General features: G+C 48.8%; 47 protein-coding genes. 35 read left to right on the forward strand and 12 right to left on the reverse strand.

Going from position 1 to position 50,635, the window contains the following annotated elements; genetic code table 11:
* Nucleotides 1-156 precede the first annotated feature (156 nt).
* Nucleotides 157-480, reverse strand: a complete 324-nt coding sequence (locus tag FC99_RS12210) for a hypothetical protein (protein ID WP_048734519.1) — start codon at nt 478-480, stop codon at nt 157-159.
* A gap of 377 nt (nt 481-857) precedes the next feature.
* On the opposite strand from FC99_RS12210, the gene FC99_RS12215 reads away from it, so the two are divergent.
* Together FC99_RS12215 and FC99_RS12220 are read left to right on the forward strand one after the other, a co-directional pair.
* Nucleotides 858-1,052 (forward strand): hypothetical protein, encoded by a 195-nt coding sequence (locus FC99_RS12215; RefSeq protein WP_048734521.1) that lies wholly within the window; start codon nt 858-860, stop codon nt 1,050-1,052.
* Between the two features lie 436 nt (nt 1,053-1,488).
* On the forward strand, nt 1,489-1,809 hold the full coding sequence (locus FC99_RS12220) for a metal-sulfur cluster assembly factor (protein WP_048734524.1): 321 nt from the start codon (nt 1,489-1,491) through the stop codon (nt 1,807-1,809).
* 49 nt (nt 1,810-1,858) lie between these two features.
* Here FC99_RS12220 and FC99_RS12225 read toward each other — a convergent pair whose 3' ends face one another.
* A complete protein-coding gene (locus tag FC99_RS12225; protein WP_048734527.1) occupies nt 1,859-2,467 on the reverse strand; it encodes a LuxR C-terminal-related transcriptional regulator in 609 nt (202 codons plus the stop codon).
* Between the two features lie 142 nt (nt 2,468-2,609).
* On the opposite strand from FC99_RS12225, the gene FC99_RS12230 reads away from it, so the two are divergent.
* From FC99_RS12230 to FC99_RS12290, 12 genes are all read left to right on the forward strand, one after another.
* Entirely contained in the window at nt 2,610-3,329 is a 720-nt protein-coding gene (locus FC99_RS12230; protein ID WP_048734530.1) for a VIT1/CCC1 transporter family protein, read from the forward strand.
* Between the two features lie 427 nt (nt 3,330-3,756).
* A complete protein-coding gene (locus FC99_RS12235; RefSeq protein ID WP_048734534.1) occupies nt 3,757-4,926 on the forward strand; it encodes an AI-2E family transporter in 1,170 nt (389 codons plus the stop codon).
* Nucleotides 4,927-5,107: 181 nt separating this feature from the next.
* On the forward strand, nt 5,108-6,565 hold the full coding sequence (locus tag FC99_RS12240; protein ID WP_048734536.1) for an ABC transporter permease: 1,458 nt from the start codon (nt 5,108-5,110) through the stop codon (nt 6,563-6,565).
* A 13-nt stretch (nt 6,566-6,578) separates the two neighbouring features.
* Nucleotides 6,579-7,238: an ATP-binding cassette domain-containing protein gene (locus FC99_RS12245; protein ID WP_048734540.1), complete on the forward strand. Its 660-nt coding sequence runs from the start codon at nt 6,579-6,581 to the stop codon at nt 7,236-7,238.
* A 712-nt stretch (nt 7,239-7,950) separates the two neighbouring features.
* Complete coding sequence (locus FC99_RS12250; RefSeq protein WP_048734544.1) at nt 7,951-9,345, forward strand: FAD-binding oxidoreductase; 1,395 nt, start codon at nt 7,951-7,953, stop codon at nt 9,343-9,345.
* 544 nt (nt 9,346-9,889) lie between these two features.
* A complete protein-coding gene (locus FC99_RS12255) occupies nt 9,890-11,527 on the forward strand; it encodes a glycoside hydrolase family 13 protein (protein ID WP_048734546.1) in 1,638 nt (545 codons plus the stop codon).
* 264 nt (nt 11,528-11,791) lie between these two features.
* On the forward strand, nt 11,792-12,214 hold the full coding sequence (locus FC99_RS12260) for a MarR family winged helix-turn-helix transcriptional regulator (RefSeq protein WP_082153232.1): 423 nt from the start codon (nt 11,792-11,794) through the stop codon (nt 12,212-12,214).
* 441 nt (nt 12,215-12,655) lie between these two features.
* A complete protein-coding gene (locus tag FC99_RS12265) occupies nt 12,656-13,573 on the forward strand; it encodes a magnesium transporter CorA family protein (RefSeq protein ID WP_048734548.1) in 918 nt (305 codons plus the stop codon).
* Between the two features lie 202 nt (nt 13,574-13,775).
* Nucleotides 13,776-15,536: a pyruvate oxidase gene (gene spxB, locus FC99_RS12270; protein ID WP_048734550.1), complete on the forward strand. Its 1,761-nt coding sequence runs from the start codon at nt 13,776-13,778 to the stop codon at nt 15,534-15,536.
* A 739-nt stretch (nt 15,537-16,275) separates the two neighbouring features.
* A complete protein-coding gene (locus FC99_RS12280; protein WP_235805928.1) occupies nt 16,276-16,704 on the forward strand; it encodes a MarR family winged helix-turn-helix transcriptional regulator in 429 nt (142 codons plus the stop codon).
* Between the two features lie 4 nt (nt 16,705-16,708).
* Entirely contained in the window at nt 16,709-18,103 is a 1,395-nt protein-coding gene (locus FC99_RS12285; RefSeq protein ID WP_048734559.1) for an MFS transporter, read from the forward strand.
* 212 nt (nt 18,104-18,315) lie between these two features.
* Nucleotides 18,316-18,738, forward strand: a complete 423-nt coding sequence (locus FC99_RS12290; RefSeq protein ID WP_048734562.1) for a hypothetical protein — start codon at nt 18,316-18,318, stop codon at nt 18,736-18,738.
* Between the two features lie 522 nt (nt 18,739-19,260).
* Here FC99_RS12290 and FC99_RS12295 read toward each other — a convergent pair.
* The 3 genes from FC99_RS12295 to FC99_RS12305 all read right to left on the reverse strand — a co-directional run bounded on the left by FC99_RS12295 (nt 19,261) and on the right by FC99_RS12305 (nt 21,912).
* Nucleotides 19,261-19,512: a hypothetical protein gene (locus FC99_RS12295; RefSeq protein ID WP_048734566.1), complete on the reverse strand. Its 252-nt coding sequence runs from the start codon at nt 19,510-19,512 to the stop codon at nt 19,261-19,263.
* A 344-nt stretch (nt 19,513-19,856) separates the two neighbouring features.
* Nucleotides 19,857-21,221 carry a sensor histidine kinase gene (locus FC99_RS12300; RefSeq protein ID WP_235805926.1) on the reverse strand — a complete coding sequence of 455 codons (1,365 nt, stop codon included), beginning with the start codon at nt 21,219-21,221 and terminating at the stop codon, nt 19,857-19,859.
* A complete protein-coding gene (locus FC99_RS12305; protein WP_048734570.1) occupies nt 21,211-21,912 on the reverse strand; it encodes a response regulator transcription factor in 702 nt (233 codons plus the stop codon). The genes FC99_RS12300 and FC99_RS12305 overlap by 11 nt, the downstream gene beginning before the upstream one ends.
* 273 nt (nt 21,913-22,185) lie before the next feature.
* Between FC99_RS12305 and FC99_RS12310 the strand changes: the two genes are divergently transcribed.
* The gene (locus FC99_RS12310; protein ID WP_048734573.1) at nt 22,186-22,485 is read left to right on the forward strand and encodes a hypothetical protein; all 300 of its coding nucleotides are present in this window, start codon (nt 22,186-22,188) and stop codon (nt 22,483-22,485) included.
* Nucleotides 22,486-22,904: 419 nt separating this feature from the next.
* Here the strand turns inward: FC99_RS12310 and FC99_RS12315 are convergent, their stop codons facing one another.
* Nucleotides 22,905-23,546 (reverse strand): SDR family oxidoreductase, encoded by a 642-nt coding sequence (locus tag FC99_RS12315; RefSeq protein ID WP_048734575.1) that lies wholly within the window; start codon nt 23,544-23,546, stop codon nt 22,905-22,907.
* A 317-nt stretch (nt 23,547-23,863) separates the two neighbouring features.
* On the opposite strand from FC99_RS12315, the gene FC99_RS12320 reads away from it, so the two are divergent.
* The 4 genes from FC99_RS12320 to FC99_RS12335 all read left to right on the forward strand — a co-directional run bounded on the left by FC99_RS12320 (nt 23,864) and on the right by FC99_RS12335 (nt 28,581).
* Nucleotides 23,864-25,066, forward strand: coding sequence for an NAD(P)/FAD-dependent oxidoreductase (locus FC99_RS12320; RefSeq protein WP_048734577.1), 1,203 nt, complete (start codon nt 23,864-23,866; stop codon nt 25,064-25,066).
* A gap of 374 nt (nt 25,067-25,440) precedes the next feature.
* Nucleotides 25,441-25,965, forward strand: coding sequence for a methylated-DNA--[protein]-cysteine S-methyltransferase (locus FC99_RS12325; protein WP_048734578.1), 525 nt, complete (start codon nt 25,441-25,443; stop codon nt 25,963-25,965).
* A gap of 295 nt (nt 25,966-26,260) precedes the next feature.
* Nucleotides 26,261-26,827, forward strand: coding sequence for a TetR/AcrR family transcriptional regulator C-terminal domain-containing protein (locus FC99_RS12330; protein WP_048734581.1), 567 nt, complete (start codon nt 26,261-26,263; stop codon nt 26,825-26,827).
* A gap of 338 nt (nt 26,828-27,165) precedes the next feature.
* Nucleotides 27,166-28,581, forward strand: coding sequence for an NAD-dependent succinate-semialdehyde dehydrogenase (locus tag FC99_RS12335; protein WP_048734582.1), 1,416 nt, complete (start codon nt 27,166-27,168; stop codon nt 28,579-28,581).
* A 76-nt stretch (nt 28,582-28,657) separates the two neighbouring features.
* Here the strand turns inward: FC99_RS12335 and FC99_RS12340 are convergent, their stop codons facing one another.
* The 3 genes from FC99_RS12340 to FC99_RS12350 form a co-directional block, all read right to left on the reverse strand.
* On the reverse strand, nt 28,658-29,416 hold the full coding sequence (locus FC99_RS12340; protein ID WP_048734585.1) for an IclR family transcriptional regulator: 759 nt from the start codon (nt 29,414-29,416) through the stop codon (nt 28,658-28,660).
* Nucleotides 29,417-29,610: 194 nt separating this feature from the next.
* On the reverse strand, nt 29,611-30,354 hold the full coding sequence (locus FC99_RS12345; RefSeq protein ID WP_048734587.1) for a sugar phosphate isomerase/epimerase family protein: 744 nt from the start codon (nt 30,352-30,354) through the stop codon (nt 29,611-29,613).
* A 141-nt stretch (nt 30,355-30,495) separates the two neighbouring features.
* Entirely contained in the window at nt 30,496-30,771 is a 276-nt protein-coding gene (locus tag FC99_RS12350) for a hypothetical protein (RefSeq protein WP_048734590.1), read from the reverse strand.
* 412 nt (nt 30,772-31,183) lie between these two features.
* Between FC99_RS12350 and kduI the strand changes: the two genes are divergently transcribed.
* The 6 genes from kduI (at nt 31,184) to FC99_RS12380 (ending at nt 36,595) form a co-directional block, all read left to right on the forward strand.
* Nucleotides 31,184-32,029 carry a 5-dehydro-4-deoxy-D-glucuronate isomerase gene (kduI, locus tag FC99_RS12355; protein WP_048734594.1) on the forward strand — a complete coding sequence of 282 codons (846 nt, stop codon included), beginning with the start codon at nt 31,184-31,186 and terminating at the stop codon, nt 32,027-32,029.
* Between the two features lie 29 nt (nt 32,030-32,058).
* Complete coding sequence (gene kduD / locus FC99_RS12360; RefSeq protein ID WP_048734596.1) at nt 32,059-32,874, forward strand: 2-dehydro-3-deoxy-D-gluconate 5-dehydrogenase KduD; 816 nt, start codon at nt 32,059-32,061, stop codon at nt 32,872-32,874.
* A gap of 96 nt (nt 32,875-32,970) precedes the next feature.
* Nucleotides 32,971-33,990, forward strand: coding sequence for a 2-keto-3-deoxygluconate permease (locus tag FC99_RS12365; protein ID WP_048734598.1), 1,020 nt, complete (start codon nt 32,971-32,973; stop codon nt 33,988-33,990).
* A gap of 62 nt (nt 33,991-34,052) precedes the next feature.
* On the forward strand, nt 34,053-35,015 hold the full coding sequence (locus FC99_RS12370) for a sugar kinase (protein ID WP_048734600.1): 963 nt from the start codon (nt 34,053-34,055) through the stop codon (nt 35,013-35,015).
* Nucleotides 35,016-35,038: 23 nt separating this feature from the next.
* Nucleotides 35,039-35,692: a bifunctional 2-keto-4-hydroxyglutarate aldolase/2-keto-3-deoxy-6-phosphogluconate aldolase gene (locus tag FC99_RS12375; protein WP_056986565.1), complete on the forward strand. Its 654-nt coding sequence runs from the start codon at nt 35,039-35,041 to the stop codon at nt 35,690-35,692.
* A 153-nt stretch (nt 35,693-35,845) separates the two neighbouring features.
* On the forward strand, nt 35,846-36,595 hold the full coding sequence (locus FC99_RS12380) for a glucose 1-dehydrogenase (protein ID WP_048734604.1): 750 nt from the start codon (nt 35,846-35,848) through the stop codon (nt 36,593-36,595).
* Nucleotides 36,596-36,674: 79 nt separating this feature from the next.
* Here FC99_RS12380 and FC99_RS12385 read toward each other — a convergent pair whose 3' ends face one another.
* Both FC99_RS12385 and FC99_RS12390 read right to left on the reverse strand, forming a co-directional pair.
* Nucleotides 36,675-37,190, reverse strand: a complete 516-nt coding sequence (locus tag FC99_RS12385; protein WP_048734607.1) for a GNAT family N-acetyltransferase — start codon at nt 37,188-37,190, stop codon at nt 36,675-36,677.
* 94 nt (nt 37,191-37,284) lie between these two features.
* Nucleotides 37,285-38,661 carry an Nramp family divalent metal transporter gene (locus tag FC99_RS12390; protein ID WP_048734609.1) on the reverse strand — a complete coding sequence of 459 codons (1,377 nt, stop codon included), beginning with the start codon at nt 38,659-38,661 and terminating at the stop codon, nt 37,285-37,287.
* Between the two features lie 669 nt (nt 38,662-39,330).
* Here FC99_RS12390 and FC99_RS12395 point away from each other — a divergent pair.
* From FC99_RS12395 to FC99_RS14285, 9 genes are all read left to right on the forward strand, one after another.
* Nucleotides 39,331-40,185 carry a DegV family protein gene (locus FC99_RS12395; RefSeq protein WP_048734614.1) on the forward strand — a complete coding sequence of 285 codons (855 nt, stop codon included), beginning with the start codon at nt 39,331-39,333 and terminating at the stop codon, nt 40,183-40,185.
* Between the two features lie 978 nt (nt 40,186-41,163).
* A complete protein-coding gene (locus tag FC99_RS12400) occupies nt 41,164-41,799 on the forward strand; it encodes a DedA family protein (protein ID WP_048734616.1) in 636 nt (211 codons plus the stop codon).
* A 712-nt stretch (nt 41,800-42,511) separates the two neighbouring features.
* Complete coding sequence (locus tag FC99_RS12405; protein ID WP_048734619.1) at nt 42,512-43,912, forward strand: FAD-dependent oxidoreductase; 1,401 nt, start codon at nt 42,512-42,514, stop codon at nt 43,910-43,912.
* Between the two features lie 252 nt (nt 43,913-44,164).
* Nucleotides 44,165-44,491 carry a thioredoxin gene (trxA, locus tag FC99_RS12410; protein WP_048734622.1) on the forward strand — a complete coding sequence of 109 codons (327 nt, stop codon included), beginning with the start codon at nt 44,165-44,167 and terminating at the stop codon, nt 44,489-44,491.
* Nucleotides 44,491-44,754, forward strand: a complete 264-nt coding sequence (locus FC99_RS12415; RefSeq protein ID WP_048734623.1) for a metal-sensitive transcriptional regulator — start codon at nt 44,491-44,493, stop codon at nt 44,752-44,754. Before trxA ends, FC99_RS12415 begins: the two co-directional genes overlap by 1 nt.
* A gap of 763 nt (nt 44,755-45,517) precedes the next feature.
* Entirely contained in the window at nt 45,518-45,910 is a 393-nt protein-coding gene (locus tag FC99_RS12420; RefSeq protein ID WP_056986567.1) for a fluoride efflux transporter FluC, read from the forward strand.
* On the forward strand, nt 45,907-46,275 hold the full coding sequence (locus tag FC99_RS12425; RefSeq protein ID WP_235805927.1) for a fluoride efflux transporter FluC: 369 nt from the start codon (nt 45,907-45,909) through the stop codon (nt 46,273-46,275). Before FC99_RS12420 ends, FC99_RS12425 begins: the two co-directional genes overlap by 4 nt.
* 69 nt (nt 46,276-46,344) lie before the next feature.
* Nucleotides 46,345-47,175, forward strand: coding sequence for a DUF1129 domain-containing protein (locus FC99_RS12430; RefSeq protein ID WP_048734628.1), 831 nt, complete (start codon nt 46,345-46,347; stop codon nt 47,173-47,175).
* Nucleotides 47,176-47,379: 204 nt separating this feature from the next.
* Nucleotides 47,380-48,318: a hypothetical protein gene (locus FC99_RS14285; protein ID WP_048734631.1), complete on the forward strand. Its 939-nt coding sequence runs from the start codon at nt 47,380-47,382 to the stop codon at nt 48,316-48,318.
* Nucleotides 48,319-48,691: 373 nt separating this feature from the next.
* On the opposite strand, the gene FC99_RS12440 is transcribed toward FC99_RS14285, so the two are convergent.
* A complete protein-coding gene (locus FC99_RS12440; RefSeq protein WP_048734634.1) occupies nt 48,692-49,693 on the reverse strand; it encodes an LCP family glycopolymer transferase in 1,002 nt (333 codons plus the stop codon).
* A 218-nt stretch (nt 49,694-49,911) separates the two neighbouring features.
* On the opposite strand from FC99_RS12440, the gene FC99_RS12445 reads away from it, so the two are divergent.
* Nucleotides 49,912-50,385, forward strand: a complete 474-nt coding sequence (locus FC99_RS12445; protein WP_048734637.1) for an S-ribosylhomocysteine lyase — start codon at nt 49,912-49,914, stop codon at nt 50,383-50,385.
* Nucleotides 50,386-50,635: the final 250 nt, after the last annotated feature.

Consider the following 50,635-nt stretch of genomic DNA (forward strand, 5'->3'; position numbering starts at 1 on the left):
TGGTATGAATCCTTGCCAATACTGGGACGAGACAGAGATTTCACCTTTCAATCTTTAGCTCATTGGCTGCTTTTGTCGCCCGTTTCAGCAATATAAATTCAGAGATACCAAAACGAGTCTGGGACAAAAGTCCTAGACTCGTTTTTTACAACAGCTTTACTTTTTCTCAGTGCGTAATGATAAAGTATGGGCCGTTGCCTTAGTCGCTGACTTGTCGCCCTGTTGGGGATGCTTGACCCCGAACTCGTAGACCCAATATAACCAGTAAGCGACGATGAGTTGTGAACCAGCGAACAACGCGCTGTCGGCCGTAATGCCGACCAACGCGAAGGTTAAGGTTGGAACCAAGATGGCGTAACCAATGGGAAAAGTCAATGCCGTTCGGACTGAACGGTGCGTAACCCCAAGGGCGTATTGCGTGTAAATGACCAGAATGACTGCTGCGACTAAACAAGACGTTGCAATGTAGTTAGCTAACATCGTCTTCCCCACCTCCGTATTTAAGATTATTAAGAGTATATCACAGTTTATGCAGTCAAAAAGGGAGCCAGAATTGGCCGAATTTTAAGGAATCGCGTTATACCGCCGTTTATGGCACTTTGATGAGAAAACATTCTATGACTAAGCAAAGATTATTAGATAAAATGATGCATAATAAGGCTAATAAACTTATCAAACCATTATTGAACTGATAAAATGGCTACAATTTAAATTTTACCGATTCTTGCTAAACCTTTGTCAGTAGTGACCTAATCGTCCTTAACGGGTGATTAACGGAATTATCAAATGTGACCAGCAACTAAATTGGTGCGAATTTTGTGGTAAGATTATACTTAAATTAAAAGGAGGTGAGGACAATGATGACACCGACCGAAATTCAACATAAACTTCGCCGCGATCTGTATACGATTACCGATGACTATGACATTACCATTGATAATCGCTTATATACCGAAGAAGAGTACGAGAATTTGAAGGATACATTGTTAACGCTCCACGAGTTAGGCATGGCGCCCCAAGACATGCAGCAACTCCTAGCCGTTAACGCCTAAATAAAATAAGTGAGGTGACTCAATCATGGATGCTGATATCCCATCAGGTTCAATCCAGTCTAGAAAGTGCTAATGTTGGTTAAATTAACCCAGCGTTAGCACTTTTTTGATGGCTTTTTTTACATAGGAGTACATCCGCTACTTGCTGGTAAGGACAGGGGACGCAACGTCTTAGTCAATTGATTTTGGCAGCAGCTAGCAAGTGCCTTTAGTTAGGCCAATAACGATACCCAGTTCGTTGCTAAAGGCCTAGAAAGCCGCCGTCTCCCAGACAAGTTACCATTTTCTCATAGTCTCATCATTCTAGCGGTAAAGATGGGGGAGGTTCCTAATTCACTGGGGTCCGGCGAGCCTTTATAATGAACCTTGTAAGTGAAGGTTTTGTAAACGTATTTGAAAAATGATGAGGACTTTTAAACGAACGGGGACGTCTACAATGGATGAAGAAAAATTATCAGCTGAAGAGTCACAGGTGCTGGACGCGCTAAAGGAGATTATTGATCCGGAGCTTGGCATCGACTTGGTCAATCTTGGGTTGATCTACGACGTGACCGTGACGGGAAAACATTGCGATGTGACCATGACGTTGACGACGATGGGCTGCCCAATCGGTAACGTGTTGGCCAGTCAGATCAGTCAGGCCGTCATGTCCGTTCCCGTTGTCGAAACGTGTGATTTGAATCTCGTGTGGGAACCAGCTTGGAACATTGACATGATGAGCCGCTACGCCAAGGTTGCCCTGGGGGTTCATGGCTAAAAAGTGGGCAATAAAAAAGGCCCACGACGGATGTCGCAGACCGCGTAGCCTAAGCTGTAATGAGATTGTTTAACAACGCATAGCGCACCAATTCTGGTCGCGAATGCATATGTAGTTTGCGCATGACGTTGGACTTGTGCGCCTCAACGGTCTTGGGTGAGATGAATAGGTCGGCTGCGATTTCCTTGTTGGAATAGCCTAAAACCATGTACGGGAAGACTTCCACCTCGCGCTTGGAAAGACACGTGTAACTGTGTGAGATGAGGTTTAGCCGTGTCGGGCAGGGATTGAGTCTAGCGTCGACGTAACGTTGATCGTCCAGCGCTTGTTTGATTGCAAAAATGATTTCGTGGTTTGGTGCGTCCTGCAACAGGTAGGCGTTCGCACCGGCATCTAGGACTTGTTCAACCTGATACTTTTCCAAATGTTGGCCGAGAACGACGACCTTTAAGGCGGGGCAATCGCGATGAATGTCAGCGACCCAGTCGTAATCTGTGAGTTGGTCGGGAATCATGAGCAATAGATCCAGGTCAGAAAGTGCGGTTTCGTAGGGGGTCGTCAGGTGGGCATCGACGGTGAGGTCCGGCTGTTGATTGACCAAAAAAGTAAGCCGATTTTTAAATGACGGTGATTGACTTAATAGACCAATGTGGGACATAGCAGAGGACCTCCAGATTGAATGATTGTGTTTTTGCAGACTGATAAAAATCTATTATCAGTGTAACATGATTTGATAACGGTTTCAAAGGTTACTTGCGTATTTTTGAGCAAATACATAGAAAGAAAAGGATGTTGTGGTTATGCAAGGGAATCCAGTCTTATCAGCTAGAGAAAAGAAGATGTCTACTGCCGCTGCGGGAATTTTTAATAAACTCAACCGGGTACGGGCATTGGTCTTGGGCTCGAATGACGGTATCGTGTCAACGGCTGGACTAGTGATTGGTGTCACACAAGCTAACCATTCCGTCATGGCTGCCTTGTTGGCCGGGCTATTTACCGTGCTGGCAGGGGCACTGTCCATGGCGGGCGGGGAATACTCGTCGGTTTCCTCCCAACGCGACATGCAAAAGGCGTTGGCCCAGCAGGTCAAGGCAGAACTCGTGACGGAACAAGAGGTCATTCTCCAGCGATTGAGAGTGAAGCTGCAAAGCTATGGATTTGAAGTACTTGAGGCCATTAACTTATCCCGCCGGTTAATCGAGAACGAGAATATCAATGTGATCCTTTACCTGCTCTATGGCATCACGTACAAGCGCTATACCAGCCCGCTACAGGCTGCCGTGACCGATGGCCTAGCATTTACCCTGGGGGCCTCCTTGCCGCTGAGTTGTATCGTCTGGCTCCCTGAGCCCTACAAGATTGGTGGTACCATGATTGGCGTCGTCTTGGCCCTGCTCATCACCGGCTACGTTGGTGCGCGCCTCGGCCATGCCAACGCTAAGGTGGGGATGCTACGGAACGCTGTGGTCGGGTTACTGACCATGGGCATTAGCTACTTTATTGGGTCGTTGTGGCAATAGGATTTTTTGATCATAGTGTGGCTCTCAGAGAGATCACACCTTAGCTGCTTTGATTAGTAGTGGTTACTGGCAAGTCTGACAAATCAATACAGGGATAAAAGCAGTCGGTAGAATCCATATCGGCTGTTTTTTTGCGTTCGTGATTATCTGTAAAAAATTCGGCGCACTAGTCAACCATTAAGTTAGTAAGTCACTTAGTCGCTGTGCGTGAAAAGTTGACGTGATTTTCAAAAAAAGCTAGTCACCAGCGCTGAGCAGACTTACACTAAAGCTATGCTCAGATTGAAAACTAGTCGCTTGAAATGACTCAACTATTGATATACCAGGCTTCCTGGCTCCTATTACAAAGATACTTTTGGAGGGGGAGCACGCTTGCTGTCACGCAAAGAACCAGCAAGCCGACATTATAATACGAGGAGGGATCGTTGTGAAAAATTTGCGTCAACCGGATTCGGGATTTTCCTGGTTCTACCAACGATTTTTGAATAATCACATTACGATTCTGTTATTAAATATTTTTCTGCTATTATTGGTGCTCAACGAGCTTATGCAAAATGCTTGGCTGTTGACGCCCATCTGGAAATTCATTGGTATTGCCATGCCGGCCGTCGTAGTTGCTGGAATCCTATTCTACGTGCTGGACCCATTTGTCCACTTGATGGAGCGCCGATTACATCTTCGAACCGGGTTAGCGATTGCCATCGCCATGATCGTCACAGTCACGGTTATCGTGCTAATTTTTCTCAACCTGATTCCATTTCTAGCGCGCCAAACGACCGGGGCTATTTCGGCACTTCCACAGTTTTCTAACGATATGTTGCGGAATCTGAATCGCCTGAATCAGCAGCACCACTGGCTGTCAAACGACAACTTGAACGACATCAACCAGCGTGTGACCACCTACTTCTCCAAGCGGGGACTGAACCTGCTGACGGGGACGCTGAGTTCATTGGGGAACGTCGTAACGACCGTGAGCGATTGGATCATCACGCTGATCACCGCGCCGCTGGTCCTGTTCTTCATGTTGAAGGACGGCTCGCGTTTTCCACATTATGTCAGTCAAGTCGTGCCGACCGCTTACCGGGATCGTTTTGTGATCATGCTCGACCAGATGAACGTGAAGGTCAGTTCCTATGTGCGTGGTCAATTGACCGTGGCGCTGTGCGTGCTGATCATCTTTACCACCGGTTATTCAATCATTGGCCTACGCTATGCACTGCTGATTGGCCTGATTGCTGGACCACTAAATTTGATTCCCTACTTTGGTTCGGCCATCGCGCTGGTGCCCGCACTGATTATGGGGGTCGTGACCAGTCCGTCAATGCTATTGGGCGTGGTCATCGTCTATTTGATCGAATGGGTCTTGGAAACGCAGGTCCTGTCACCCCTGATCATGGGCAACAGCCTCGCTATGCATCCCATTACCATCGTCTTCGTGCTGCTGGCCGGGGGCAAAATGTTTGGTCTCGTTGGCGTCATCTTCGGGGTACCCGGGTTTGCCGTCCTCAAGGTTCTGGCGACCACTGGTTTTCAGTGGTACCAGGAATACTCGGCGCTTTACCCGGATGTTTTGCCACCGGACGAGCTCGAACCTTAAGCGTTTATTAACACCATGATATAACTTTAATTCACACGGAAACGGCGGTGCCAATACGGTTACCACCGTTTTTTTGTGGTCTCGTCATCAGTCAGTTAGGTGGGTCATCCCACCAACTTTAAGTTTCCGACAAGCCCCGTTTGCCATAATCGTTCCATGTTATGAAATGGAGGCGACTCGAATGAATTTTTTCAAGCGGGCCTGGTTGAACGTGTGGGCGAAGAAGGGCCGGTCAGTTCTGCTGATCTTGGTCTCATCCGCTATTCTCATGTTTGTTCTGGCCGGGTTATTGATTAGAAGTGCCGCGGTCAAGGCGACTGACCAAGCGAAGGCGAATGTCGGCGCAACGGTGACGTTGTCGGCGAACCGGCAGGCGGCGTTTAAGAAGATGCAGAATAGTTCCAGAAGTAAGTCCAGTCGACCGAAGATGACGCTGACGCCGGTCAAGCTGAGTGATGCGACGAAGATTACCAAGTTGAGCAATATCAGCAGCTACAACGTGACCAGTTCAACGTCGGTCAACGCCAAGTCCTACGACACGGTCTCGACCAGTTCAGGCCTGAGTGGCGGCAATAGTGGCGGTCCCGGTGGGATGAAATCGTCGACGAGCACGGGTGACACCCAAATTGATGGGGTCACAAGCACCAGTCTCGCCACCGACTTCAGCAGTAAACAGAGCAAAATCACCAAAGGTCGTGGCATCACCGCGGCCGACAAGAATACGAACCACGTGGTGATCGAAAAGGACCTGGCGAGCCAGAATAATTTGACGGTCGGCGATACCATCACGGTCAAGGAAGCCACCGGTAGCAAGGATAAGGTCAAGTTAAAGATCGTCGGCATCTACAAGGCCAGTTCAACGAGTTCTAGCTCGGCTGGCCCAATGAGTACCGACCCGGCCAACACTATGTATACCTCATACACACTGGCCAACACCTTTAAGGGTACCAAGTATGCGGGTACGGCAGATTCCGTGACGTTTAACGTCAGTAATCCGGCCAAGGTCAGCAGTGTGAAGACGGCTGGCAAGAAGCTGATCAACACCAGCAAATACGCTCTGAGCACGGACGATTCCAGTTACCAAACGGTCAAGGCGTCCATGAGTAACGTGGAGAGCTTTGCCAACAAGATTGTCTGGCTGGTGGCGATTGCCGGAACGATTATCTTGGCGCTGATCGTCATCTTGATGATTCGCGAACGGCGCTTTGAGATTGGCGTGCTCCTCTCGTTAGGAGAAGCGCGGTGGAAGATCGTTGCCCAGTTCTTTGCGGAAATGTTGATGGTCATTGTGGTGGCCGTTGCGATTGCGGGTGTTGGCGGTAAGTTTGTCGGTAGCCAACTCGGCTCGCAACTGGTCTCTCAGAGCACGACCACGACACAGACAACGACCAGTTCGACTGGCCAACCCGGTGGTAGCGGGGCGCCTGGTGGCAGTGGCATGAAGGGCGGCAATGGTGGCCCTGGTAACATGAGCCAGAGTGCCAACAGTAAAGCGGCCAAGACCGAACTCGATGTGTCCGTTAGCGCGGTTAATTTGGCGGAACTCGGCGGTTTTGGTTTAGCCATCACGTTCCTGTCGATCATGATCGCCTCCGGTGGGATCTTACGACTGGAGCCGAAGAAAGTACTGATTTCCTAAGGAGGGACGCCAATTGCTAAAAACACAAGGCCTGGGGTACTGGTACCAGGATAAGGATCAACCGTTGTTCCAAGACATCAATCTCGAATTCGAAGTCGGTCAATCCTACGCGATTCTCGGTCATTCTGGGACGGGGAAAACGACGTTCCTGTCCCTGATTGCGGGACTAGACAAACCCAAGGCAGGTGACATTCTGTTGGATGACCGGTCGTTAAAGAAAATTGGTCTAACTAATTACCGTCGCCATGACGTGTCTATCGTCTTTCAGGCCTACAACCTGTTTACCTACATGTCGCCACTGAATAACTTGTTAACGGCCATGGCCATTACGGGAGCGGAACATGCGGGTGACAAGGACTTTGCCCTGAAGACGTTAAATGATTTGGGAATCGGCGCCGACCTCGCGACTAGAAACGTCCAGCACCTCTCCGGTGGCCAGCAACAGCGAGTCGCCATCGCCCGGACGATGGCGTGTGACGCGCAACTAGTCGTGGCCGATGAGCCAACGGGAAACTTGGATGAGGACAATACCAAAGGGGTCATTGAACAGTTCCAGCGCATCGCGCACGACCGGCAGAAGTGCGTGATCATCGTGACCCACGAGCCGGACGTGGCCAGTCAGTGTGACCACCAATATCGCCTCGAAAACAAGCAGTTCACGGAGTTGGTTTAAATGGTTCACCTACGGCAGCCAGCCACGCCGTCCTGTGGGGACCGACCGAAGCCACGGAGCGGTCTTCGGTCTCGACTTGAAGCCGCGGAACCCACGCGTCTTCAAGTGCGTCCCGTGGTGTCAGTCAGCTGAAAGAACGCTGACTAACACCACCGACACAGGACTCTGTGCCTGGCTGCCTCCGGCTGTTTAAGCCAATTCGGTGAGCTGAACTGGTTTATCGGGTTTTAAGTCACTAATGTGTCATATGCTTCAGTTGTCTGGTCATGGTTATTTATCAGTCGAATAAACAAGTTAGTGTGCCACGTGTTGTCCATTAGGGACTGGAGCGTGACGCACTTTTTGATTGGTCTGGTCATCATCAATGAATGAGGTATCTGGGGATACTAAGCCGTTTAGAAGAAATTATCGAACCAGGCTACAGTATGGAATTGGCTAGAAGATGTTATCAGCTGACAACTAGGCCTGTACTTTCAAAAAGTACGTGTTAAAATAATCAACAATACACTTGGCATTAGCTTAGTCGTAGGATGACAGGTACGGAACCCTGTGTCGGTGTTCTTAGGCCGAGAGAACTTCTCGGTCTTAGCACACGGGTCGGGATTGGTTTTGCGAGGCTTCAGGTCTACCCCACAGGGTGGAGTATCTGGCAGCCGGAGACGAACTGTGAATGCCAAGGAGCGTTTAAAACTAATTGAAGAGGGTCTTCAGTATGACAGTTTTTAGTGCCTATTCGGATGAAGAGATCTTGACCTACCTGCAAGAACAGGTCAAAGATGGAACGGTAAAAACGGACGCGGCAACGTTAAAGAAACAGTCCTTCAACCCCAACGCTTCTGGCGGTGAGTCCGGGTTAGCCCGAGCGTTCGTCGAGGTGGCGAGTGTTGAAGACATTCAGGGTGTCCTGCGGGCCGCACGGAAGTTTCACATTGCCGTGGTGCCCCAAACGACCTTTAGTAGCACCGTGATCGGGTCCGATGGGATCGATGGCGCCATTATTATTTCGATGCGTAAAATGAATCAAATTTTGGAAATCAGTAAGGAAGATTCCGTGGCCGTCGTGCAACCTGGCGTGGTCAACGGTGATTTGGACCAAGAGGCGCGTAAACAGGGCCTGTTCTACGCCCCAGATCCTGGCTCTAAGCCATTCTCGTCCATTGGGGGTAATGTATCGACCAACGCCGGCGGAATGAGTACCGTGCGTTTTGGGGCCACTAAAGACAACGTTTTAGGCCTAAAGGCAGTTTTAGCCGACGGCCGTGTCGTCAAGTTGGGTGGTCGGACGCTGAAGCAGGCGTTTGGTTATGACCTGACACAGCTCTTCGTGGGGTCCGAGGGAACGCTGGGCATCATTTTCGAAATCACTGTGAAATTAATGCCAATTCCATTGGGTAAGTCTGTCATGGGAGTCGCCTTCTTCGAGGATATGGGCACTCTGGCCAAGGCCGTGACTGCTATTCGCATGTCCGGCGTTTACCCGACCATGCTGGAAGCCCTAGACGGCAATACAGTGGTCGCTTTGGACCATTACGAAAAGACGCACTACGCTGACAACAGCGGGTCCATGCTGATTTTTCGGTTGGACGGCAGTAGCGATGAGACCGTGGGCGTGCTGAACGACTTGTTGGCGAAATACAACGGCCAAAATGTGCAGGTTACAACGGATCCCGGTGAACAAAAGGCGCTGGAGAAGTTGCGGCAGGACATGTTACCGGCCGTCTTTGCCGGCAACAATCACTTGATGGAAGACATGGCGATGCCGTTGTCACAACTGGCCCCGATGATGGACTACCTACAGGCCCTCGGCAAGAAGCTGGGTATCAAGATTTACACGGCAGGTCACGCTGGCGATGGGAACGTTCACCCGACCTTCACTTGGTCCGAAGACGAGGATGACGTGCCAGAGGTCATCATTGAAGCCCTCCGGCAGACGTTCTGGAAGACACTGGAACTTGGTGGCACGATTTCCGGCGAGCACGCCGTGGGGATGTTAAAGAACCAGTGGAACAACCCCGAACTCGGCGAAAATGTCGACCAATTACAACATCAAATCAAGACGCTATTCGATCCGATGAATTTGCTGAACCCTAAGCGAAAAATCGACTAGGGTGGCTACTTTAGAATGATTTAGAAAGAGTTCCAACGAGTCCAAACCAGTTTTTCTGGTTACGGATTTGCTGGGACTCTTTTAGTATTAAGGTAACTTCCGCTGATGCCGACGATGTTTGACCGCATGCTTAAGGTTCTTCTTGGGGAGTGCTAATCGCCGATACTTGAGATGGCAGTCATGATATTATCAGTCGGCAGCACGGTAGTTAGGGCAATGCACGATCAGAATCGGCGGGTAGCCCTCCTTAATCGATGAGACTAGTTAGTTCAGTAAAGTAATCAAATTTGGGAACTATATGGTTAAAAAAGGTAACTAGCCGGCCTGTATACTAAGAGCGTGCGTTACCGCCACCCCATTATCTTTCCACCCATCATTAGTCTGGCCGACAACATTTAACATGGGTCGAACTATTTCGTGAGCAATAAAGTTGCGAAATCAGCCGACAAACGCGATAATTATTGTTACAATTGGAAGCGAATGCAAGGCGGCGGTAAAGTAACCGCAACCGGTTGCAATTTTCAGTTGTGAAAGGAAGACCGTAATGGGCGACACACAGTGGTGGCGACACGCCGTGGGGTACCAAATTTACCCGCAGAGTTTTCTCGATAGTAATCATGATGGGGTCGGGGATTTAGCCGGCGTAGAAACGAAGATCGACTATCTCCAATCTTTAGGGGTGGACTTTGTCTGGTTGGCGTCATTTTACCCGTCAGGCCAAGTGGATAACGGCTATGACGTCACCAACTACCGGGACGTTGATGGCCAATACGGATCTCTGAACGACTTTAATCGTTTGGTTGCCGCGCTCCATGCCGCCGGTATTAAGGTGGTCATTGATCTGGCTTTGAACCATACGTCGACGCAACATCCGTGGTTTCAAGCAGCACTCAACGATCCGACCAGTCCATACCGGGACTACTATATCTGGCGTCCGGCTCAACCAGATCAGCTCCCGAACAACTGGGAGTCTGTGTTTGGCGGCTCGGCTTGGACCTACGATGCGGCGTCTCATGCGGCCTACCTCCACTCTTTTGCGGAGGAGCAACCCGATCTTAACTGGGAAAATCCGGCTGTTCGTGATGAAATGGCGGCCACCATTCAGTGGTGGGCCGACCGCGGTGTAGATGGGTTTCGATTGGATGGCGTGACCCATTTAAAGAAGCGGCAGGACTTCGCGAACGTTGCGAACCCCAAGACGGATTACTATCAAGACGTTACGGGGGTCGACACCTTTTTGGCGGCCTTGAAGCCGGTCTTGCAACGTAACCAATTGTTGGCTATCGGCGAAGCTGGCGGTATCGATATGGATACCGCCCAGCGCTGGTTAGCACCGACCACGGGATTCTTTGATCTACTGTTGGAATTTGACCACGTTCATTTCTGGGAGACCGCTGATTCGAAATTACCCGTGGCGGCTCTACGAAAAACGTTGTCGAAATGGCAGTTTAACTTAGAAGGCCGGGGATGGAACTCCCTGTTCATTGAAAATCACGACTTGCCACGAGCCGTTTCGTATTACGGAAATGATGTCGACTATCGGCGTCGTTCCGCGAAGGCCTTAGGGCTGTGGTACCTGTTGATGAAGGGCACACCGTTCATCTATCAGGGTCAGGAACTCGGCCTGCCCAATGCGGGTTTCGACAAAATTGCCGATTACAGAGACCTTGACAGTCGATTATATTACCAGCAACAACGTGCAGCGGGTATCCCGGAGAAGGTGATCTTGCGGCAGTTGGCAGCGAAGAGTCGAGACAATGCGCGGACACCGATGCCGTGGACCCATCAACAATTTGGTGGATTCTCCGACGTTCAGCCTTGGATCGACATGACCCCGGGGTTCGAACAGGTCAACGTGGAGCGTGAAAGTCACGACCCGCACTCCGTCTTGACGTTCTATCAACAGCTCGTGCGGCTGAAAAAGTCTGTTCCGGCCTTGGAACAGGGCCGCTATGAACTCATCGATACGCAAGACGACCAACTGTACGTCTATCGCCGAACGTTAAACGGGGATAACTGGCTGATTGTGGTCAATATGAGCAATCAGGTCGCAACGACACAAGAATTTGATTTAAATACGAGTGAAATGATCTTTACCAATCTGCCAGTGGATTCCGATTCGGATGACCCGCAGATTCAGCCGTGGGAAGCGCGGTTGTACCATTTACGGAAATTAGAATAGTCAGTAGACGTTGAAGCCGGGAGTAAATAAAACGGCTTCTTTTTTTTCCATTCGGTAAACTTTTTCACAAAAAGAACGGTTACTATTGCTTTTTACTTAATTGTTCTTTATTATTAATTATATAGATATTTCTATGGGGTCAACCATTTTGCGTATTGCTAATCGTGTTAATTATCTAAGCGGTTAGTGAGTGAAGATAAGGATATGATGAATACTATGGCAAAAAGTAAGGTCGTTCATGCGGAGAGCTTCTTTGAAGCCTAAATGGAGTTGAAGCGTGAGCTGGAAAAGTCGGCTACTCGTTTCCAACGAACAATGGGGATTTCAGTGGATCAATATGCGATTTTACACCATATTTTAGAGAACCCGGGGAAGCTGACATCCGCAACTGTTGCGGATAGCCGGGGCATCTCACGGGCTGCGGTTTCGCGGGGGATTTCGCAATTGATTCGACGGGGCTACGTTGTGCAGAGTTACCAAAGCTCTGACCGACGTGTCCGGCCGTTATCATTAACCACAACTGGAGAGCAACTCGAAACGGATTGCTACCAGACGCTACAGACTGCCGCTAAGACCATGAGTAAGGTGGACTTAGACGGTAGTGGTAGTCAGGTCACTATCGGGCAATTGACTAAGATGTTGTCCGCGGTGACGGGAAAAGATGACACCGAAACACCAGATAAATAGTAAAACGATTTATACATTGTAGACGAAATTAGTCGTAGGCGACTAATTTCGTCTTTTTGAATTATTTTGCCACATAACTATCAAAGTGTGAGATTGATTTTATTCGTTTTTTTGATGATGTCATTCGTGATTATTCTATGAAAGACTAGCCAGACGATAACTTTTGGTTGAAAATAAATCGTGAAAAGTGAACGAGGCCCTGATAAATGGGAGCTATCGACTCTAATGTAGGCTTACCGAAATAATTGGCAGGCGTTAATTGCCAGGTGATAACCAGCCCCGTTTGCCGTTTCTAAACTGAAATATTAAGGGGTACGTGTGAAACGCACGCAATTTCGGTCATTCTGGGTGAAAAGTTGGGAGAATTTTGCGTTGGCGCGGTCAGCGAATCGGGGGACGTGGTACACTTAAACCAGCATTTTCAAGAGAAGAGGGAAGCCCATGATTGTCGAGCGAAAGATTGGGAGCGGAGAACAGAATCTAGTGTGGGTGATGACCATGGTCGAGACCGATGCGGATAAGCAGGACCTGCAGGTAACGTATGGGTTGACCGATGAGATCTTAACCTACGTGACCGATGAAAATGAACGGTCGCATTATGACCGCGATGAGTATTTAAATACGCAGCTGTTCGTATTTCACGTGCCAGTCGTCATTGACCAGATCTCGCAACGCTACGTCACGCGGCCCGTGACTTTTTTGCTAAAGGGGAATCAGATCTTTTCCATTACCACCAAGCGAACGCAGTGGGTCAATCAGCTGCTTGCAGAACGGATGAAACTGGAACAGATCTCGGATACTAATGAGTTTATGCTGATTGGGCTGTTCATTCTGTTCGACCAATTTATTCCGCCAATTCGCAAGATCAATGCGGAACAGAACCGATTGGACAAGCAGCTCAACCAGGCACCGGACAATAAGGACCTCATTGCGCTGTCCAACCTGCAACAGAGTCTGGCCTACTTCGTCAGTGCGACACGCAACAATGCCATGATGGTCGTTGGCCTGAGCAGCACGCCATTTGGCAAACAACTCTCGGATAAGAATAACGAACACTTGGCCGATGCGGTTATTGAAGCCCGGCAGACGTCTGAAATGACGGCAATCGAGGCCGATGTTGTCGACCGGATCTCAAATACGTTTAATAACGTGCTGAATAATAACCTGAACGGCACGATGAAATTTTTGACGATTTGGTCGCTGGTCCTGACGATTCCGACGATTGTGACCGGGTTCTACGGGATGAACGTCAAGCTGCCATTTGCTAATGACACCATCTCCTGGGTCTTCACAGTAGCGCTGATGGTGGGCGTCATGGGATTGGTCGCATTAATGTTGCGACACCGACATTTTTGGTAAGTTGAAGCACACAGAATGGATTGTCCGAGTGAGGATAGTCCATTTTTTTATCGCTAACATGTTCATTTAATCACTTACAAAAAATAAGTAAAATTACTGGCATTCTTATTGTATGGGGATTATGATGTGACTAATCAATGATTTCGGGGTGCATAGCCAAAGGATTGGGCAGACATCCTAACTGAAAAGGAGTGCGATTTTCATGACAAAGATGATTGCTGGACAAGCATTAGTAAAGGTTTTGGAAGCTTGGGGTGTGGACCACATTTACGGAATTCCCGGTGGCTCGATCAATCACACGGTAGAAGGGTTGTACCTTGAAAAGGACAAGATCGACTATATCCAGGTTCGCCACGAAGAGGTGGGAGCTTTAGCCGCCGCTGCCGATGCGAAGTTTACCGGCAAGGTTGGGGTCGCCTTTGGTTCCGCTGGCCCTGGTGCCACGCACTTATTCAACGGCCTCTATGATGCCAAAATGGATCATGTCCCCATGCTAGCCTTGGTTGGTCAAGTTCCCCAGGCCACGATGAATACGAATTATTTCCAAGAAATGGATGAAACACCGATGTTCAGTGATGTTGCCGTCTATAACCGGACCGCAACGACCGCGGAACAACTCCCTTACGTGGTCAATCAGGCCATTCGGGAAGCCTACCGGGAAAAGGGCCCAGCTGTGGTCATTATTCCCGAGGACTTATCCGCAACGGAAATTGACTACGAGCCCGTTAAGACGCCGAATACGGTATCCAATACCTTCACACAGACGATTGATCCAGCCGCTGTTTCGGCCACGCTGGAATTGCTGAAGAAGGCGAAACACCCGCTGGTTTACGCTGGTCGCGGTTTGCTGGGAGCGCGGGATGAACTGGTCAAATTCAGCGAACAATTCAATGTTCCGGTCATCAACACCGTTCCAGCAACTGGTGTGATCCCAACGAACCATCCAAACGCGATTGGAACGTTTGGCCGCTTAGGATCGAAGTCTGGGTTTGAAGCCTTACAGCACACCGATTTGATTCTGTTCTTGGGTTCCGAATTCCCATTCGCTCAGTTCTGGCCGAAGAACATTAAGATCGTTCAAGTCAACGACAACGCGTTTGATATCGGCAAAATGGTCCCAATCGACTACGCCGTCATTAGCGACGCCAAGAGCTACTTACAGGCGATGATTGCGACCGGTGAGACGTTGCCGGAAACGGCCTGGCTCAAAGCCAACCGGCAGAACAAGCAAAACTGGAACGCTTGGCTCGACCAATTGGCTAGCGATGACAGTCATGGCTTAGCGCCAGAGGCCGTGACCAAGAAGATTGCGTCCATGGTTGGTCCTAAGGATACGTATGGGGTCGATACCGGGAACGTTTCGGAATGGGCTGTTCGGGGCTTGCCAATGGACCAACAGCAGCGTTTCGCTCTGTCTGGGTTGTTTGCCACAATGGGCTATGGCTTACCTGCGGGGATGGCCGGTGCGTTGAGTGTGCCAGATGCGCAAGCCTGGTCACTGTCCGGTGATGGTGGGTTTGCGATGGTCGCGCCCGACCTGATCACTGAAGTTCGCTATGGGCTGCCGGTGATCAACGTCATCTTCAGTAACCAGCGGTTCGGCTTCATCTACCGCGAGCAGGTCGACACGAAGCAACACCTGTACGGGGTCGATTTGACCGATGCCAACTGGGCAAAGGTCGCCGAAGGTTTTGGTGCCATTGGCTTCACGGTGAAAAACAATGCCGAAGTCAAGCAGGTCTTTGATCAAATCAAGAATCTGCAGGCGGCCGGCAATAAGAAACCAATCGTGGTCAACGCCGTCATCAAGAATGATGATCCCATTGGCACGGCCTTCATGCCACTCGATCCACAACTGTACGGCCAAGCTGCCGTGGATGCTTACGCCAAGGAGAACAATATTGACGTCAAGCAGCAACCGGCCTTGGGTGAGTTGCTCCGTGCCCAGGGTGACAATCTGTAAGGTGTGACTGATGCGAGACTCCTGAACTAGGCAACCTGGTGGGTCCTTCGCCTTACCGGCCGGCAGATATGGGCTGGATCGGGGCGAACACAACTTGAAGCCTCGAAAGAACCGAGTCTACAAGGTTGGTTTTCTGCTAAGCCGGCAAGAAACGCCGACCAAGCAGAACGACGCGCCTGAGCCCATATCTGCCGGTCTCTCAGCTTACACAGTGTGCGTAGACGACGAGGATCATGACTGTAATAGTCGTTGTCGGTTGGACCGAAAGCGCTAGGTCTCCACATCGTCCAATCGTTGTCATGATAAAACGCAATCAGAGCCGGAGGAGGATAGGGATGCAGCCAGCCGTGGAAGTGGTGTTGGCTGGCGATTCATCAGCCAGCTTACAGCACGGGCGACTTTGGAGACACGTGATTTTCGTGGCTTCAAAGCGAGCGAGAAGACTGGTGATTTTCCAGTCTGAAGCGTCCCCACAGCAGGCGGAATCCCTGTCAGCCGGAGTGCGGCAATTTTACACTATCTTAATGGTTCGAATCCTTGCCAATAATGGGACGAGACAGATATTTCATCTTTCAACCTTTGGCTAACAGTTAAAACGTAAATGAACCGCCACAGCAGCTGGGACTAAGTCGTCGCTGTTGTGGCGGTTTTTGTGTGTCCGCTAAAATTAACCCTTGAAATTCACGGATGATCCGGCTAAAATTGTTAGCTGACTAACAAAAGGAGTGACTTGACTTTGGTGCAACGACGTTTGGGTGCTTGGCTACGCGATGCCGAACATCAGATGAATTTAGAAATGAACGATTTTGCTCGACCTTACGGCTTGACGGGGATGCAGTTATCGGTGATCGATTTCATGTCCCGGAACCTGGAACAAGATGTGTTCCAAGTTGATTTGGAGCACGAATTTCATGTCAAACGGTCCACGGCGTCCCTGCTAGTGAAGCGGATGGTGGAACGCGACCTGGTCACCCGGGTCGTGGCGGCGAGTGATAGTCGTAAGCGGCAACTCCGGCTAACGGCGAAAGGCCAGGGATTAGTGCCTATCGTGCAGCAGCACTTGGTGGAACAAGATGCCAAGATGGTGGCCGGATTATCCCCACAAGAAGCGGTGGCGTTTCGCCGGGCTCTTGCCAACGTCAGTCATTGGAACAGTGAAAGGGAGTAAAGAGATGCGTAAAGAAAAAATTGACCCCCGGGTCGTTGGTGCGGTGCTGGCGACGGGCTTGATGTCGCTTAGCGGGGTCATCGTTGAGACGGCCATGAACATTACGTTCCCGACCCTGATGAAGCAGTTTCACGTCACAACGGGCACGGTGCAATGGATGACGACCCTGTACCTGTTGATTGTGGCTTGTATCGTGCCCATTTCGTCTTACTTGAAACGGCGCTTTAAGCTGAAGCAACTCTTCGTGGTCGCTAACCTGCTCTTTATTGTGGGCCTGCTGACGGATGCCTGCGCTACAACGTTTCCATTGCTACTGTTGGGCCGGGCGATTCAAGGCGTCGGCACGGGAATTGCCTTGCCCCTGATGTTCAATATTATTCTAGAACAGGTACCACTGAGTCGAATTGGGATGATGACTGGGGTGGGCACCCTGATCACTGCCGTGGGACCGGCGATTGGACCGACTTACGGTGGCTTACTGGTGACCCACTTGAACTGGCGGTACATCTTCTGGATTTTATTGCCGTTCCTGATTGTTTCATTTTTTGTGGGTCTCAAGACGATTAAGCAGGTCAGTGAAACGGCCCCGGAACGCTTCGACTTTCTCAGCATGCTGGGGGTCGTCGTGACCTTTAGTGGCTTGATCTTTGGGTTTAGCTCGCTCAGTACCCAGTCGTTTCTCAGTTGGTCGGTTGGCGGTAGCCTTCTTGTGGGAATCTTGGGCTTAGTCTTTTTCGTCCAGCGGTCTCGGCACAGCGTCCACCCGTTGATTCAACTGGCGGCAGTAACGAATCCAGCGTTCGCTTGGCATTTGCTGGCGTTCTTCATGCTCCAGATTACCGCACTGGGGCTGTCATTTGTGCTGCCTAACTACCTTCAGTTAGTGGACCAGCAATCGGCATTTACCGCCGGCTTGGTCGTCCTACCAGGGGCCCTGATTGGCGCGGCGTTTTCACCGATCGGCGGTCATATCTTGGACCGTTTCGGTGCGAAACGGCCAATTCTGCTCGGCCTCGGTCTGGTCGTGGTCACGTTGCTGCTGATGGCGGTATTTGCCCGGCAACTTAATTTGTGGGCCATTCTTGGAATCTATGTGGGCTACATGATTGGCATCGGTTCCGCATTCGGGAATATCATGACGGATGGCTTGAAGCAGCTGTCAACTGACTTGAAGGCCGATGGGAACGCGCTGATGAACGCCATGCAACAATTCGCCGGTGCCATGGGAACGGCCATCTGTGCGGCCATTATTGCGGCCAGCCAGGCGGGAACCGTTGGTAGCACTGCCAGTAAAACAGCGGCCGGCTCACAATGGGCGCTCCTGTTTCTGGTAATCGTGGCTGTCGTCTCCTGGTTAGGGATGGCCGTGGCTTTTCGGTTGAATCGGATAAAGTCGTAGTTGGCAAAAATTTAAATTTTCATTGGAAACGGTGGGGCCTGAAACGGCTACCATCGTTTTTTTTGTTGCTCCGGGAACCGTTTGCACAAAATGGTCGTTGGTAGCGCTACTATCTTAACCATGGGAGCACATGTCATGTTCTTTTAGGGTGAGCCGTGCTAGAATTCGTGTCCAATAAAGCCGAAATGGCTGATGAAAGCGAGGCGACTTGCATGAAATTTGACTGGCGATATGCGTTTCATTCTTTCTGGTTTTTCATGATGTTAATGGTTCTATTGAGCTTAACGACGGCCGTTGACAACTTCCACGGCGTCCGCATTGCATTGGGCGTGATCTTTGGTTTCCTAGTCGTAGAAGGTTTGTGGACGTGGCAATACCCTTACTTTAATCGGTTGGGGCGGCAGGGGAGCACGGCTCTCATCAATTTAGGCCTATTCGTTTTCATCGCGGCGTTTACTTTGGCGTTCAAACAAGAGTGGTCGGCAAGCGTTTGGGGATTCATGAGCTTCTGGCTCGCTAGCATTGGTGGTACGATGGACGGCTACTTAGCACGACCGACCACGATTCTAGTTTGGCAGACCCGCGGTGACCTCCGGAAAAAGGCGGAGATTCTACAGAATTCTTCGCGACTGTAAAAAAATAAGCGTGAGATACGCGGCGGCTAACTGTCTTGTGGCGTATTGGATGATCCTTTTTCGGGAGTCTGGGGCAAAAGTCTCGGGCTCCTTTTGCGCGCTCCGAACTTGTATTGCTGAAACGTGGGGCAGAAGGCATCGAGTTAGGGCGATGTAAAAAAATCTCACCGCCAAGGATAGACGGTGAGACCAGCGAGTTAATCTTTAGGTTCTAAAGGTTGAAAGTTCCAAAATACCAGCCATACCTGCTCTAGCAATAATCGTGAACCTAAAACTAGGTAACCTGGTAGGGCCTTCGCCTTACCTCTCGGCTTACACAGTGTGCGTAGACGACGGAGATAATGACTGTAGCAGTCGTTATCGATTGGACCGAAAACGCTAAATCTCCAAGTTTTTCGACTGTTGTCGCGGTAAAGCACAGTCAGAGCCGGAGTGCGGCAATTTCACACTATCTTAACGGTGCGAATCCTTGCCAATACTGGGATGAGACAGATATTTTATCTTTCAACCTTTAGTTTAGGTTTAGTAAGCAGCGTTATAAGTCCAGTCGTACGAGAGGAGTTGGTGAAATCGTTCTCCAATCGGTACCCACAGCTTGGCCTTGGCGATGCTAGCGATGGATTCCCAGAACAGCGGGTCCTTTCGCTCTTTTTCGCTAAGGTTAATGTTGACGTAACTCCCGGCTTCCGTTTTCGCAATCACGTAGGGGTAGAACACCTTAGTAATTTGGGCGGGAGTAATCGTATGAATTTTTGGGTTGTCATCAATCAGCATATCGAACGCTTCCTTTCAATTTATAAACCTAGTATATCGAGAAAAGGTAAAGGAAACTATCACCTTTGATTAAGGATTTGCTGAGAATCTCTTAGTTTTTGAATGCTGACTAAAGGTTGAAAGATGAATTGTCTGTTTTAGACCAGGAGTAGCATGAATCGATACCGCTAAAGTTAGTATAAATTGGCCGCAGTGCGGCTGCTAGGGATTCGGCCTGCTGTGGGGACGTTTCAGACTGGAAGAACACCAGTCTTCTCGCTCGCTTTTAAGCCGTAAAAAACACGCGTCTTAAAAGTCGCCCATGGTGGTCGGTAAGGCGAAGGGCTTCACTATGTTGTCAAGCACTAGCTGTTAGTTGCCCGGTTCAAAGTCACCGTGAAGCAACTGCCGTGCGGGTCGTTGTCCGTGACCGCGATGGCTCCTTGGTTGAGCTGTACCAGTTGGGCCACAATCGCTAAGCCCAGTCCACTCCCCTCAATTTTGTTGGAGCGTGAGGCGTCGACCCGGTAGAAACGCTCGAAGATGTGCTCCCGGTCGGCAGCCGCGATACCGGGACCGAAGTCGGCAACGGTTAGGGTGGCCGTCGTGGCCGTTGCGACGACCGTTAAGTTGATCTGCTGGTCTTCCGGTGAGTATTTGTGAGCGTTGTCCAGTAAGGCCACTAAAATTTGATGGAGCATATCCGGGTCACCGAGGGTCATGGTGGGGTGGTCGGTTCCTTGAAACGTGACGTGTTGCGCGACTAGCGGCTGGTAATGGTCGACGACCCCACGTACCAGGGCGGAGAGGTCTAGGGGCTGTAACGCGACCTCGGCCCGGTCCGCGCGGGATAAATGGAGGAGGTTTTCAATCAAGTGTTGCATTCGCAGGGACTCCTGGTCGATGAACCCTAGGGATTCGGGGATGACCTCAGGGTGCTTGTCGCCACGGCGTTCGATCAGTTTAACGTTGCCCCGGATGGTTGCGATGGGCGTTCGTAGTTCGTGGGAGGCATCCGAGATAAACTGCCGCTCCCGTTCCAAACGGCCATTTTGCGCAGCCAAAAGTTGGTTGAAATCCTTGGCCAGCTGGGAAACCTCGACGGGCTCCGTGGGTTGCGGTAATTTTGGCTGGGTCGTTTCGGGGGTAGCTGCTGCGGCCTGGGCAGCTTCGGCCAACTCGATGGTCGGGGCGCTGATGCGGTCAGCTAGCCGGCGCACGAAGAATAGTCCGATCAGGAGACTCAGGCCGATAGCGATGATGATCACGGCAATCAGGACGTGGAGGTTGCCGATAAGCACGTGCATGCCGATGAAGAGCGAGTATGTGCGACCGTTCGTTTTTAACGTTTCTGAGAAGTACAGGCCCCAATTTTTGATGTAGACCAGATGGGTAAAGGGAATCGACCACGAATTGGCCTTGGCCAGACTGGTGGTACGGGGCAGGAGGGAGGTGGTGCTCCCGTCGGCATTTTTAATTAGGACAAACGTGTTGTGAGAATTGAGGCCGCTGGTCCGGTTGACCGTCAGCCAGTCGTTAAAATTACTGACCTGCGTTGTTTGCAGGCTGGCACTTAGCTTGGCGGCTTGGTCCTGCGCGCGGAACAGCTGGTCGACGCTCAACGTGATCGTTACGGTGAGGACGATGACGACGCCGACGACCAGTAGAAGGCGGGTAAACGAATCGCGAATGATATCCGCGTAAGTTCGCGGTGGGTGGTTAGCGCTCATTGGCATCATCTTCCTTTAGGGTGTAGCCCACACCACGAATCGTGTGGAAAAGGTGGGGCGCGTCATGGGTATCAATCTTATTACGGAGGTAGCCAATGTAGACGTCGACCACGTTTTGCTGGCCGAGAAAGTCGACGCCCCAAACGTTGTCGAGCAACTCGTCACGGGTGAAGACCTGACCGGGATGCTGCATGAGAAATAGGAGCAGGTCATATTCACGTTGCGTCAGTTGTAGCGCCACACCGCCGCGATCGACCTGCCGGGTCTTGGTGATGAGCGTGAGGTCGGCGAGGTGGTAGGCCTGGTCTAAGCCACTCTGATGGGCAGTTCGCCGTTGGATGACGCGGATACGGGCGAGCAGTTCTTCGATTTCAAATGGCTTGGTGATGTAGTCGTCCGCACCGTTGTCGAGGCCGGTAACTTTATCGCCTAAGTAGTCCCGGGCCGTCATCATGATCACGGGAAGCTCATCGTGTTTACGGATGCGGCGAAGGACTTCCATGCCATCCATCTTAGGGAGCATCCAGTCGAGCAGAACCAATAGAAGATGATCTTTTTCGCGCTGGTAGGTTTCCCAAGCGGCTTCCCCATCGGTGGCAGTCAAAACGTCAAAGTCCTCAAAGGTGAGCTCCTTGGCAACGTAACTGGCAAGACCTTCTTCGTCTTCAACCAGTAGAATTGTGTTTTTCATTAGTGGCGACACTCCTTTAGTAGCGGATAATTAGAGATGGAAAGGTTAAATTTAATGGTTAGGCGGAAAATTTGAGCGTCTAAATTTAAAATAGCAGAGTGGATAAAGACCCATTTGACGGGCTTACCGGCATGATACCATAGAATCATAATCCTTGATTAAGAAATTCATATATTAAGCTTAATCTAGATTCAGGATAGCGGGGACTGCGCAATGGTATAACTAATACATCGAAAGCGATAAGCCAAAACAACTAACTGAGGAGTGGTTAAAATGACTAAAATTAAATCAATGATGACTAAGGTAATGCTGGGTGCCATGACCGTCACGACCCTGATGGCAACATCCGCTGGGGCTTCGGCTGCAATTCGGCCAACGACTGGGGTGGCTGCCCCGGAAATCGAACGAACCACGATTACGTTCAACGCCCGGCCGGCAACGGAACTCCACCTGACAAAGATCAAACTCAACAAGCGCGTCACGACCAAGCAGATCTCCAGTCAGGTCCAAACGGCTGTGGATGCCAGCGCCCTCAGTCTGGACCAAAAGCACCAAGATAGTCAGTTGAAATAGTCGCGGGCTGTCAGGATCCGTCCGGTGAGGCGGGCCTGACACGGATTTAGCCAAGTTCCCGTAAAAAGTCGTCCAATGACTTGAGCAAACTTCCTCCAGATAGATAACCTCAAGTGAAGTACCTCCCCCCTTAAAGTTGACGCGAGCTACTTGAATGAATCGTCCCCTTAACGCGAGTCGACCAACAGAATAGAAGCTGATAGAAGTGGTGATGGCGAGACCGTTGCTGCTTTTTTAACGTGATGGTACGGATAAAGAAAAAAGTCAGTCCCGTAGCTAACTCAGTTGAGTAGTTGCGGGTACTGACTTATGAATGGACAAAATTATATTTTCAGCGATACCGACGATTGAGTGCAGGGGTCAACTGAAAGCGTTGATAAATGCAACGGTTATTGTGGTAGAGCACAATTCGCAGGGGTTTAGTGAACCGCGTCAGCCACTGAGACATCACCGTTAACAATCGTTATGATCTGCTTAGGTAGGGGATGCTTAACGATTGCCACAACAGTCGCGGCCACGTCCGCTCGGGAAATCTTAGTCGTGTCGGCGGTGGCTGGGTCCAAGGTGATCTTGCCGGTAGGGGCGTCGTTGGTCAGAATACCGGGACGGACGATGGTGTAGTCCAGGTCCGTGCGGTGTTGGAGCCATTGATCGGCGTAGTACTTAGCGACGTAGTAGGGCCGGATGCCAGACTTTTCCCAAAAGGCGCGGTCGTCGGTACCCATAGCACTAACGATGATGAACCGCTTGATACCAGCCTCTTCCGTGGCAATCATGGACTTGACGGCGCCATCGAGGTCGATATTGAGCGTCATGTCGTCGCCGGTGCTGCCGCCAGAACCAGCGGAGAAGACGACCGTGTCCACGTCGTTCATTGCGGGAACCAAGCCATCCGCGGTCCCCATGAGGTCGACCATGCGGGGATGACCACCGAGTTTTTCGATGACGGCGGCCTGTTCGGCGTTACGAATCCCACCGTAGACGGTTTCACCAGTTGCAGCGAGCTGTTCGACGATGTGTTGACCAACGTGGCCGTGGGCACCGATAATTAATGTTGTCATAAGAAAACCTCCATTTGTAAGTGAGCTAACTATCTTTAACCATAAGGGTTTTCCCGCAAAATTTCAGCTAAAGCGACTCGCCAATTGACCTGAAATCGGTGTGTAGCCTAAGGTTGTGGGGATTAAGTTGTCCAAAACCATTTTGTGAAATAGATTACGATTCCTTTCAACTGGTTTTTCAGTCTATAAGCCGTATAATAGAGTTAAATCATCCTTAGCAGTTGGTTGGACAGTAAAAATGTAACCGTTTTAACCAATAACTTACTGAGTAGCTTGCTGCATGGGGGAGAACATTACAGAAAAGGGGTCGTTTAACAATGGCAACGATTTTAGTTCTAGGTGGCGGATATGGCGGCATGCGGGCCGTTAAATTTTTGCAGCGGGAAGTTCCAAGTGAGGACCAAATTATTTTAGTCGACAAGTCCGGGACCCACGTTGAAAAGACGAACTTACACGAAGTTGCGGCGGGGACCATTGCACCAGATCGCATTACGTACGAAATCAACGACGTTATTGGCAACCGGGTTAAATTTATCCGGGATACCGTCACAAATATCGATATCGACCAGAAGCAAGTTACGCTTGAGAACCATGATCCGCTGACCTATGATTACGTGATCATTGCGCTGGGCTTCCAATCCGAAACGTTTGGCCTGAAGGGCGCGGCTGAAAATGCCTTACCACTGGAAGACTTGGAGACGGCGGAGGCCATTTACCAACACATTGAGAACAATATCAAGGACTATGCCAAGACGCAGGATCCCAATGATTTGCGAATCGCTGTTTGTGGGGCTGGGTTTACTGGAATTGAACTCTTAGGTGAATTGACCCAGTCGATGCCTAAACTGCAGACGCGTTACAATACGCCAGAAATTAAGATTGCTTGCTTTGAAATGGGGAAGACGATTCTGCCGATGTTTGATAAGTCGCTTGGCGATTACGCCCTGAACTTTCTGGCAAAGCACGACGTTGAAATGAACTTAGGTGCCGCGATTACCGAAATCAAGCCGGGCGCCGTGGTCTACAAGGATAGCGATGAACAAGAACATGAATTTGCCTCTAACAACATTGTTTGGACCGTTGGGGTCAGTGGGTCACACATCATTGCGGACTCTGGGTTTAGCCAACGACGGAACAGAGTCGTGGTGCAAGACGACTTAACGCTGGAAAATCATCCCGAAGTTTATATTATCGGTGACGTGTCCGCTGTGATGGACCCAGCCAGCAAGCGGCCATACCCAACGACTGCGCAAATTGCCTTGGCTTGTGCTTCACACGCGGCTAAAAATATTGGCTTGGCCTTACGCGGACACGAGACGCGACCATTTGTCTACAAATCAAGTGGGACCGTTGCTTCTTTGAGTGACCGCGATGGGGTCGGCGAAATCTTCAGCAGCAACAAGAAGGTTCACGGCTACATGGCCTCCGCGCTGAAGAAGATCATCACGGACCGTTCTTTAATGGAAAGTGCCCACCTGAGCACCACGTTAAGCAAGGGCCGGTTCGACCTTTATCATTAAAATTAAATGTGACAGTAGGGCCGTGGCGAAATGTCACGGCTTTTTATTTGTCGCTACGTGCGGGTACGCGGTGGATGTATTTGGCAAGTTGATGATAAGGAATTGAACACCACGTCGAAGATTCTGATCGGACATCGCTCATGAAGTGGGCAGAGTTGGTGTCTGCTGGGGTAAAGTTGGTAGAGAATGCTAAATCGCGTGGTAGCGGGACGGTTAACGGCCGGCAATGGTAAATGGGTAAGACTAATAAGAATGTTATGACTAGATGACCTAGTGTCGAATTAATACTTTTTGGTTACAGAATGGAAAATGCGGGGGACAGATTAGCTCACTTGCTTTTTTAATGGTAAAATAAGGCGAAAAGGGTGATGAGGATGCGCCAAAAGAAGTTGGCAACACCACTAGGGACGGTTACCGTGATGTCGGATGGCCTGAACTTAACGGGACTGTGGTTTACGGACCAGAAATATTATGGGAGTACCTTGCCCAAGTTGAGCCTAGTGGGAGACACCCCCGTGTTTGACCGGGTTGCGGATTGGTTGACAGCGTACTTCGCGGGGGAGCAACCCGTCGTTGATTTTCCGGTCCGGCCAAGCGGCACGTCATTTCGACAGACGGTCTGGACGGTCCTCCAACAGATTCCGTATGGCGAAGTGCGAACGTATGGTGACATTGCGGCGGTGGTTAGTCAACGGGTTGGTCACGACGTCGGTGCTAGAGTAATCGGTGGCGCCGTCGGTCATAACCCAATCAGCTTGGTCATTCCGTGTCATCGCGTCGTTGGTGGAACTGGTGAGTTGACTGGTTACGCCGGGGGCTTAGAACGGAAAAAGTCGTTATTACAGCTAGAGGGTTGCCTACAAGGGGACCAGGAACACGTAGTTCTCGAAAAAAATTAATGTTTTTCTTTAAAATTTACGTGTTTATTACTAATTGTGTACAAAACAATAGTACAATCAGTTAAAACCTATGCTATAATCAATGATGTTCAAAAAACGAGTCATGTTATTGTTAATATAGATAACTAGTTAGAACCTATCTAATATTTTTCGCGAAAGGGGTTTCTTCTTACTCGAAGACGCGTATAATTTTAGACAGCTTAGAGCGGACATGAAAGTTGTTGGTCTCTGGGGGGACACCGACAGTGATTAATACGCAAATCAAAATGGTGTGTGAATGATTGGAGGTATCACGATGGCTGCATCAGAAACTAAGGAGCGAATTGCGGAGGCCTTGGCTTCGTTGTTGAACCACAATACGTTTGATAAGATTACCGTCCGGGAAATTGCGGATGAAGCGGAAGTTCACCGGAAGACTTTCTACTACTACTTCGCGGATAAGTACGAGCTGCTGGCGTTTGTCTATGAGCACTTCATTGTTGAAGCGCCACGTCGCGAGCAACCGATGACGTTAACCTTAGAGAACTGGCGTCCGGCCGTAATTCAGTTACTGGAACGGATCGCTGATAATTCAAAAATTTTCCTGAACGCTTACCCCTATGATGATGGGGTTTGGCGACAATCTGCGAATGAATTTGTGGCCTCACGACTGTCAATTCTGCTTCACGCAATGCCCGAGTACCGTTACTTAAAAGAAGACGTGATCGATACGTCGGCTGAATTTATTGCCGCTGGTGCGTTAGGTATCATTAACAAATGGGCGGATGACGATTTCACGGCAAGTCCGCGAACCGTCTTAGATCAAATTACCACGGCTAACCGGCTATTCAACGGGGTTTTGGACCGTTGGAAGTTGAGCTAGTCAGATTAAAAGTTGTTGGCGATAGGTCAGCAACTTTTTTTGTGGTCTGACACTAGTTGGTGATTAAGCAGTGTTGCTCGCAGATAAGTTGGCCCGTTAAGAACTGTAGCCATAAAACTGACAATTATCAAATGAAAGCGCTTAATTTAGACGACGAACTGGTATACCAATTATTTAGTTGCAACCGGTTGAAAGTGGATATTACCGGTAATTTCACTAACAAATTGATTATTTAATCACAAACGGAGTACTAGCATTATGGGGTTGTAGGGGGTATAGTACAGAGCGTAAGGGGTTACATTGTGAATCTGGACGAACCCCACAAGGAGGATATTACCATGGCATACCAAACTACAAATCCCTATACCAATGAAGTCGTCAAGACCTACGAAAACGCAACACCCGAATACGTTGAAGAAAGTTTAGCGAAGGGCCAGGCCCTCTACAAGGAGTGGCGAAACGATCCGGTGGCGAGCCGAATTCCAGTCCTGCGTAAGTTAGCCAAGATTTTCCGTGATGAAACTGATAGTTTAGCTGAAGTATTGACCACAGATATGGGTAAATTATTTGCCGAAGCTCAGGGGGAAGTGATCCTCTGTGCAGAAATCGCTGAATACTACGCCGACCACGCCGAGGACCTGCTAGCGCCACGGGCCATTGACAGTATTGCCGGTGATGCCCAACTGGAGAATCATCCGCTGGGGGTTCTGATGGCCGTTGAACCTTGGAACTTCCCGTATTATCAAATGATGCGGATCTTTGCGCCAAACTATGCAGTTGGCAACCCAATTGTGTTCAAGCACGCGGCGATTACACCAACGTCAGCGGTGGTCTTTGAAGATGCCGTTCGGCGGGCCGGGGCGCCAGATGGGGCATTGACCAACTTGTTCGTCTCCTACGATCAGGTCTCCGCAATCATTGCCGACAAGCGAATCCAAGGAGTCGCTTTGACCGGTTCTGAACGGGGCGGGGTCGCAGTGAATGAGGTCGCTGGGAAGTACTTAAAGAAGACCACCATGGAATTAGGTGGGACGGATGCCTTCATCGTGGCCGAAGATGCCGACATGGCGGACGTTAACGCAATTGCACCGCGGGCGCGGCTGTACAATGCTGGTCAGGTCTGCACGTCATCCAAACGATTTATCGTTACGGCTAACCACTACGATGAGTTCTTGGAATCTCTGAAGGCGGCCTTTGCGTCAGTTAAGTTGGGTGATCCAATGGACCCAGAGACGACGCTGGCACCGATGAACTCTAAGAAGGCTAAGGAAAAATTACAGAAGCAAGTGGACGCCGCGTTAGACGGTGGTGCGACGGCTTACTTCGTGCATGATCCGGTCGACAGTGAAGGTCAATTCTTCCTACCAACGATTTTAACGGATATCACCAAGGATAATCCAATGTATGGCAAGGAAATGTTCGGTCCCGTGGCGCAGGTCTACAGGGTTGCGAACGATGAAGAAGCCATTGCACTGGCTAACGATGCCGATTACGGCCTGGGTGGTATTGTCTTCGCGGGCAGTGCAGAGTCCGGTGCCGCCATTGCCTCAAGAATTGAAACGGGCATGGTCTTCGTCAACACCTTCTTCAGTTCCTTACCAGAACTTGAATTTGGTGGCGTCAAGAAGTCCGGTTTCGGTCGTGAACTCGGCCAAAGCGGTATCTTCAGCTTCGTGAACCAAGAACTGGTCGTTAAGCGGGATCACCCGAACGATGACGAAAATGGTGGACTGATCTTACCTCACAAATTCTAAATTTTAATGACACGAAAGGCCACCGCACTCCATCATTTTTCGGTTGATGATTGGGTGCGGTGGCCTTTTTGAAGTTTTAAAGAGTTTCAAGAATTTTGTCTTTGGCGACATTAGCAAATTTGATAAACGTTTCCTGACGATCAATTGACATTCTGTATTTAGGCGTCGTAATGGAAAAAGCGCCGTAGAGGTGATTGGATTTAATCAGGGCGAACCCGATACAGTACACGTCAGGTTCGTTCTCTTCGTTATCGATGGAGTAACCGCGTTGTCGAATCAGAGCCAGATCATCACGGAGAGCTTGCGGATCGGTAATGGTGTTAGGGGCGACATGTTGTAGCGGACTGACTGTTTTTAGATATTGGTCGAGTTCTTCAGCGCTAAAGGTTGCGAGCATGGCTTTACCCATGGAGGAAGAATAAAGATGCATGCTACCGCCGATATGTGATTTCAAATTGACACTGCGCTGGCTTTCGTATTTCTCGACTAAAGTTACCTCGTCATGAGCAATGATTCCTAGATTGATGGTTTCAGATGTTTCATCACGTAGTTTTTCTAAGGCTGTGTGGGTGATGTCGCGGATATCGAAATTTTCGGCGACTCGTTGCCCGTAACGAAATAATTCCATCCCTAACTGATAGCTCTTCCCGTCAGTGGTGCGCGTTACCAATCCTAAAACGTCAAGTGTGGTTAAAATCTTGAGCACAGTCGAACGGGTCATCTCGATGCCATCGCTGATTTCCTTTAACGTTGGTGCCGTTTCTTGTTGGGCAATATAATCCATGATCTGTTTTGCCCGTACCAAAACGGTCCCGTATAATTTAGCTTCTGCCATATTGTTCACTCCATTATTTATTTCCGAATAAGAAATTTCCGTTGAACTAATCTTACTCAACTTTCCGTTAAAAGTAAATGGAGGGTGTTTATTAATCCAATAATTGTTAATTAAAGGCACAAAAAAAGGCCAAAAACGGTTGTCTTTTTGGCTTTTTTTCGAATTATCACAATTTAGCTATTATTAATAATTAACTAGTTGTTCTTTACCAACAAGTCAATGCCATGACGAATTTCGTCATCAGTAGCAGGGTATTCTAAGGCAACTGGTAAGCCCTTTGGTAAAATCTTCAAAGCAGCCTTCCAGTCAATGACCCCCTTGTCGAGGGCAACAACGTTAGGCTTTGCGCCGCCTAAAACGTCGTTCTTGACGTGGATGTAACGAGTGAAGTCACTGAGCTTCTTAGCGGCGTCCAATTCGTTTTCGTTGACGAAGCGCCAGTTACCTAAGTCAAAGACAAACTTGATATCAACGTTAACGGCCTTAACTGCTTCCAAGAACTTCAGGATGTTAGCAGAGCTACCGTTGGCAGTTGATTGGTCATTTTCAACGTTGAATTCAATTCCAGAGTCAGCGTACAGGGAAAGGGCGGAAACCAGGTCACCATTGAAGGCAGCGAAGTTACCGATGTTCATTTTCAGTGAAGTAACGCCCATTGCCTTTGCTTCGGCGAAGTATGTAGGGAGTTCAGGGTTCAATGCACCATCGTCAGTAAAGATCTTTTCTGGAACACTGTAGAACAACTTCAATTGGTGCTTCTCGACGAAGTCCTTAATGTCGGCAGCTTCTGCAGCGGGGTCAGTAAAGAATTCCCGCCGGACTTCAGCTTGTTTGATGCCAAAGTCAACGACGCGTTGCAACATGCTAAGTTGAGCTTCGCCATCGTTGTGTTGTTGGTCAAAAACTAACGTGTTGAGTACGATGTCTTGTTTATCCATGATTGAGCCTCCAAATTTATTATTAAAAGCACGCTTATAGTAATCGCTTACAAATAACTCTGTCAAATAAAAAAATACCGATTGATAATCAAAATTCATCAAGAATCGTGATTACATCGGTATTTTTTGTGGGTTGAAAATTTATTTTTGAACAGCGCTAAAATCGGCCTTTTGCGAAACTAATCGTAAAAACTCAGGCATAGATAAATCTTCAATCTTCTTAGTTGTGTCCTCCAAGAATTCGCTGGCCTCGGAAGAGTTAAATTGTTCAATCAAAACGTATGCGGTTAAGTAGGCAAAGAGCTGTTCCTTGGCCTTATCCTGCATATTTGCTTTAGCAACGTCAGTTTTAGAAATGGAATCGACGAAGTGATAGGCGAATTCCTTGGGATCAATATGAATTTGTTTTGTGCTCATGTGATAGCCTCCTAATCAGTTAACACGACTCATATTACAGCTTTAAAATGTCAGGTCAACATTGACAGTTTATGCACAATTCAGATATTACCAGGGTTACCGGTCTATCGCGATTTGTTTTTGCGTAAGTTCTGAAACTTTTTTTGATTGAAAGTGGCTGAGCTTTCAGAAAAAACGTTTCCAATTTGGAAATGTAAGTCACACAGTATAGGAGAAAAAGTGATGGACAAAAAAAGTTTTAAAAATTTCAACCATTGCTAAAACCCGCCATGTTAAGGTTCTTGAAAGCGTTTTCGTCTTTATCACACCTGCATGCTCAAAATAACACTTGCTTTTTATCTGAATCGGCGATATGCTGTGTTTGTCAAAAAGGAAATGCAATTTCCAAATAAGAAAATTGGAGGAAACAAAAATGGCATTTAGCATGGTAACGAAGTACGCACACAGTCCTAAGGATATTGACCACTACAACACGGATGAATTACGTGACCAATTCTTAATGGAAAAGATTTTTAACCCAGGCGACGTTTTGTTGACTTATACATACAACGACCGGATGATCTTCGGTGGTGTTACACCAGTTGACAAGCCACTTTCAATTGCCTTGAGCAAGGAATTGGGTGTTAAATACTTCTTACAACGTCGTGAACTTGGCTTCATCAACATTGGTGGTGAAGGTAAAGTTACGATCGATGGCAAGGAAGACACGATTGCACCTCATGATGGCTACTACATCAGCATGGGTACTAAGGATGTTCAATTCGAATCTGTTGATCCTAAGAAGCCAGCTAAGTTCTACGTTGTTTCTACGCCAGCACACCGTGCATACCCAACTAAGAAGCTGTCTTACAAGGATGCTATCGCAATGCCAATGGGCGACCAAGAACATATGAACAAGCGGACCATCCACAAGTACATTGATGCTTCTATTATGGACACTTGTCAATTACAAATGGGTTACACCGTTCTTGAACCAGGTAACTCATGGAACACGATGCCAGCTCACACCCACGCACGTCGGATGGAAACTTACCTTTACACTGAATTCGGTTCAAAGGATACCCGTGTTGCTCACTTCATGGGAACTCCAGAAAACACGAAGCACATCTGGTTGGAACCTGACCAAGCTGTTGTAAACCCTAGTTACTCAATCCACTGTGGTGTTGGGACTACCAACTACTCATTCATCTGGGCTATGTGTGGTGAAAACCAAACCTACGATGACATGGACGCAGTTGAAATGCATCAATTACGGTAATCACTTAATTTTTCGGAGGTAATTTTAATATGGCACAATCCAGAGAAGAGATTGAACACAACCAAGACTCATTGAATCAATTCAAGATGAACTGGTTCAGTCTGGCTGGCAAAGTTGCAATCATTTCCGGTGGGAACACTGGACTTGGCCAAGGCTACGCTGTAGCCATGGCAGAAGCTGGTGCCGACATCTTCATCCCAACGTTTGGGACTGAAGGCTGGGACGACACCCGCGCATTGATTGAAAAGCGTGGCCGTAAGGTTGAATTCATGGATGTGGATTTAACTGAAAAAGGTATCGCTGACAAAGTTGTTGCTAAGGCAATGGAAACCTTTGGACACATTGACATCGTGGTTAACAACGCCGGGATGATCAAGCGGAACCCTATTCTTGAATCCAAGGATAAGGACTGGGATCAAGTTATTGCGATTAACTTATCCGCCGTTTACCACATGTCTCTAGCTGCTTCCAAGGAATTCGCTAAGCAAAAGTCAGGGAAGATCATCAACATTGGTTCAATGTTGTCCTTCCAAGGTGGAAAGTTTATTCCATCTTATACCGCTGCTAAGCATGGTGTTGCCGGCTTAACTAAGGCCTTTGCTAGTGAAATGGCTGCTTACAATGTTCAGGTTAACGCGATCGCACCAGGTTACATCAAGACGGCTAACACGGCACCTATTCGAGCTGACAAGTCACGGAATGATGAAATTCTCGGCCGGATTGCTGCTGGACACTGGGGTGAACCTTATGAACTGATGGGTATCTCAGTTTACTTGGCAAGTAATGCCGCTAACTATATTAACGGTGCAATCATCCCAGTTGATGGTGGCTACTTAGTTCGTTAATCATACAAAAAATGGATACAGAGTTTATTCTCTGTATTTATTTTTTGGAAAAATTGTGAAAATATTTCAAAAAAACGAAATGCGCAGGTAGATATTATGAAAATCAAAAAAAATATTGAAAAAATACCTGGTGGCATGATGGTTGTACCCCTGGTTTTGGGTGCAATTATTCATACTATCTGGCCGAAACTTGACGTTGCGTTGACGGGGGTTACTGGGTCTTACATGGTTGGGACTTCAGTTATCTTGTTCATCTTCTTCTTTGCCGTTGGGACCAACATCAACTTGAAGTCTTCGGGTAAGATTGCTGCTAAAGGGTTAAGTCTATTATTAGGTAAAGTTATTCTTGCGGCTATTATTGCGGTTATTTTGAACATGTTCCTTCCTAAAGAAGGGGTGACGACCGGGGTCTTCACTGGGTTGTCTGTCTTAGCCGTTTTGGCTGCGTTCAATGCATCTAACGGTGGGTTGTATGTTGCCTTGATGACGACGATTCCTAACCGTGACGTCGATGTCGCTGCTTATCCATTCTTCAGTATTCAATCCGGACCATTCTTTACGATGATTACTTTGGGTCTTGCCGGTATTGGTGCCTTCCCGTGGCCAGCACTGGTTTCAACCTTAGTACCGTTTGTCTTAGGGATGATCGTTGGGGGATTGGACCACGAAATGCGTGACATGTTCAGTCCACTACAAGGTGGCTTAGTTCCATTCTTCGCCTTTACTATTGGTTACAGTTTGAACTTGGATATGATTTTACAATCTGGTTTAGTTGGGATCTTAGTTGGTGTCTTGGTTGTCTTTGTATCTGGTTACTTCTTATACTTACTCGACCGTTACTTGGTTCGTTCCGATGGCTTAGCCGGCTGGGCTGCTTCATCAACTGCTGGTGCCGCTGTTTCTGTGCCAATCGTTATTGCACAGATGAACCCTGCATTTAAGTCAACTGCCGGTTCAGCAACTGCTATTGTTGCTACCAGTGTTCTGGTTTCTGCTATCTTAACTCCAATCGTCACGATGTGGTACTACCGTCGTTTGGTTAAAAAGGGCAAGATCGTGCCAGCAGAAGATGCCGACAAGAGTGTTGAAACGAAAGCAACTACGAAACAAGCTTAATAATATAGTAGAAAAAGATTTTTGCACAAGAATTTCTTGAGTGGTTAGGAAAGTGATGAACAGTGGCTGAGTTTTTAACAATCGGTGAACCTATGGCGGTATTCGCAGCGGAAAACGTTGATGCTACCTTAGTTGATGCCGCAAATTTCCAGAAGTATCTGGCCGGAGCAGAATTAAATGTCGCGATTGGGATTTCACGATTAGGACATTCGACGGAGTACGCTTCATCCGTTGGGACAGATCCCTTTGGCAAGTACATCATTAAGGCCGTTTCTGACGCTGGTGTTGGGACCAAGTACCTGGATAGTAACCCTGACTTTTGGACGGGTTTCTATCTAAAACAACGTGTGAGTCATGGCGATCCGCAGACTTACTATTTCCGTAAGAATTCAGCGGCTGCTAATTTCAACAGTGGTAATCTCGACAAGATTGACTTTGATGGTCTGAAAATTGCCCATCTGTCAGGGATTTTTGCAGCGTTGTCTGACAATGATTTAGCAGTCTTAAAGGACTTAAACCAACGGCTGATTCAGCACAACGTCACGGTTACTTTCGATCCGAACTTACGGCCAGCACTCTGGTCTAGTCAAGAACGGATGGTTGCCGTGACCAATGAATTGGCTAAGCAGGCGAACGTTGTTATGCCTGGTATTAATGAGGGTGAAATCTTAATGGGGTCACGTGATCCCGAAAAGATTGCTGATTTCTACTTACAGCAGAGCGAGTTAACCCAGACGGTCATCGTTAAATTAGGACCGGATGGCGCGCTGATTAAGCAAAAGGATGGTTCCCAAGAGGTCGTTTCGGGCTTTAGAGTTGATCAAGTTGTAGATACTGTAGGTGCTGGCGATGGCTTTGCTGTCGGCTTCATCTCCGGATTACTTGAAGGAAAAACGTTGCGCGAAGCCGTTAAACGGGGCTGTGCGATTGGGGCTTTGGCCGTTATGTCACCTGGTGACAACGATGGTTACCCAACACCAACTCAATTAGCAGATTTCTACAAGCAACAAGCAGCATTAAGCTAGATAAAATAAGGGGTCAATTGACTATGAAGAGAGCAGAATTATTAACCAAAATGATCAACACTGGGGTTATTGCCGTTATCCGTGCAGAAACGCCAGAAAAAGCGGTTAAAGTCGCCGATGCCGTTATCGCCGGTGGCGTTACTGGTTTGGAATTAACTTACAGTGTGCCGCATACTGATACGGTTATTAGTGAATTAGTTGGTAAGTATGCCGATACCGATGTTGTTGTCGGTGCTGGTACTGTCTTGGACGCAACCTCCGCACGGTTAGCCATTATCGCTGGTGCCCAATTCGTTGTTAGCCCAACTTTCGACAAAGACGTTGCCTTAATGTGCAACCTGTATCAAGTACCTTACGTTCCTGGTACCTTTACCGTTACTGAAGCCCAAACTGCTTTGAAGTACGGTTCTGAAGTTGTTAAATTGTTCCCAGGTGCGATGGCCGGAACCGTTGCCATCAAAGAATACCACGGACCATTCCCTTACTTGAACGTGATGCCATCCGGTGGTGTTAACGTTCAAAACATGAGTGACTGGTTCGCAGCGGGTGCCGTTGTTGTTGGTGCTGGTGGTGGTTTGACCGCCCCCGCAGCTGACGATGATTTCGCTGGTGTTACTCGTAATGCCAAGGAATACATGGACGAATACAACCGCATCAAGAATGCAGAACTCGTTTAAATTTAGCTTGAGAAAGTCCGCCGATCAATCCCGGCGGACTTTTTTTACGGCGAATAAGTTTTGTGCTTAAATCATGTCTGTGCGCAAAATAATTTCATTTCTCAGTATGATTGTGATACGCTGAACAGTAGAAAAGTGAAAGGGTGATCTATGATGTCAGATCGTTTAAAGGGAAAAGTCGCCATTATTACCGGAGGAGTTGCCGGTATCGGGCTTGGTATCGCTGAATGTTATGTCCGTGAAGGGGCTAAGGTTGTGATGACCGCTAACCATAATGTGGATGGGGGCCATGCTGCCGTTGCCAAGTTTGGTGATGATGTGAGCTTGTTCGTTCAACAAGACGTTGCGAGTGAAGCTGACTGGAAAAAAGTTATCGATGCCACAATCGAAAAATTTGGTAAGCTAGATATTCTGGTTAACAACGCTGGTGTTGGTGGCATGGGCGCTGCGATTGAAGATCTCGACTTAGCCGAGTGGCAATCCGTGATCGACGTTAACCTGACCGCTAACTTCTTGGGTGAAAAGGCAGCCATCAACGCCATGAAGAAGACTAACGACGCCAAAGGGTCCATCATCAACGTCTCCTCCGTTGCCGGACTGGTCGGTCTGCCAATGGCCCCAGCCTACTCCGCCAGCAAGGGTGGGAGTCGCCTGTTAACGCACGCCACGGCCTTAAACTTAGCACAACGGGGCATCGACATCCGGGTCAACTCCGTTCATCCAGGCTGGATCGACACGGCCATCATTCCTGACGTTGCACGGGAACAAATTATCAAGACGATTCCAGTGGGTCATTTGGGCAAGCCAAAGGACATTGGTGAAGTTTGCGTTTACCTCGGGAGCGATGAATCCGAATTCGCTAACGGGGCTGAGTTCACTGTCGACGGTGGGCAACGCGCTTAATCACAATTAAATTAAATAGAATCAAAAACGGTGTCGTCTCCAAATGGGATGACACCGTTTTCAATACCCCTGCAGGTATCTACCGTTCAGTTTTTAGTTTTGAATAAATGGCAGCATCGTAAAAATCGGTACTCGTCGGAATGTGTTGTCGCAGAATGCCATCGAGGTGGTAGTGGTTCCGTTCGGCCACTTGGCGGCTAGCGCTATTTTCAGTGGCTGCTAGGATCATCAATTTGTTGAGATGCAAGGTGTCGAAACCGACCTGCTCAGTCAGCGCCAGACTTTGGCTAACAACACCTTGGCCGCGGAATTCATGACCCAGCCAGTAGCCAATTTCACCATGACCGTCCTTCATCTCGTGGATGTCGATCATGCCGGCAGGGTGATTGGCGACCCAGATGACGCGTAGCCACAATTGATGATCGGCGTTGCGTTGTTGGCTGTACTGGAGAAAGGCCGCTTCGTCAGCTACCGACTGCATGCTGTCGGCCCATGGTAGCCATTTTTCAAGGAGCGGGCGATCCTGTTCAATTAAGGCGTATAGGGCTGGGGCATCGGTCACCACTGGTTCCTTCAGTCGCAGAAATTCTGACATATTACCCACCTCGCTATTGTTTTACCCAGTTATACAACAAGCGATAGTTATCGTCAAAAAAACGCCCGGTCAATTTGACCAGACGTTTTTTGAACTATTCAACGATGTGTAACGTATTTAAAATCAAGTAAACGTTCAAGATAATCAGGATAACCGCAATGACCCAGCCCAAGACGCGACTCCAAGTCCGGTTGGCGAACTCACCCATCAGCTTCTTACTACTGGTGAAGATGACTAGTGGAATCATGGCAAATGGTAACGCGATACTCAGGAAGACCTGTGAGAACGTCAGGAGATTTTCAATCTTCGCTTCGTTACCGTGATAGATAATGGCGAAGATGATCACTGGCGTTACGGAGAGCAGCCGGGTGATCAACCGTTGTGCCCAGAGTGGCATCTTTAAGTTGATGAACCCTTCCATGATGATCTGCCCGGCCAGCGTCCCGGTAATGGTTGAACTTTGCCCGGATGATAAGAGGGCTAAAGCAAACAGCATACTCAGAATCGGACTGGCAATGGCCCCAACAATTTGACTATCGCTCAAGGCGTTGAACAGGTCAACGAATCGGCCCAAGTCACTGTCAGTGCCGAAGAAGAGGGCGGCTCCTAAGATCAAGAGGAGACTGTTGACAACGAATGCTAGCGTCAATTGGATATTAGAATCAATAGTTGTAAATTTAATGGCCTGAGCCACACTCTTACGGTCCTTGCGATCAAAGCTCCGCGTCTGCGAGATTGATGACCCCAAGTACAAGTCATGGGGCATCACGGTCGCCCCAACGATCCCTAAGGACAAGTAGAGCATACCGTGATTCGTGATGACCTTGCTGGAAGGCAGGTAACCTTCAAGCACTTCGTTCATGTGTGGTTGTGCCAGGATAACTTCATATAGGAAGACGAATAAGATCACGGCCACCAACGTTGCGACGATGGCTTCAATTTTTCTAAATCCTAGTTTCATCAAGACCAACAGGACCAAGACGTCCATAGCGGTAATGATGATCCCGACGATCAGCGGGAAGCCAAACAACAGCTTCAAGGCAATCGCGGACCCGATAATTTCGGCGATATCGGTCGCCATAATGGCTAATTCAGTAATGATCCACAGGGCAAATCCAGTTCGCTTACCGGTGTGCTCTCTGGTCAACTGCGCTAAATCTTTTCCCGTGACGATTCCTAGTCGCGCCGACATGGCTTGCAGCAACATGGCGACTAAACTGGAAAGTAAGACCACGGTTAGTAACGTGTACTTGTACTGGGCACCACCGGCGATCGACGTGATCCAGTTTCCGGGGTCCATATACCCCACGGCAATCAACGCACCAGGGCCCGTGTAGGCCATTAGTGTACGCCAGAAGCCCGCATTTTGCGGCACTTCCACCGTTCCGTTGACTTCATCCAGGCTCTTTTGGTTGCTCCCGGTTGACTGAATCATATGGTGCTTCTTCTCGTCGGTTTCATGATTCTTCATAAAATCCCTCTTTTCTATTGGCTTAGAAATTCAGGTAGTCGATTGACTTCTGCCTTTCCTGGTAAACGCGAGTCAGCGTCAGCGAATGGTGCGAATAATGGCAAAACTTATCAAACTAACTCTAATGACGCGCTTCAATTCCAAACGTAAGTATAAGCCATTTCGCCGTAATGTCAACCGTATTACGATTAATTTTTGGTGGGCCAAAAAAGATTTTATATAGTGGAAGCTACAATTTTTAACTTACCGTTAGAGCGTGTGGGTCAACCGTTTCACTTACTGGTGCCGTTTTCATTCCGGGTAGGTCTGCACGTGTGAATTTTCGTACAAAATGATCGACCGGTTAGGGCAACTAACTTACTGATGTTGTTACCTAATCCTTGGATTAGTTTGGTCTTAATCTAGGGGTGGCCAAAATATTTTTCCAATTATAATTACGAAACGCTGGTAATTCATGTCAGCGTGAGTGAGTCCTAGTTTTTTGAGGGGAAGCGGGTGAAACCATCCTGAATATTGCTAGCTGAAGAGGCGCTTTACCGACAAAACCTTTTGGATAGTTAGCCATTATCCGTAGCAAAGAGTAGATAACCTAGTTTTCAAAACTAGATGATTGCGTTATAATGATTCTTATCGTCAATAACTGATACTAGGAGAAACGAGGTAACCGCCATGCAATCAGAAAAAATTGCCATTTTAGTGGACTCCTGTTCGGATGTCCCGGCGGCCGTTCTTGAGGCGGCTGACATGGCTTTAATGCCAATGAACGTCATTTTTCGTGATCGGGTCTACGAGGACCGCATTACGATTACGCCGACTGAATTTTATCGTCGTCAGGCCACTGAAAAGGCCACCACTGCCAGTCCAACTGGTAAACGAATCGTTGAAGCGTTGGAACGAATTCAAGCTTCCGGGTACACACACGTCATTGCTATCTGTATTTCCGCAGCGCTTTCAGGGACCTACCAGGAAACCCAGCTATTAGCCGCTGACACGCCTTTGACCGTCCATGTAGTCAACACTTGCAGTGTGGGGATTGGTAGCGGTTTTGCGGCCATTTATGCGGCCTCACTACGGGCTGCAGGGCACTCCTTCGCAGATATTGTCGCAGAAGTCGAACGGGTGACGGCTCAGACTAAAGTGTTCTTCTATGTGCCATCACTGAAGTACCTACAAGCCGGTGGCCGTATCGGTAAAGTGGCTGGCATGGCGGGGACCTTGTTGAACGTTAAACCGATCATTTCGTGTGACCCCGAGGGCATCTACTACCCGATTGCGAAGGTGCGCGGTGAAAAACGGACGATCCATAAGTTGCTAGCACTCGTCAATGATGCCATTGGTGACGCAAAGCACGTCAACGTGGCGGTCTGTGATGGTGTGGCGCCAGAATTGCGTGAGAATGTCCTTGAACAACTAAAGGCCGCCCATCCACAGGTTGAAAATTGGTATGCTGGGGATGTCTCGCCAGCTCTAGGTGTCCACACCGGACCGGGACTGATCGGTGTTGGTGTACAGGTGCTGGACTAGAGCCCATCGGCAGTGAGTACTAACCCCGATAGACGAATAATTCCGGTTGAGGATTGTTTGTCTATCGGGGTTAGGTGGAGTTGACTGTCCTTTGGCGTGCATTTCGACCATGTACGCTCGGAGCGCATAAAAGGTCTGGGACTTTTATCCCAGACCCAAACAAAAAAAGCCACGATTTACATCGCGGCTTGAGGGGGGATACGAGCAGGAATAGATACTTTGGGGGAGTGCTAAGTTCTGCTCGTAGAAAGAGTAATAAGAATTTGGTACAACCAGGTTAGCAACGTCTCTTGTTACTAACTTGATTGTAGTGTAACCCCTGATGCGATTAGGTGCAATTGATTGGTTTCATAAATTTACTAATAACAGCGAAACCCCTTGATAGTCCACTAAATTAACTCATTTTACAAACTAAAAGTAACCAGACTTACACAGGGTCAGTCTAAAAGTCGACGACTCTATAATCAATTAAAAGCGTGATAGCACGCGATTGAACGCCACTGTGGAGATTGCAGGGCGTTTTTTATTTTGCCGCAATGACTGATAACTTATTTGATAATCGTATAATAGAAAGGGAAATCGTGTAAGGACGGCCATTGACGACACTTTGACGATACTGACGGCGACCGCCGGTGGCGTACGTGAGTTTTTGAGAATGGTTCAGTCATTTTTGAACCGACTGTCTCACGAAAGGATATTTTAGGGGGAAGTCGATTGTGAATGAAATGGAACAGATTTGGCCGCCACAATAACTGGCAAGTAGTGACCCCGGACTGAAACTGTGTCCACGAACCAGCAAAGACGGCTATCCGTACCTGTTAATTATTTATACTGATTTTGTTATGAAAACCAGTCATAATGGGGATCTAGCTCCGACAGCATAACTGAAATAATGGGTGTAATTATCGTATTCTCAGCAGGAATGGTCCAGCAGGACAGCTAGCTTTTTGAAGAAAATGCCGTGGAGGAATAATTCTAGTGAATTTATTTGACATAATTTGGAATATTATTTGGCACCCCTTAGCTGTGTTGGTGCCGCTAACGAATCAGTTAGGAAGGGGGATCTATCCGATTTTATTTGCGTTGATTTTCTTGGAATCCGGTATGCTGATTTTTTCTTTTATTCCGGGCCAATCATTGTTATTTATGGTAGGCTCGATTGCCGCAAATCCGCAGTCACAGTTAAATATCTGGTTGCTCATTTTAATGTTTACGCTGGCGGCCACCGTGGGCTCGGCGGTCAAGTACCTGACCACGCTACGCTGGGGGCAACACCGGGAACGATTGATCTGCAAACTGCCGGACGATAAGGTTGCTCGAGCGACGGCGGTGTTTAATCGTAATCAGGATCAGACCTTGCTAATTGGTCGGTTTATCCCCTTTGTGGGGCTGTTTGTTCCCATCATTGCCGGCACAGCCGATATGGACTGGCGACAATTTCGTTACTATAATTTTCTTGGCAGCCTGATTTGGGTTGGGAGTTGTTGCACTGTGGGTTATTTCTTCGGGAATACGCCATTTGTCCGGAGCAACTTCACCTGGTTATTCTTGGTCCTTCTCGCCATCCCGTTTCTTTTCGGTCAAATCCGTCAAGCCATCAAACGGCGATATTAGCTTAAACTAAGAGCCGCTGATTTTTCCATAAAATGGAAGACTAGCGGCTTTTTGGATAAAGAAAGGGCCTCGAGTAACATGCGGATTACTCGGGGCCTTATTTAGGAATCTGTAAATAAATCACTTGTTTTGGGGGGAGTGCATCTATAGACAGTGATTCCTATCATCTATCACAGTGCTTAAGGTCAGAACGTATCACGAACTAACTATAGTTATCATAGCGACTCAATAGGGTGTTCGCAAGCAAACTGTGACTCTTTAAAAACATTGGGTAGAAAAGAGAAAACACCCCCTGAACGGTCGGGTTTAAAACTTATAAATGGAACCGGGAAATCTGTGAACTAACAAGCTATTTTGCCAATTTAACCTTTAAAATTTAATGAAGGTGGTATAAAAATGGCCAAATTACAATCGGGGTATACGGGTTACGGTATGATGTTAGGCTAGCAATTAAACTAACCAACTCAGTAAAACCTTCGTAATGAGACCGTTTCATCCGTTATAATAACGCTACTTATGGCACGATAAATAAAAATTGAAATTATTTATTAAAAGCGTTATAAAGCGTGCAGACTGCACGCTAGCCCGTCATTTTCTACGAAGTGTGAGTAATCACCCCGCTTTTCTCCCTTTTTCGAGACGAAGTCATTTATCTTTCGCTAACTTTCTAGTAGACTACCTTTAGAATCGTTTTTCATGTAGGAGGGTAAACATGAAAGTCATCATTGTTGGTAGTACACATGCTGGAACAAATGCAGCTATTCAAATTTTACGGGATCATCCGGATACAGATGTGACTATTTACGAACGCCACACCAATGTTTCTTTCTTGTCCTGTGGAATTTCCTTGTTCCTGGACGGTCAAGTCAAGCATCTCGAGGACATGTTCTATTCTTCTCCTGAACAACTGACTGATATGGGAGCCAAAATTAAGACACGGCACAACGTCTTGAAGATTGATTCAGAAAACAAGACGGTCGATATCGTGGACATGGATACGGGGAAGATGACCACGGATACTTATGACAAACTGATCATGGCAACGGGGTCAACCGTGACGGTGCCACCTATCTTTGGTATCGATGAAGATAAAGTGATGTTATGCAAGAACTACGATCAAGCCAAGGCCATCGACAAAGCAGCCAAAGGCAACAAACGGATCGCTATCGTTGGGGCCGGGTACATTGGGACGGAATTAGCTGAAAGCTATGCCCGGACCGGTCACGAGGTTCAATTGTTCCAATCACGTGAGATCATTTTGAACCATTACGTTGACAAGGGCCTTTCCGACCGTATCGTGAAGTTACTGAGCGACAATGGTGTTGACGTTCAATTGAGTCGGCGGGTGACCTCTTTCACTGGTAACGAAGACGGTGAACTAGTCATTGAAACGACCGAAGGCGACTTCACAGCCGACTTAGCCATCGTCTGTACCGGTTTTGTACCAAACACCGAGCTCTTACGGGGCCAGGTTGAAATGGACCGGCACGGCGCAATCATCATCAATGATTACGTACAGACGTCCAACCCAGACATTTATGCCTGTGGGGATGCCAGTGTGGTTAACTTCAACCCAACCGGCAAGCCAGCTTATACACCGTTGGCAACGAACGCTGTGCGGCAAGGGATGTTAGCTGGTGTCAACATCTTTGGGAATATTCAACGTTACATGGGCACTCAGGCCACTTCGGCGATGCAGATCTTTGGTCATACGTTAGCTTCTACTGGATTGACCATCGAACACGCCTTGCAGTCTGGGATGGACGCTGATATGGTTACCTTTGAGGGAACTTGGCGGCCAGAATACATGCCAACTACTGATCATTTGATCATCAACTTGGTTTATGATCGGAGCGACCGGCGTATTTTAGGGGCCCAATTGTTAAGCAAGCATGAAATCGCGCAGTCTGCGAATGCCATCTCCATTGCGATTCAAAACCGCAATACGATCGATGACTTAGCCTTTGTGGACATGCTCTTTAACCCGAACTTCGATGATCCATTTAACTACCTTAACTTGGTCGCTCAAATGGCCGTTGAAAAGGAAGTTAAGCGGGGCAATGATAAGCCACGGTTAACGGCTGGTATGAAGCCAGAGCAGAAGACCAACTAAATTTAGCTGTAGTCATGGCGGTCGTTCACCCGAATAGGGGAGCGGCCGTTTTTTGTGCTTGAAAAAGTAAAGGAAGCAAAACACTAGCCAAATTATGCCCCTGGGGGTATACTGATAAGTGCATTAGGCGTGACGGTCAAGGTTACCGGTACTTTCTAATGACTTGTAATCATCGCAGAGCTAAGACGTGAAGCTGTTAGTGCAGCTCAGTTAAGGCAGTCATGATTAAAAATGAGTAGGAGGAAATTCAACATGCAGGCAATTACAAGTAAGGAATTTGAACACATTGGCGATGACACCGCCGTCACGGTCGTTGACTTTTGGGCGGACTGGTGTGGTCCTTGCAAGATGCAAACACCGGTATTAGAAGCTTTGGACCAAGAGTACGGCGATCAAGTGAAGTTCGCTTCCCTCGACGTTGACCAGAACCAAGAGTTGGCGCAATCCTTGGGAATCATGAGTATTCCATCAATGGTCGTCTTTAAGAACGGCATGCCAACGGAAAAGGTCGTCGGGTTCCATCCCAAGGCTGCGCTCAAGAAGTACCTTGATGAGAAATTAGGTGAGGTGACCGCTTAATGGTGCAAACGACAGCCAGCCAATTAAAGAACCGGCTGCGACGGGCTGACGGACAGCTGCAAGGCATCCTAAAGATGGTCGACGATGGTCGGGAGTGCAAGGATATCTTGACGCAATTAGCCGCTGTGCGTTCCGGCGTTGACCGGATGATGGGTGTCGTGGTCGCTGAGAACGTCAAGCAGTGTGTGGCGCAAGACCAGCTGACCGACGACCAACAAGCCGAGTTACAAGCTGCTTTGGATCTCGTCGTAAAAACACATTAATTAAGGGGTCTGGGATAAACTCCAGACTCCTTTTGGCGTCCCCGAATGTACATCGCTGAAACGTGAAACAAAAGGCAGTCAACTCCGCTTGACGCCGCTAGACAAATAGTCCCAAACTGGTTTTATTTATCTAAAGGTTGAAAGTTCCAAAATGCCAGTCATGCCTGCTCTAGCAACAACAGTGAGACTAAAACTAGGCAACCTGGTGGGCCCTTCGCCTTACCGGCCGGCAGATATGGGCTGGATCGGGGCGAACACAACTTGAAGCCTCGAAAGAACCGAGTCTACAAGGTTGGTTTTCTGCTAAGCCGGCAAGAAACGCCGACCAAGCAGAACGACGCGCCTGAGCCCATATCTGCCGACCTCTCGGCTTACACAGTGTGCATAGGCGACGGAGGTAATGAATGTAACCGTCACTATCCATTGGACCAAAAGCGCTAGTTTCAAGGTTTTTCGACTGCTGTCGTGGTAAAGCACAGTCAGAGCCGGAGGAGGACAGGGATGCAGCTAGCCGAGCGAGAAGACTGGCGATTTCCCAGTCTGAAGCGTCCCCACAGCAGACGGAATCCCTGGCAGCCGGAGTGCGGTAATTTCACACTATCTTAATGGTACGAATCCTTGCCGATACTGGGGCGAGACAGGTATTTCATCTTTCAACCTTTATTATTTATCTAGCGACGCTAATGCGCGTTGACTGACTGCCTTTCGTCCCACGTTCTTTTTTTGCTATAATGGGAGAATGTTTTTTGAGGAGGATGTAGCTGTGGCAAATTATCTGTCTATTCTGATTTTCGCCTTTATTGGCGGTAGTGGCCGTTATTTAATTGGTCAAGCGCTACCGGTATCGGCGGGCTTTCCCTGGGCGACGGGGATTGTAAATCTGCTTGGGTGTTTAGTGCTAGCATGGTTGTCGCATGCCAAACGGGTGACGGCCCATTGGCCTAACGCGGTGGCTGAGGGACTGGGAATCGGCGGTATTGGGGCGTTCACAACGTTTTCGACCTTTAGTGTGGATACGGTGCGACTGATAACACAACACCAATGGGGCCTGGTCGGTGGCTATCTGGGCGTGACCTTAGTCGGTGGTGTGCTCTGTAGTGCACTGGGAGTCTGGAGCGCGCGAAAGTGGGCAACCTTCCCGGTGGTTGAGAAATGATGGCCGTGTTGGCAGGAGTTGGCGCCGCAATTGGTGCTCTGGGCCGCTATGGGAGCAGTCAGTTAGTGACAAAACTGGTGGGCACACGTTGGCCGTTAGCGACGTTAGTAATCAACTGGTCGGGGTCCCTGTTACTGGGGGTGTTGACTGGTTGGCAAGTAGACTACGTGTTGACGGTCATCTTGGGAACGGGAATCTTGGGGGGATTTACCACCTACTCGACCTTTAGCCACGAGGTCGTGATGCTAGTCGATCAGCGACGGTGGGGCGCGGCGTTGAGTTATCTGCTTTTAAGTGTAGGTGTTGGGGTCGTGCTGGCTGGTTTGGGCGTTTATTTAGGCGCAATGCTTGGCTCCGGCCGATAAATCAGTGGTGTTTTAACGTTAAGTTCCCTATCATGGAAATAATGAGGAATTGCGAAAGGAGTGGCGGTCTTGGCAGAACGCACAACAATTACGGAACAAAATGCAGCGCTACGGGAACAATTGTCGCCGCAAAATCAGGCATACTGGGACGAGTTGGTCAGTAACCTGCGCCAGCAACCCAAGTTCGCTGACGAGGCGGTTTTGCAAAAGTACTTACGGGAGTTACTCCCCAGCTTGCTGGTCGCACAGGAGGCACAACAAACCGCACAACATTTCTACGGTGCGGATCCAGCAACGGTTGCCGCAAAGATGGGCCGAATCTCGCGGCCAAAGCCTAGTTGGCTGACGTGGGATTTGCTCGTTCCATTTTTGATTTTTACGTTAGGTACGATTATTCCGAGTGCCATCCTGCCCGCGGTACCGTTTCAACTCTTGCTGATCGGCTTAGAATATGTCTTCTTCGTTATTGCGATGGCGTTAGGCATTGGCGTGACGCAGCGAGTTCATACGCAACGTGGTCAGATTGCGAGCTGGTTGGTCATTATTATTGCGTTGTTACTAGCGATGCGGATAGCGGCGCAAACGGTTCCGGCGCAAGGCCTGGTCTACTTGACCCGGGTCGGCGGTAGCGTGACGTTGCTGGTTTTTGCGGTCGTCGTGACCGGACTGACTTGGTGGCATCACCGGCGGCACACAAATTCCTGGTTTCCAGCCATTCTAGGGAGTCTCTGGATTACCACGCTACTAGCCTTATTAGCACGGATTCCGGCAACATCGGGTCTGATGGTGACGTCGGCCGGCAACTTATTGATTGCGATTGGGACCATTTTAGGTGATTTGAGTATCTTGATCATCGGGTGGCACATTTGGCAGGCACGGCAAAATCAAACGAAAAATTAAGGGACACATTCATTGTGACGATGGATGTGTCTTTTTTTACGCTTTCGGTGCGGCTAAATCGTTGCTGTCACGGTGAATGGCGCTAGATATGAAATTAGAAATAGTTGATTATAACAATATAAATAGTCAAGACGCTGGACTAGTCGTGTGCGAGTAGCGTATGGTTAGGGGACTAAGAAAATATAGATATTGGGGGGATAACGAATGCGGTGGTTCAGCGTTGTTTTAGCACTAGGCATGGCTGTTTTGGGTAGTTTTTGGGGAGTCGAGCAGGTTGGTCTAGCAAGTAGTCAATATTCAGCGCAACGGGCAAATTCGGTTAAATTAGTCTGGCGCCACCGAATGGGAAGACATGCCTTTCACACGGTCAAAGGGGCGCGCTACTCGCAGCATCTGGGGGTCCGGTACAGTGAAAATTCAGATCTGCCAGACGTGACCTGGATAACGGACGCCCACGAGAAACTCTACCGGAAGGCTAAGGGATCAGCGGCCATTTACTACCACGTAAAGTCAGCTGATGGTCAGCACGGCGGCTGGATTTGGCGTGGCTATTTAATCGCGGGAGCCGTCCCAGTGCAAACGGGCCCAGATCCTGAGCGACCACGGACCCCAGAGATCCCGCCGGTAGTTCTCTATACGGCTAAAAATTCAGCGGCCTACGCGCGGGCGATTCAAACGGAACCAGCCTATCAGCTCTCAAAGGCGGTATGGCAACTCTTCCCGGGAACAAAACTGGATTTGGGCTTGTCACGCTTAGCAATCGACTTCCCGTCAGATAATGGCTTGCGGGACAAGGGAATTTTGGATAAACGGCACATCATTCACTTTGACTTGGGGAATGAGTGGGAGACGTTTCAAAATACTCGGAGTCAGCCGCTGACCAAGCGCTTGAGTTGGCTGAAAACCCGGCTAACGCAACGGGGGTTGAATACGACTAAACGGCAAAGCTTGCGAGGATGGTCGATTGGCCTCGACTTTGTGGACGATTTCCCTGAAGCAGCTACGACGGATGAGGATAACTTACATAACATTAATCAGAAACCACACAGGGATCATGACGAACACCCCTTGCACTATGCTGTCGTGCTGATTTCACCGGAGTGGTTGCATCGTTTTCAAGCAGCGTATGGTGATGAGCAATGACGGGCCTTTACCGGGGGATTTTCTTGGATTATTGGCACTGGTTGCTGGTAGTAGTGAGAGTGTCATGGTGCAGGCAAACAGCCAATGCTTGGCGCGACCTTAATCGAGGTAGGATACGGTGCCAGAAAACGGGCCGGTTTTAAAGGCTGGTCAGGGGGTAGTGTGTTGCCGACGAAAAGTGACCTGGAAGGCTCCGGACCAGGAACGGGGATGACTTTCTTGGTGCCGAAAATATAGGTGGTTTACGGGCTCAAAAAGGAGCGGCGACAGATGTCACTACTCCTCGAGAGACTTCAAATAGGTATTGCTGAAACGGATGATAAAAGGTAATAAGCGTTGATTAAACTTAGCATCTGATTTCAGTTCCGACACGCTAGAAGCCGGCCGGTTGAATGGCGTCCGTTTGAAAAGTGGTGGTCGTTGACAAGTTTAAAGCGTTGCGTAAACTCTTAGAGACCTGTTCAATCTCATTTTGCGGGGCAATCTGGTAATCGATGCCATTGATAGTTGCGTTTTCACCTTGTAGGGTCTGGGATTCGATGTGGCGACTGGTATGGCCGTCTTTAGTCCGTAGCCACATGAGATCGTTGAAGGTCAGGTTGGTCTGCAAATTGTTGGTCAGTGAATCCAAGACGGATTGGTAACGGGCCAATGAGCCAATACCGGCTTCCTTAAGGACAAGGGCCTTAATAATTTGCCGTTGCCGGGCTTGCCGGCCGTAGTCACCACGTGGATCATCGTCGCGCATCCGTGAGTAGGCGAGGGCACTAGCGCCATTCAAGTGAATCTTGACGCCCTTCGTCACGTTGGCCTGTTCATAGTGGAAGGTCAGCAATGGATCGACAGTCACACCGCCAACTGCGTTAATCATTTTTTTAAGCCCCCCCATGTTGAGAAGGACATAGTAGCGAATGGGAATGTTGACGAGATGTTCGACCGTTTTAATGGTGGCATTAGCACCATACAGGGGATAGGCTGCGTTGATTTTTTCCGCATCCTGCTGGCTTCCCCAGACATTGACCAGTGTGTCTCGCGGAATACTCGTAAGCTTAGCGGTTTGTTTGGATGGGTTAATAGTGGCCACAATCATGGTGTCCGTTCGGCCGACATCGTGTCGACCCAAAGCGCCGGTATCGGTACCTAAGAGTAGAATGGCGAAGGGCTTGCCGCTGGTCAAAGCGGCGTCGTTGGGTTTGACTCCCGCAGCATGATAGGTTTTGGAAAACGTGTTTTTAGCGGCATGCCAAGCGCGAAACCCGTAAACGCCACCCCCAATGAGTAGCAAGGCCAAAAGAACGAGTAACCAACGACGCCAAGGCCGGTGAGACCTCTGAGTGAAATTGTGTTGGCGTGGTGGCAATGGTGTATTTTGCATAGTGATTCCTCCCCCTCTAATTCGCAACCCAGTATACCCACGTTTGCTTGGACTGGCGGTAGGGTGAACTTAGCTTTTACCATTTCTTAGAAGTCAGTTTGCAAATTCACCAAGCAATCGTGAAAGCCCACTAAATTAATAGCAGTCGACCGAGCTTTTGGTGTAAAGTAAAGAGGTACAATTACTATACATACAATTGAAAAAGGGAGTTGGCAATAATGGCAAAAGTTGAAAGTTTTACTTTGGACCACACAGCTGTTAAGGCACCATACGTGCGGTTGATCACCCGGGAAACGGGCGCTAAGGGCGACGTCATCTCGAACTTTGATTTACGGTTGGTTCAACCCAACACGAACGCAATTCCAACGGCCGGGTTACACACCATCGAACATTTACTGGCAGGCTACTTACGCGATGAAATGAGTGGCGTCATTGACTGCTCACCATTTGGCTGCCGGACCGGTTTCCATTTGATTACTTGGGGCGAACAATCCACTGAAGAAGTAGCTAAAGCATTGAAGGCCGCCCTTCACCGGATCGCTTTTGATACGGAATGGAAAGACGTTCAAGGTACCGACAAGTACAGCTGTGGGAACTACCGAGACCACAGCCTCTTCTCCGCTAAGGAATGGAGCAAGGATATTCTAGACAAGGGTATTTCTAAAGACCCATTCACTCGCGAAGTCATCTAGAGGACGTTCAGCTAAAGGTTGAAAGATGAAATACCTGTCTTGCCCCAGTATCGGCAAGGATTCGCACCATTAAGATAGTGTGAAATTACCGCACTCCGGCTGCCAGGGATTCCGCCTGCTGTGGGGACGCTTCAACCTTTAGACGTTCAGTTATTAAACAAACCTAGCGCGCCGGCCAATAGGCTAGCGCGCTATTTGTGTGCGCCCGGCATGGGCGCTAACTAGGCGGTGAAAGTCCGCTGTGGACCGT

The sequence above is a fragment of the Levilactobacillus koreensis JCM 16448 genome, from assembly GCF_001435525.1.
Classification (GTDB): Bacteria; Bacillota; Bacilli; order Lactobacillales; family Lactobacillaceae; genus Levilactobacillus; species Levilactobacillus koreensis.

What these genes read in the sequence shown, in the direction of transcription:
- FC99_RS12210 (WP_048734519.1), bottom strand. Translation starts at nt 480, where the DNA reads ATGTTAGCTAACTACATTGCAACGTCTTGTTTAGTCGCAGCAGTCATT.
- FC99_RS12215 (WP_048734521.1), top strand. Translation starts at nt 858, where the DNA reads ATGATGACACCGACCGAAATTCAACATAAACTTCGCCGCGATCTGTAT.
- FC99_RS12220 (WP_048734524.1), top strand. Translation starts at nt 1,489, where the DNA reads ATGGATGAAGAAAAATTATCAGCTGAAGAGTCACAGGTGCTGGACGCG.
- FC99_RS12225 (WP_048734527.1), bottom strand. Translation starts at nt 2,467, where the DNA reads ATGTCCCACATTGGTCTATTAAGTCAATCACCGTCATTTAAAAATCGG.
- FC99_RS12230 (WP_048734530.1), top strand. Translation starts at nt 2,610, where the DNA reads ATGCAAGGGAATCCAGTCTTATCAGCTAGAGAAAAGAAGATGTCTACT.
- FC99_RS12240 (WP_048734536.1), top strand. Translation starts at nt 5,108, where the DNA reads ATGAATTTTTTCAAGCGGGCCTGGTTGAACGTGTGGGCGAAGAAGGGC.
- FC99_RS12250 (WP_048734544.1), top strand. Translation starts at nt 7,951, where the DNA reads ATGACAGTTTTTAGTGCCTATTCGGATGAAGAGATCTTGACCTACCTG.
- FC99_RS12255 (WP_048734546.1), top strand. Translation starts at nt 9,890, where the DNA reads ATGGGCGACACACAGTGGTGGCGACACGCCGTGGGGTACCAAATTTAC.
- FC99_RS12260 (WP_082153232.1), top strand. Translation starts at nt 11,792, where the DNA reads ATGGAGTTGAAGCGTGAGCTGGAAAAGTCGGCTACTCGTTTCCAACGA.
- FC99_RS12265 (WP_048734548.1), top strand. Translation starts at nt 12,656, where the DNA reads ATGATTGTCGAGCGAAAGATTGGGAGCGGAGAACAGAATCTAGTGTGG.
- spxB (WP_048734550.1), top strand. Translation starts at nt 13,776, where the DNA reads ATGACAAAGATGATTGCTGGACAAGCATTAGTAAAGGTTTTGGAAGCT.
- FC99_RS12285 (WP_048734559.1), top strand. Translation starts at nt 16,709, where the DNA reads ATGCGTAAAGAAAAAATTGACCCCCGGGTCGTTGGTGCGGTGCTGGCG.
- FC99_RS12290 (WP_048734562.1), top strand. Translation starts at nt 18,316, where the DNA reads ATGAAATTTGACTGGCGATATGCGTTTCATTCTTTCTGGTTTTTCATG.
- FC99_RS12295 (WP_048734566.1), bottom strand. Translation starts at nt 19,512, where the DNA reads ATGCTGATTGATGACAACCCAAAAATTCATACGATTACTCCCGCCCAA.
- FC99_RS12300 (WP_235805926.1), bottom strand. Translation starts at nt 21,221, where the DNA reads ATGAGCGCTAACCACCCACCGCGAACTTACGCGGATATCATTCGCGAT.
- FC99_RS12305 (WP_048734570.1), bottom strand. Translation starts at nt 21,912, where the DNA reads ATGAAAAACACAATTCTACTGGTTGAAGACGAAGAAGGTCTTGCCAGT.
- FC99_RS12310 (WP_048734573.1), top strand. Translation starts at nt 22,186, where the DNA reads ATGACTAAAATTAAATCAATGATGACTAAGGTAATGCTGGGTGCCATG.
- FC99_RS12315 (WP_048734575.1), bottom strand. Translation starts at nt 23,546, where the DNA reads ATGACAACATTAATTATCGGTGCCCACGGCCACGTTGGTCAACACATC.
- FC99_RS12320 (WP_048734577.1), top strand. Translation starts at nt 23,864, where the DNA reads ATGGCAACGATTTTAGTTCTAGGTGGCGGATATGGCGGCATGCGGGCC.
- FC99_RS12325 (WP_048734578.1), top strand. Translation starts at nt 25,441, where the DNA reads ATGCGCCAAAAGAAGTTGGCAACACCACTAGGGACGGTTACCGTGATG.
- FC99_RS12330 (WP_048734581.1), top strand. Translation starts at nt 26,261, where the DNA reads ATGGCTGCATCAGAAACTAAGGAGCGAATTGCGGAGGCCTTGGCTTCG.
- FC99_RS12335 (WP_048734582.1), top strand. Translation starts at nt 27,166, where the DNA reads ATGGCATACCAAACTACAAATCCCTATACCAATGAAGTCGTCAAGACC.
- FC99_RS12340 (WP_048734585.1), bottom strand. Translation starts at nt 29,416, where the DNA reads ATGGCAGAAGCTAAATTATACGGGACCGTTTTGGTACGGGCAAAACAG.
- FC99_RS12345 (WP_048734587.1), bottom strand. Translation starts at nt 30,354, where the DNA reads ATGGATAAACAAGACATCGTACTCAACACGTTAGTTTTTGACCAACAA.
- FC99_RS12350 (WP_048734590.1), bottom strand. Translation starts at nt 30,771, where the DNA reads ATGAGCACAAAACAAATTCATATTGATCCCAAGGAATTCGCCTATCAC.
- kduI (WP_048734594.1), top strand. Translation starts at nt 31,184, where the DNA reads ATGGCATTTAGCATGGTAACGAAGTACGCACACAGTCCTAAGGATATT.
- kduD (WP_048734596.1), top strand. Translation starts at nt 32,059, where the DNA reads ATGGCACAATCCAGAGAAGAGATTGAACACAACCAAGACTCATTGAAT.
- FC99_RS12365 (WP_048734598.1), top strand. Translation starts at nt 32,971, where the DNA reads ATGAAAATCAAAAAAAATATTGAAAAAATACCTGGTGGCATGATGGTT.
- FC99_RS12375 (WP_056986565.1), top strand. Translation starts at nt 35,039, where the DNA reads ATGAAGAGAGCAGAATTATTAACCAAAATGATCAACACTGGGGTTATT.
- FC99_RS12380 (WP_048734604.1), top strand. Translation starts at nt 35,846, where the DNA reads ATGTCAGATCGTTTAAAGGGAAAAGTCGCCATTATTACCGGAGGAGTT.
- FC99_RS12385 (WP_048734607.1), bottom strand. Translation starts at nt 37,190, where the DNA reads ATGTCAGAATTTCTGCGACTGAAGGAACCAGTGGTGACCGATGCCCCA.
- FC99_RS12390 (WP_048734609.1), bottom strand. Translation starts at nt 38,661, where the DNA reads ATGAAGAATCATGAAACCGACGAGAAGAAGCACCATATGATTCAGTCA.
- FC99_RS12395 (WP_048734614.1), top strand. Translation starts at nt 39,331, where the DNA reads ATGCAATCAGAAAAAATTGCCATTTTAGTGGACTCCTGTTCGGATGTC.
- FC99_RS12405 (WP_048734619.1), top strand. Translation starts at nt 42,512, where the DNA reads ATGAAAGTCATCATTGTTGGTAGTACACATGCTGGAACAAATGCAGCT.
- trxA (WP_048734622.1), top strand. Translation starts at nt 44,165, where the DNA reads ATGCAGGCAATTACAAGTAAGGAATTTGAACACATTGGCGATGACACC.
- FC99_RS12415 (WP_048734623.1), top strand. Translation starts at nt 44,491, where the DNA reads ATGGTGCAAACGACAGCCAGCCAATTAAAGAACCGGCTGCGACGGGCT.
- FC99_RS12425 (WP_235805927.1), top strand. Translation starts at nt 45,907, where the DNA reads ATGATGGCCGTGTTGGCAGGAGTTGGCGCCGCAATTGGTGCTCTGGGC.
- FC99_RS14285 (WP_048734631.1), top strand. Translation starts at nt 47,380, where the DNA reads ATGCGGTGGTTCAGCGTTGTTTTAGCACTAGGCATGGCTGTTTTGGGT.
- FC99_RS12440 (WP_048734634.1), bottom strand. Translation starts at nt 49,693, where the DNA reads ATGCAAAATACACCATTGCCACCACGCCAACACAATTTCACTCAGAGG.
- FC99_RS12445 (WP_048734637.1), top strand. Translation starts at nt 49,912, where the DNA reads ATGGCAAAAGTTGAAAGTTTTACTTTGGACCACACAGCTGTTAAGGCA.